At 38.4% G+C, this 57,671-nt stretch carries 50 protein-coding genes, 2 tRNA genes, 1 rRNA gene, 2 pseudogenes and 1 riboswitch (1 of these 56 running past the window's edge); of the genes and pseudogenes, 24 read left to right on the top strand and 31 right to left on the bottom strand.

Annotation, left to right across the window (positions count from 1 at the left end; all coding sequences use genetic code 11):
- The 9 genes from rrf to I6F43_RS18120 all read left to right on the top strand — a co-directional run.
- A 5S ribosomal RNA gene (gene rrf, locus I6F43_RS18080) occupies nucleotides 1–106 on the top strand; the annotation flags it as partial.
- 341 nt (nucleotides 107–447) lie between these two features.
- Nucleotides 448–1,380 carry a hypothetical protein gene (locus I6F43_RS18085; RefSeq protein ID WP_007579759.1) on the top strand — a complete coding sequence of 311 codons (933 nt, stop codon included), beginning with the start codon at nucleotides 448–450 and terminating at the stop codon, nucleotides 1,378–1,380.
- A gap of 26 nt (nucleotides 1,381–1,406) precedes the next feature.
- A complete protein-coding gene (locus tag I6F43_RS18090; RefSeq protein ID WP_197103446.1) occupies nucleotides 1,407–2,306 on the top strand; it encodes a DUF350 domain-containing protein in 900 nt (299 codons plus the stop codon).
- A 3-nt stretch (nucleotides 2,307–2,309) separates the two neighbouring features.
- Nucleotides 2,310–4,031 carry a polyamine aminopropyltransferase gene (locus I6F43_RS18095; protein ID WP_197103449.1) on the top strand — a complete coding sequence of 574 codons (1,722 nt, stop codon included), beginning with the start codon at nucleotides 2,310–2,312 and terminating at the stop codon, nucleotides 4,029–4,031.
- 79 nt (nucleotides 4,032–4,110) lie between these two features.
- The gene (locus I6F43_RS18100) at nucleotides 4,111–4,524 is read left to right on the top strand and encodes a YjfI family protein (protein ID WP_004335098.1); all 414 of its coding nucleotides are present in this window, start codon (nucleotides 4,111–4,113) and stop codon (nucleotides 4,522–4,524) included.
- Nucleotides 4,525–4,548: 24 nt separating this feature from the next.
- Nucleotides 4,549–5,241: a PspA/IM30 family protein gene (locus tag I6F43_RS18105; RefSeq protein WP_004335088.1), complete on the top strand. Its 693-nt coding sequence runs from the start codon at nucleotides 4,549–4,551 to the stop codon at nucleotides 5,239–5,241.
- 74 nt (nucleotides 5,242–5,315) lie between these two features.
- Nucleotides 5,316–5,954, top strand: coding sequence for a DUF4178 domain-containing protein (locus tag I6F43_RS18110; protein WP_024592232.1), 639 nt, complete (start codon nucleotides 5,316–5,318; stop codon nucleotides 5,952–5,954).
- Nucleotides 5,951–6,277, top strand: a complete 327-nt coding sequence (locus I6F43_RS18115) for a hypothetical protein (protein WP_010554828.1) — start codon at nucleotides 5,951–5,953, stop codon at nucleotides 6,275–6,277. Before I6F43_RS18110 ends, I6F43_RS18115 begins: the two co-directional genes overlap by 4 nt.
- A 15-nt stretch (nucleotides 6,278–6,292) precedes the next feature.
- Nucleotides 6,293–6,478, top strand: coding sequence for a hypothetical protein (locus tag I6F43_RS18120; protein WP_007579770.1), 186 nt, complete (start codon nucleotides 6,293–6,295; stop codon nucleotides 6,476–6,478).
- A 29-nt stretch (nucleotides 6,479–6,507) separates the two neighbouring features.
- Here the strand turns inward: I6F43_RS18120 and I6F43_RS18125 are convergent, their stop codons facing one another.
- The 5 genes from I6F43_RS18125 to I6F43_RS18145 all read right to left on the bottom strand — a co-directional run bounded on the left by I6F43_RS18125 (nucleotide 6,508) and on the right by I6F43_RS18145 (nucleotide 9,604).
- Nucleotides 6,508–6,909, bottom strand: a complete 402-nt coding sequence (locus tag I6F43_RS18125; RefSeq protein ID WP_024589501.1) for a hypothetical protein — start codon at nucleotides 6,907–6,909, stop codon at nucleotides 6,508–6,510.
- A 10-nt stretch (nucleotides 6,910–6,919) separates the two neighbouring features.
- Nucleotides 6,920–7,453 (bottom strand): hypothetical protein, encoded by a 534-nt coding sequence (locus tag I6F43_RS18130; RefSeq protein ID WP_121955018.1) that lies wholly within the window; start codon nucleotides 7,451–7,453, stop codon nucleotides 6,920–6,922.
- Nucleotides 7,454–7,563: 110 nt separating this feature from the next.
- Complete coding sequence (locus tag I6F43_RS18135; RefSeq protein ID WP_197103451.1) at nucleotides 7,564–8,940, bottom strand: class II fumarate hydratase; 1,377 nt, start codon at nucleotides 8,938–8,940, stop codon at nucleotides 7,564–7,566.
- An 11-nt stretch (nucleotides 8,941–8,951) separates the two neighbouring features.
- Nucleotides 8,952–9,317, bottom strand: coding sequence for a hypothetical protein (locus I6F43_RS18140; protein WP_231609258.1), 366 nt, complete (start codon nucleotides 9,315–9,317; stop codon nucleotides 8,952–8,954).
- Nucleotides 9,318–9,418: 101 nt separating this feature from the next.
- Nucleotides 9,419–9,604, bottom strand: a complete 186-nt coding sequence (locus I6F43_RS18145; RefSeq protein ID WP_010554833.1) for a hypothetical protein — start codon at nucleotides 9,602–9,604, stop codon at nucleotides 9,419–9,421.
- 199 nt (nucleotides 9,605–9,803) lie between these two features.
- Between I6F43_RS18145 and I6F43_RS18150 the strand changes: the two genes are divergently transcribed.
- A complete protein-coding gene (locus I6F43_RS18150) occupies nucleotides 9,804–10,394 on the top strand; it encodes a DUF938 domain-containing protein (protein WP_197103453.1) in 591 nt (196 codons plus the stop codon).
- Here the strand turns inward: I6F43_RS18150 and I6F43_RS18155 are convergent.
- The 4 genes from I6F43_RS18155 to I6F43_RS18170 all read right to left on the bottom strand — a co-directional run bounded on the left by I6F43_RS18155 (nucleotide 10,371) and on the right by I6F43_RS18170 (nucleotide 16,143).
- On the bottom strand, nucleotides 10,371–11,510 hold the full coding sequence (locus tag I6F43_RS18155) for a GNAT family N-acetyltransferase (RefSeq protein ID WP_197103455.1): 1,140 nt from the start codon (nucleotides 11,508–11,510) through the stop codon (nucleotides 10,371–10,373). The genes I6F43_RS18150 and I6F43_RS18155 overlap by 24 nt on opposite strands.
- Nucleotides 11,511–11,516: 6 nt before the next feature.
- Nucleotides 11,517–12,905 carry an alpha/beta hydrolase gene (locus tag I6F43_RS18160; RefSeq protein WP_197103458.1) on the bottom strand — a complete coding sequence of 463 codons (1,389 nt, stop codon included), beginning with the start codon at nucleotides 12,903–12,905 and terminating at the stop codon, nucleotides 11,517–11,519.
- On the bottom strand, nucleotides 12,895–15,615 hold the full coding sequence (locus tag I6F43_RS18165) for an ATP-binding protein (protein WP_197103460.1): 2,721 nt from the start codon (nucleotides 15,613–15,615) through the stop codon (nucleotides 12,895–12,897). The genes I6F43_RS18160 and I6F43_RS18165 overlap by 11 nt, the downstream gene beginning before the upstream one ends.
- Before the next feature lie 72 nt (nucleotides 15,616–15,687).
- The gene (locus I6F43_RS18170) at nucleotides 15,688–16,143 is read right to left on the bottom strand and encodes an Lrp/AsnC family transcriptional regulator (RefSeq protein WP_007579788.1); all 456 of its coding nucleotides are present in this window, start codon (nucleotides 16,141–16,143) and stop codon (nucleotides 15,688–15,690) included.
- A 136-nt stretch (nucleotides 16,144–16,279) separates the two neighbouring features.
- Here I6F43_RS18170 and I6F43_RS18175 point away from each other — a divergent pair, with 136 nt between their 5' ends.
- Together I6F43_RS18175 and I6F43_RS18180 are read left to right on the top strand one after the other, a co-directional pair.
- Nucleotides 16,280–17,449, top strand: coding sequence for a PrnB family protein (locus I6F43_RS18175; protein ID WP_197103462.1), 1,170 nt, complete (start codon nucleotides 16,280–16,282; stop codon nucleotides 17,447–17,449).
- Between the two features lies 1 nt (nucleotide 17,450).
- A complete protein-coding gene (locus I6F43_RS18180) occupies nucleotides 17,451–18,575 on the top strand; it encodes an aminotransferase class V-fold PLP-dependent enzyme (protein WP_197103464.1) in 1,125 nt (374 codons plus the stop codon).
- On the opposite strand, the gene I6F43_RS18185 is transcribed toward I6F43_RS18180, so the two are convergent.
- From I6F43_RS18185 to I6F43_RS18200, 4 genes are all read right to left on the bottom strand, one after another.
- The gene (locus tag I6F43_RS18185; RefSeq protein ID WP_007579794.1) at nucleotides 18,559–19,047 is read right to left on the bottom strand and encodes a DUF4124 domain-containing protein; all 489 of its coding nucleotides are present in this window, start codon (nucleotides 19,045–19,047) and stop codon (nucleotides 18,559–18,561) included. The genes I6F43_RS18180 and I6F43_RS18185 overlap by 17 nt on opposite strands.
- Nucleotides 19,048–19,516: 469 nt before the next feature.
- Nucleotides 19,517–19,609 (bottom strand) — tRNA-Ser (locus I6F43_RS18190).
- Nucleotides 19,610–19,661: 52 nt separating this feature from the next.
- Nucleotides 19,662–19,752, bottom strand: a tRNA-Ser gene (locus I6F43_RS18195).
- A 219-nt stretch (nucleotides 19,753–19,971) separates the two neighbouring features.
- Complete coding sequence (locus tag I6F43_RS18200) at nucleotides 19,972–20,112, bottom strand: hypothetical protein (RefSeq protein ID WP_010554841.1); 141 nt, start codon at nucleotides 20,110–20,112, stop codon at nucleotides 19,972–19,974.
- Nucleotides 20,113–20,437: 325 nt separating this feature from the next.
- Between I6F43_RS18200 and I6F43_RS18205 the strand changes: the two genes are divergently transcribed.
- Nucleotides 20,438–21,307 carry a diacylglycerol/lipid kinase family protein gene (locus tag I6F43_RS18205; protein ID WP_197103466.1) on the top strand — a complete coding sequence of 290 codons (870 nt, stop codon included), beginning with the start codon at nucleotides 20,438–20,440 and terminating at the stop codon, nucleotides 21,305–21,307.
- Nucleotides 21,308–21,344: 37 nt separating this feature from the next.
- Here the strand turns inward: I6F43_RS18205 and I6F43_RS18210 are convergent, their stop codons facing one another.
- Complete coding sequence (locus I6F43_RS18210) at nucleotides 21,345–22,274, bottom strand: DMT family transporter (RefSeq protein ID WP_007579798.1); 930 nt, start codon at nucleotides 22,272–22,274, stop codon at nucleotides 21,345–21,347.
- A gap of 102 nt (nucleotides 22,275–22,376) precedes the next feature.
- Here I6F43_RS18210 and I6F43_RS18215 point away from each other — a divergent pair, with 102 nt between their 5' ends.
- Nucleotides 22,377–23,819 (top strand): aminotransferase-like domain-containing protein, encoded by a 1,443-nt coding sequence (locus I6F43_RS18215; RefSeq protein WP_197103468.1) that lies wholly within the window; start codon nucleotides 22,377–22,379, stop codon nucleotides 23,817–23,819.
- 237 nt (nucleotides 23,820–24,056) lie between these two features.
- Here I6F43_RS18215 and I6F43_RS18220 read toward each other — a convergent pair whose 3' ends face one another.
- Nucleotides 24,057–24,851, bottom strand: a complete 795-nt coding sequence (locus tag I6F43_RS18220) for a YggN family protein (RefSeq protein WP_165736359.1) — start codon at nucleotides 24,849–24,851, stop codon at nucleotides 24,057–24,059.
- Nucleotides 24,852–25,239: 388 nt separating this feature from the next.
- On the opposite strand from I6F43_RS18220, the gene I6F43_RS18225 reads away from it, so the two are divergent.
- Nucleotides 25,240–25,425, top strand: a complete 186-nt coding sequence (locus tag I6F43_RS18225) for a PA3496 family putative envelope integrity protein (RefSeq protein ID WP_007579801.1) — start codon at nucleotides 25,240–25,242, stop codon at nucleotides 25,423–25,425.
- A gap of 118 nt (nucleotides 25,426–25,543) precedes the next feature.
- Here I6F43_RS18225 and I6F43_RS18230 read toward each other — a convergent pair whose 3' ends face one another.
- From I6F43_RS18230 to I6F43_RS18240, 3 genes are all read right to left on the bottom strand, one after another.
- Entirely contained in the window at nucleotides 25,544–26,041 is a 498-nt protein-coding gene (locus tag I6F43_RS18230) for a glutathione peroxidase (protein WP_197103470.1), read from the bottom strand.
- Nucleotides 26,042–26,114: 73 nt separating this feature from the next.
- Nucleotides 26,115–26,414 carry an AzlD domain-containing protein gene (locus I6F43_RS18235; protein WP_004335020.1) on the bottom strand — a complete coding sequence of 100 codons (300 nt, stop codon included), beginning with the start codon at nucleotides 26,412–26,414 and terminating at the stop codon, nucleotides 26,115–26,117.
- A complete protein-coding gene (locus I6F43_RS18240) occupies nucleotides 26,411–27,115 on the bottom strand; it encodes an AzlC family ABC transporter permease (protein ID WP_169044532.1) in 705 nt (234 codons plus the stop codon). The genes I6F43_RS18235 and I6F43_RS18240 overlap by 4 nt, the downstream gene beginning before the upstream one ends.
- 107 nt (nucleotides 27,116–27,222) lie before the next feature.
- On the opposite strand from I6F43_RS18240, the gene I6F43_RS18245 reads away from it, so the two are divergent.
- The 4 genes from I6F43_RS18245 (at nucleotide 27,223) to I6F43_RS18260 (ending at nucleotide 31,393) form a co-directional block, all read left to right on the top strand.
- Nucleotides 27,223–27,879, top strand: a complete 657-nt coding sequence (locus I6F43_RS18245; protein ID WP_007579804.1) for a cytochrome b/b6 domain-containing protein — start codon at nucleotides 27,223–27,225, stop codon at nucleotides 27,877–27,879.
- Nucleotides 27,880–27,967: 88 nt separating this feature from the next.
- Nucleotides 27,968–28,056: riboswitch (cyclic di-GMP riboswitch) on the top strand.
- 96 nt (nucleotides 28,057–28,152) lie between these two features.
- The gene (locus I6F43_RS18250; protein WP_024589489.1) at nucleotides 28,153–28,716 is read left to right on the top strand and encodes a hypothetical protein; all 564 of its coding nucleotides are present in this window, start codon (nucleotides 28,153–28,155) and stop codon (nucleotides 28,714–28,716) included.
- 142 nt (nucleotides 28,717–28,858) lie between these two features.
- Nucleotides 28,859–30,934 carry a S9 family peptidase gene (locus I6F43_RS18255; RefSeq protein ID WP_197103472.1) on the top strand — a complete coding sequence of 692 codons (2,076 nt, stop codon included), beginning with the start codon at nucleotides 28,859–28,861 and terminating at the stop codon, nucleotides 30,932–30,934.
- 60 nt (nucleotides 30,935–30,994) lie between these two features.
- A complete protein-coding gene (locus I6F43_RS18260; protein ID WP_007579808.1) occupies nucleotides 30,995–31,393 on the top strand; it encodes a hypothetical protein in 399 nt (132 codons plus the stop codon).
- Nucleotides 31,394–31,415: 22 nt separating this feature from the next.
- Here I6F43_RS18260 and I6F43_RS18265 read toward each other — a convergent pair whose 3' ends face one another.
- Complete coding sequence (locus tag I6F43_RS18265; RefSeq protein ID WP_007579810.1) at nucleotides 31,416–32,168, bottom strand: LytR/AlgR family response regulator transcription factor; 753 nt, start codon at nucleotides 32,166–32,168, stop codon at nucleotides 31,416–31,418.
- A gap of 238 nt (nucleotides 32,169–32,406) precedes the next feature.
- Here I6F43_RS18265 and I6F43_RS18270 point away from each other — a divergent pair, with 238 nt between their 5' ends.
- Nucleotides 32,407–35,349 (top strand): TonB-dependent receptor domain-containing protein, encoded by a 2,943-nt coding sequence (locus I6F43_RS18270; RefSeq protein WP_165722827.1) that lies wholly within the window; start codon nucleotides 32,407–32,409, stop codon nucleotides 35,347–35,349.
- Between the two features lie 283 nt (nucleotides 35,350–35,632).
- On the opposite strand, the gene I6F43_RS18275 is transcribed toward I6F43_RS18270, so the two are convergent.
- Nucleotides 35,633–36,106: a Dps family protein gene (locus tag I6F43_RS18275; RefSeq protein ID WP_004334993.1), complete on the bottom strand. Its 474-nt coding sequence runs from the start codon at nucleotides 36,104–36,106 to the stop codon at nucleotides 35,633–35,635.
- Between the two features lie 333 nt (nucleotides 36,107–36,439).
- On the opposite strand from I6F43_RS18275, the gene I6F43_RS18280 reads away from it, so the two are divergent.
- Entirely contained in the window at nucleotides 36,440–36,649 is a 210-nt protein-coding gene (locus tag I6F43_RS18280) for a hypothetical protein (RefSeq protein ID WP_197103474.1), read from the top strand.
- Here the strand turns inward: I6F43_RS18280 and I6F43_RS18285 are convergent.
- Together I6F43_RS18285 and I6F43_RS18290 are read right to left on the bottom strand one after the other, a co-directional pair.
- Nucleotides 36,646–37,251 (bottom strand): alpha/beta fold hydrolase, encoded by a 606-nt coding sequence (locus tag I6F43_RS18285; protein WP_010554854.1) that lies wholly within the window; start codon nucleotides 37,249–37,251, stop codon nucleotides 36,646–36,648. The two genes, I6F43_RS18280 and I6F43_RS18285, sit on opposite strands and share 4 nt — an antisense overlap.
- A 182-nt stretch (nucleotides 37,252–37,433) precedes the next feature.
- Nucleotides 37,434–37,970 (bottom strand): YaeQ family protein, encoded by a 537-nt coding sequence (locus tag I6F43_RS18290; protein WP_024593828.1) that lies wholly within the window; start codon nucleotides 37,968–37,970, stop codon nucleotides 37,434–37,436.
- 91 nt (nucleotides 37,971–38,061) lie between these two features.
- Here I6F43_RS18290 and ylqF point away from each other — a divergent pair, with 91 nt between their 5' ends.
- Nucleotides 38,062–39,006, top strand: coding sequence for a ribosome biogenesis GTPase YlqF (gene ylqF, locus I6F43_RS18295; protein WP_024589485.1), 945 nt, complete (start codon nucleotides 38,062–38,064; stop codon nucleotides 39,004–39,006).
- 657 nt (nucleotides 39,007–39,663) lie between these two features.
- Here the strand turns inward: ylqF and I6F43_RS18300 are convergent.
- Nucleotides 39,664–42,642, bottom strand: a complete 2,979-nt coding sequence (locus I6F43_RS18300; protein ID WP_197103476.1) for a DUF3857 domain-containing transglutaminase family protein — start codon at nucleotides 42,640–42,642, stop codon at nucleotides 39,664–39,666.
- Nucleotides 42,643–42,887: 245 nt separating this feature from the next.
- Between I6F43_RS18300 and I6F43_RS20190 the strand changes: the two are divergent.
- Both I6F43_RS20190 and fusA read left to right on the top strand, forming a co-directional pair.
- A pseudogene (locus I6F43_RS20190) lies at nucleotides 42,888–43,090 on the top strand (two-component system response regulator); the annotation flags it as partial.
- A gap of 206 nt (nucleotides 43,091–43,296) precedes the next feature.
- The gene (gene fusA, locus I6F43_RS18305) at nucleotides 43,297–45,381 is read left to right on the top strand and encodes an elongation factor G (protein ID WP_024593825.1); all 2,085 of its coding nucleotides are present in this window, start codon (nucleotides 43,297–43,299) and stop codon (nucleotides 45,379–45,381) included.
- Between the two features lie 854 nt (nucleotides 45,382–46,235).
- On the opposite strand, the gene mdoH is transcribed toward fusA, so the two are convergent.
- From mdoH to tatC, 8 genes and pseudogenes are all read right to left on the bottom strand, one after another.
- A complete protein-coding gene (gene mdoH, locus I6F43_RS18310) occupies nucleotides 46,236–48,197 on the bottom strand; it encodes a glucans biosynthesis glucosyltransferase MdoH (RefSeq protein WP_197103478.1) in 1,962 nt (653 codons plus the stop codon).
- Nucleotides 48,169–49,788 carry a glucan biosynthesis protein gene (locus I6F43_RS18315; RefSeq protein WP_165722832.1) on the bottom strand — a complete coding sequence of 540 codons (1,620 nt, stop codon included), beginning with the start codon at nucleotides 49,786–49,788 and terminating at the stop codon, nucleotides 48,169–48,171. Before I6F43_RS18315 ends, mdoH begins: the two co-directional genes overlap by 29 nt.
- 329 nt (nucleotides 49,789–50,117) lie before the next feature.
- Nucleotides 50,118–52,850 (bottom strand): ExeM/NucH family extracellular endonuclease, encoded by a 2,733-nt coding sequence (locus tag I6F43_RS18320; RefSeq protein ID WP_165736334.1) that lies wholly within the window; start codon nucleotides 52,848–52,850, stop codon nucleotides 50,118–50,120.
- Nucleotides 52,851–52,978: 128 nt separating this feature from the next.
- Nucleotides 52,979–53,989, bottom strand: a complete 1,011-nt coding sequence (hemB, locus tag I6F43_RS18325; RefSeq protein WP_007579839.1) for a porphobilinogen synthase — start codon at nucleotides 53,987–53,989, stop codon at nucleotides 52,979–52,981.
- A 12-nt stretch (nucleotides 53,990–54,001) separates the two neighbouring features.
- Nucleotides 54,002–55,855, bottom strand: a complete 1,854-nt coding sequence (locus I6F43_RS18330) for a sensor domain-containing diguanylate cyclase (RefSeq protein WP_197103480.1) — start codon at nucleotides 55,853–55,855, stop codon at nucleotides 54,002–54,004.
- Entirely contained in the window at nucleotides 55,855–56,640 is a 786-nt protein-coding gene (locus I6F43_RS18335; RefSeq protein WP_024593821.1) for a TatD family hydrolase, read from the bottom strand. Before I6F43_RS18335 ends, I6F43_RS18330 begins: the two co-directional genes overlap by 1 nt.
- Nucleotides 56,640–57,155, bottom strand: a complete 516-nt coding sequence (locus I6F43_RS18340) for a hypothetical protein (RefSeq protein ID WP_165722835.1) — start codon at nucleotides 57,153–57,155, stop codon at nucleotides 56,640–56,642. Before I6F43_RS18340 ends, I6F43_RS18335 begins: the two co-directional genes overlap by 1 nt.
- Nucleotide 57,156: 1 nt before the next feature.
- Nucleotides 57,157–57,671: pseudogene (tatC, locus tag I6F43_RS18345) on the bottom strand (twin-arginine translocase subunit TatC); it runs 225 nt beyond the window's last position.

The raw sequence follows: 57,671 nt of genomic DNA on the forward strand, positions 1-57,671 counted from the left end.
AATAGCGTTTTGGACCCACCTGATCCCATGCCGAACTCAGTAGTGAAACGAAACAGCGCCGATGATAGTGTAGCATTTGCTATGTGAAAGTAGGACATTACCAGGCTTCAAATTGTAGAAAGCCCGAATCTAACGATCCGGGCTTTTTTACGTCTGCAGAAAAGTGAAATGTGCGCAATTAACACACACTCACATCAACACGCATCACGTAGGTCGGGCGAGCGCAGCGATTCCTGACGCTAAAATCACTGTAAGTACCCCCTTATAACGCTTAAACTTCAATTCTAACCTTACGATATAGCTTAATATTTTCACTAAATTCTCAATAAATCAGACCCTGATTACAGAGTCCCACGTTTCTTCTCATTTTGTTGCAATTTCATTCTTGGTTTAATAAGTGACCTGTGTAAAACTACCTGAGTTAATTTAGTAAATCAGGTGACATGAATGTCGAATATTAAAGCTTGGAAACTTATAAGCCTGTTTTGTTTGTTCGCAGTGCTTATGGGTTGTCAATCGAAAGAAGAGCAGCTGCAACAAACAATTCAAGAGTCTATTAAAAAGGTAGATACGGAGCTGTCTCAGCTTGGTACTGCACTCGATAATGGAAGTGTACGCAATGCTGTGTTACTTAAAGAATATGGCGAGCTTCTTAAAAAACAACAACCAGAGCTTACAAAAGTTGTTGATGTAATTACCCTTGATGCAACGCGCCAAGGCGCACTTTATAGTGGCTTAACACAGCGACTTAAAGATATTAAAGGAACTTACTTAATTCCTCCTTACGAAGATACGTTACATAGCATTGATTTGTTACGTGATGCATCTAAACCTACGCTATTTTCTGATGCGTTAACCGATCCTATCAATATGCTAGCTGATATGTCCAAAGGCACTTTAGCGCGTGTAGGCGCAATTAGTAAGCAAGCTGAAGGTGAGGGTGTTGGTAACCAAATGGTAGGTAACCCTAACTATGGTAACTGGCAATCAAATAGTAACGGTATTAGCTTTTGGCAATGGTACGGAATGTACCGTATTTTAGGTGATGTATTTGATCGTGTTGAATATGGAAGCTGGAGTAAGCGCCGAAAGTATAGCTATTACAATGACTATGGCCGCTCGCGTTATTCAAGCCCTAAACAAATTAAAACCCAAAGCGCTTTAGAAACACGCACGCGCCAAACATACCAACGCCAAGGTAAGCAGTTTACAAGCCCTTATGCGAGTAAAAAAACAGGTGCATCAGGTTTAAGCCGTAGTAGTTATACGCCAGCAAAAAGCCGCAGTAGTTATTCTCGTTCGAGCAGTTATAGCAATAGCTCAGGATCGGTGCGTGATAGCGGTAGCAGAACCTCTCGTGGCGTGAGCCGTGGTAAGTAAAAGAATAAAGTTGGAGTTAGAATAATATGTATGAATTTAATGGAATAACTATGTGGTCACTGCAAGCGCTGGCGATTGATTTTGCAATTATTGTTTTATTATTTGTAAGCCTTAAATATATAAAAGGCTGGGTTTCAAACTTACATGCAAATGATGAAATAACAGAGCGTGATAACTTTGCTTTTGGTATTAGCTTTGCCGCTGGCTTAGTGGCACTGGCGATTGTATTAACGGGTGTAAGTAGCGGAGCTTTTGCTGCAACACTGCAACAAGAAGCACTACAAATGTTAGCTTATGGCGCATTAGCAATTGTACTGATTAAGTTGGGTCACTTTTTTCAAGATAAAGTAGCTCTTCGTAAAGTAAGCCTGCACGACGAAATCGTTAAAGGTAACGTTACGGCTTCAATAATTGATTTTGGTCATGTTGTCAGTGTTGCTATCGTTATTCGCTCAGCTCTTTTATGGGTAGCTACTGACGGTTGGCATGGTCTTCCAATTGTAATTGCCGCCTTTATTATAGGTAGTGTTGTATTACTACTTGTTAGCCAATACCGAGTGCAGTTATTTAAACGTACAAATAAAAGTGACGACTGCCTACAACAAGCAATTGTTGATGGTAACTTAGCTGTGGGTATTCGTTACGCTGGATTTTTAGTCGGTAGTGCATTAGCTATTACAGCAGCAACGGGTGTTGCACCTTACGCGGCTGATAATATTAATGCGAGTTTACTATACTGGGCTATTAGCGCAGTAGTGAGCCTTGTTGCATTTATTATTTTGCACTTAGTGACAATTAAAATAATTTTATCTGGTTGCGATATTTCAGATGAAGTTAATCGTCAAAAAAATGTAGGTGTAGCTACTATTTCTGCAGCAGTATCATTTGCTGTAGGTATCACTATGGCAACATTACTAGGCGCATAATCAGTGTCATCAACCAACACTCCCCCAAGTAAGTCTCGCTTACTTGGGCACGATATACTACTTATTACTGTTATGGCCGTGCTTGCTGGGTGCGGCCTTATTTATGAATACTTACTGTCTCATTATGCGGGCCGTGTACTTGGCTCGGTAGAGAGCGCTATTTACGCCATGATTGGCACTATGATTGTAGCAATGGGCTTAGGCGCTTTTTTAGCGCGTTGGTTTAAAGATGCATTTACCGCTTTTGCTTGGCTAGAAAGCATTATTGCTTTGGTTGGCATGGGCTGCATTTTAGCGATAGCGGGTGTAATAGCAGTTAGTTATTCTCTTCCTCATTTATTTTCGAGCATTTTTAATTTACCCCCTGATGTTGTACTTAATGGTTACGTATTTCAAAAGCTACAAGAGTGGTCACGTTTTCTACCTTATGTTTTTGGTTTAATACTGGGCTTATTTATTGGTATGGAAATACCGCTTATAGCGCGCATTCGTCAGCACGTTTATGGCCGTTTTTTAGAAAACAACGCAGGGACTATTTATGGTGCCGATTATATCGGTGCTGGTATTGGTGCAGCCATTTGGGTAAGTATCATGCTCTCAATGCCTATAATGCAAGCTGCAGCGTGGACGGCGTTATTTAATATCATCGCAGGACTCGCGTTTTTATGGCGCTACCATACCCATGTGCGCTTTGCTAAGGCACTTTTAGTTTGCCATATAGCATTACTGGCATTATTTGGCTTTATTTTAGTATTTGGCAGTAGCTGGATGAACAATCTAAGTAATGTTTTATACAAAGATAAAGTAATTTATTCGCAAGCAACTAAATACCAACACGTAGTTTTAACCGAAAGATTAAGCAAAAACCAACCTCAGCCAATTACCGATTTATATTTAAATGGGCGTCTACAGTTCTCAAGTATTGATGAGCAAATATATCATTCAATGCTGGTTTACCCTGCAATGCTTGCCTCTAACAGACACGACCGTGTATTAATAATTGGTGGTGGTGACGGGCTTGCACTTAGAGATGTTTTAAAGTGGCCTGTGAGTGAAGTAACGCTAATAGATTTAGACGCGCAACTACTCAATTTATTTGGTCATAAAGACGGTGACTTTACGCCGCCAGAGCACATCAATAAGCGATTACTACAACTAAACAATAAATCGATGCATGACTCGCGAGCCAACATAATTGTGGGTGATGCATTTTTAGAAGTTGAAAAGCTACTTGACCAATCTAAGCAGTTCGACACCATTTTAATTGATTTACCTGACCCTAATCATCCTGATCTAAATAAAATGTACAGTGACTACTTTTATAATCATGTACGGCAGTTATTAGCACCGGATGGCGCAATGGCGGTTCAATCAACCTCACCTTATCACGCTAAAAAAGCGTTTTTAAGCATTGCAAAAACAGTTAAAGCGGCTGGATTTGAGTATGTTGAGCAGTATCAGCAAAACATACCTTCTTTTGGGCAGTGGGGCTGGACTATAGCGACTAAAATGGGGCAGTCGGCCAGTGGCCGTATTAATGATGCGACGGCTATGCCTGTGCCATCAAGGTGGATTAGTAAAGAATATTTATTGGCAAGTTTTGTATTTCCTAACCACTACTTTGAACAAGTTAAAAGTATTGAGGTCAATAGGTTAGGGTCTGGTCAGTTGTATGATTACTACCGAACTGCATGGCAAATAGAAAGCGAATTGTATAAAAACTAATAAAACATGGTTGACATAATATGTCGACCATGAGAATCTTAACTCAGACATAATATGTCAAACGACAAAAGGCAGAGACATGGAATTAAATGAACTTTCAATAAAATTAGCTTCTTTTGAAACTGAAGGCGCTAACTTTGAGTCTTTCTTGATTGCCAACCCAGGCGAGCAAGATGTTTTACAAGTCATTGTTGATGGAAATGATGAGCTTCCAATTTTTGTTACGCAAACGCAAGAGCAGTTATTATGTATTAGCTACTTGTTTGACGAAGATGAAGTTAAAAGTGAATTACGCAACGAGTTAAACGAAACATTACTACGTTTAAACGTGCCAATTCCACTGAGTGCATTTGCTAAAATCGATAACAAATACGCGATTTTTGGTGCACTGTCGGTAAATTCATCACTAGATGACGTTACCCACGAACTAGTGACATTAGCCGATAACGCTATCGATGCACTAGAAGCCGTGACCTTGTATTTAAACGATTAATAGCTAGTTAGTGGAGTTAAGATTATGAGTATTTTAAAAAAATTATTTACAGCAGTACGTGGCGGCGCTCGTGAAGCAGGCGAAGCAATTGTAGACAAAAATGGCATCCGTATTTTTGAGCAAGAAATTGCAGACGCGCAAAATGCACTTCACCGTGCTAAAAAAAGCCTTACTGAAGTAATGGCCAAAGAAATGCAAACTAAGCGTAAAATTAGCGCTGTAGATGCATCAATCGCTGAACATGAAGCGTATGCAGGCCAAGCTCTTGAAAAGGGCAACGAAGCGTTAGCATTAGAAATTGCAGAAAAAATTGGTGACTTTGAAGCTGAAAAAGCGGAAAACGAGCAAGTATTGTCTGGCTTTAGCAATCACATTGTTGCGCTTAAGCAGCAAGTTAAAGATGCTGAAAAATCGATTAAAGAAAATCAGCGTCAGCTTACAATGGTTAAAACCACTGAAAGCGTACAGCAAGCAACAATGGCTGTTAATAGCACGCTTAATACAAACAGCTCGTCTATGACATCGGCTCGTCAATCGCTTGAACGCATTAAACAGCGCCAACAAGATCGAAGTGACCAGCTTGGTGCTGCAAAGCAACTTGAGTCAGACGTAAATGGCGATGACTTAAAAGCAAAAATGGCTGAAGCAGGCATTGGCGACACAAGTCCAAAAAGCGCTGATATTTTAGCTCGCATCAAAGCGAAGCAAAATAGCTAACTATTACGTTTATACTTTAAAAAGGTAACCGAGTTTTTCTCAGTTACCTTTTTTGCTTAGAAGGCAGCCTTCCTATGTTTAATTTTTTCAAATCTAAAAAAGAGCCAGAACGTCAACTTAATCATCCGAGCGATCTTAAAAAAGGCGACATGTTTAGCGTTATTGATTCATTTGCCTATCCTGCATGGTTAAAGGGTGAAACGTTACGTGTTACTGATATTCAGACTTACCAATATCAGCACAGTAGCGATACTGAATTTGTACTTGAGACAAATAGCGGCCAAGTTGTATTTTTACAAATTGAGCAAGATGATGGCGAAGAGTGGGCTAACTTTTCTATTAAAATTCAGCGAAACGAAGTTGAAGAGATATTTAGCCTTGATGAGTTTGCGCGTATTTTTGATGAAGAGTCGTTAACCCACATTACAGTGCAAAATACACCAGAGCGCTTTATGCAGTTTTTAGCTAAAAGCTACCAACAAAGCGAGTCGCCTTATGTGTGTTATTTCCATAATAAAGATTACCGCAACCAAACTTTGCCTCGCTATGAGCAAGAAGGTGGTGAGCCATGTGAAATGATTTGCTTAGCGTCAGATAATGAAGGCTTTGGTTTAAATATCGAAATTTGGGATGGCGGCGAAACCGAAGTATCGCTAACGCTCATGCGTCCAATGTCAGACATTGTAGACTTGTTTCCCGGAGATGCTAAGTGAGTGATGCTAAAGATAAGTGGTTACGTCAGGAACAAGCTGTACGTGCCACACAAATGGCATTCGATCTAAGCAGCGAAGTTCAAAAGCTGATAAAAAAGCAGGCAATTGATCAAGAGCTAACGCCGTCAGATATGATCCGAAAAATACTTGGCTTAGACGTAAAGTCTAAAAAAACGCGTCAACGTTTATCGTTTAACTTAAATGATGATGAAATAGCGCAACTAGCCAGTCGCTTTGATGTACAAAGCGATGATAAGCGAGCCGTAAAGCAACAAGTAGCTGATTTATTAATAGCTCACACTAAAAATAAAAAAGTGAAATAATTTAATTAGGTTTTTATGAATATTATTTTAATTGCTTACTTAATTATTTTTGCGTTGTTTGGTACTGCGGCGAGTTATTTTGTACGTTTTATTTATGCATATTGGGTGCTTAAAACAATGCCCATGAAATACATTATTAAAGCGGGTATTTGCGTGGTACTGGTGGTAGTAATTTCAGCGTTAATTCCGTATTTAAGTTAACGCTGAAATTAGCTTATACGCGGCCGTTTTTATTTTATATCAAACGACTGGCATTGGTGGTTAATACACAGCGATTGCACTTCAAGTACAGGAGAACAATCAGTTAAGCCTTGTGCTTTATTTTGTATGTTTTCTTGTTTTGTTATTTGTTGAGCAAGCTGTTCTGCTTCTTCTTGAGATGTGTTTAGCGTTGAATAAACAGCATATTTACTCGGTCCGCCGCATGCGCGGGCGCCCACTTCAAGTACTTTGCACTGAAAGCTTGCAGTGCAGCTGTTATTACTCACCATGTTATTCAGATCATAGTTTAAGTCAGATAAGTTTTTACTTTGCTCATTTGACGTCACAGTACTAGCACAACCACTTAGTAATAAAATGCTGCTAGCAATGCTTAAAATTGATAGTTTAATTGCCGATGGTAAACAACTCATAACGTTATCCTTAAAATGCACTTACCGCTGAGCCTTCAAGTTTAACACATTTATTTTCAACACACTGCGTGCTTGGCGTTGTTAAATGCTGACAAATGCTCATCATCCCTTTTTGTGAATTATAACTACTTTCAAGCTTAGTAATTTTGTCGCTAAGGGCTGCTACTTGTTCCTCAGATGCTGCGTTTGTTGAGTACACAACAAAGCTGCTTGGCCCACCACATGCGCGACTGCCTACTGCATTTACTCTACATTGGGTGCTGGTATCACATTGCTTATCTGTAATTAGCGTATTTAATTCGGTTTTAGCTGTTTTTATATCGTCTATTGAAACGTTTTTTAAATCAGCTTTTGGTATTTTTTCAGCAACTACGTTCTTTTTAGTATTTTCTTGTAATTGAGTGTTTTCTTTTAGCTTTTGTGGCTCTTGCTTTGGTGCTTCAGCTTCTGAGGTGATTGTTACTTGCTGCGTTTCAGTGGGTGCTTTATCTAAGCATGCAGTTAAACACAGTGGTAAAAGTATGGCTAACAATGGGGTACGCATAACAAACCTTGATAGTGATGAAATATTCATCACTATCATACACGGTGCATTTTTTACGGCAATAAAAACTATATTATCAAGTAATTAAAGCCGTGAAAAATACCGTTTTGTTAAAGTCCACCCTGCGTTAGTTTGGTGGGGTTAAGTAGTTTTTCGAGTTCACTGCGTGGTAAATCAGTTTCTTGTTCGGCTACATCAATAATAGGGCGGGCTTCTTTATAAGCCTGCTTTGCTATTTTTGCTGCTTTTTCATAACCGATCACCGGATTAAGCGCAGTTACCAAAATTGGATTTTTAGCGAGTGCTTTATCTATATTTGGCTGATTCACCTTAAAACTGGCAATCGCTTTATCGCCCAGCGCTTGTGCGCTATTTGCAAGTAACTCAATACTTTGCAAAATATTATACGCAATGACTGGGAGCATAACGTTTAGCTCAAAATTACCCGCTTGACCTGCTACGGTAATAGTGGCGTCGTTGCCAATAACTTGTGCGCTTACCATGGCTGCGGCTTCTGGTATTACTGGGTTTACCTTACCTGGCATAATAGATGAGCCTGGTTGAAGTGCTTCAAGCTCTATTTCACCTAAGCCCGCAAGTGGTCCTGAATTCATCCAGCGTAGGTCATTCGCTATTTTCATTTGTGCTACAGCGAGTACTTTTAATTGCCCCGAAAGCGCGACGATGGCGTCTTGTGAACCTATATTATAAAAAAAGTTACTACTGGGCGTAAATCTAATGCCTACATTGGCACTCAGATTTTCTGCAAATTTGGCTGCAAACTTAGGGTCTGCATTTATTCCTGTTCCAACAGCTGTACCGCCTTGTGCAAGTTCGCACACACGCTCTAAGCTATGTCTAATTCCTGCTGCGGCATGATTAACTTGTGACTGCCATGCACTGAGTGTTTGATCAAACGTTACAGGCATTGCATCCATTAAATGCGTACGGCCCGTTTTAACTATATGGCCTACTTCAGCTTTTTTCTTTTCCAGGCTTTGCGATAAATTTTCAAGCGAAGGAAGTAATTCGTACACTACATTTATTGCGCTACTGAGTGCGATAGCAGTAGGGACTACATCGTTAGAGCTTTGCCCCATGTTTACATCATCATTAGGGTGAATGCTTTCGTTGCCTATCCGGCTAGCAAGCGTTGCAATAACTTCATTGGCATTCATATTTGAGCTTGTGCCAGAACCTGTTTGAAAAATATCAACGGGGAAATGCTCAACATGCTCGCCATCAATAATACTTTGACAAGCTTGCTCAATTGCATCGGCTTTAGCTTTGCTTAAATGGCCTAGCTCACAGTTACTTTGTGCAGCGGCTTGTTTTATATAAGCCAGTGCAGTTATAAATTGCTTTGGCATAGATAAGCCACTAATGGCAAAGTTATTAACTGCTCGTTGTGTTTGCGCCTGATAGAGCGCATCAGTAGGTACTTGTAGCTCGCCCATGCTGTCTGATTCTGTTCTAAAGTTGCTCATAAGTGTGCTCCTTAAAAAGGGTTGAATTCGTGACTAAGAATACGAGCTTCACGCTCAAGTATTAAAAATTGTGCAGTATTGTTATGCACTTTATAAAACCGTTTTAGTGCTAATAAAGGTTTGTATAACTGCTCTAAACATTGTTTACGAATAGCATTATGTATAAGAGGGTCGCACATTTTGTTCATAATTTCATGGTGTGTGCGTCTAAGATAAAACTCTTGAAGCAAGGGATTACGTTGTTGCTCAAATTTTTTGGCGACGTTAAGGGCGGTTTCTATGTAATCGGCAACGAGCATGGGTGCATGCAGGCCAGGTCTTAAGCAATGGCAAGAGAGTTCTTGATGGTAACGATGCTGGGCATAATTTGAAGACATAAAAAAACCGACTTAAGTTAACGATAATAGTTATCATTACATTTAATCGGTTTCAGTGTAAACAGTTATTATAAAAATTATTTGCGATACTAATTTGAGTTTTAATTGTAGCCAAGAATAAATATCTGATCTGTTTCATGTTTGGTCATCGCCTGTTGATTATGTTTAGGGTGCGAAAGTAAATCGATTACTGTAGCTCTCATATCAACGGCGTAACTATGATCGTCGGTGGTTTTTTCGGTTATAGCAATAGCTGCGTCTACAGCGGTATAAGGGGGTATATGCATAATTTTATCCTTTGAAATTTAATATAAGTTAAACCCTTTAGTGGGTTAACAATATAAAGCATATTACGTACCAACCATAATGAGCCGGCTCAACCATATGATAGTTATAGTATTTAAAAATTACCTTTTTTTCATCACGACAAAATAAGCTAAATTTGCTTTACTGTTGTGCATTAATCTACAATTTTGGTGCACAGTAATGACAAAGCCATTTTCACAAGCCTGTGAAAACAATAAAACCCCTATTTTAGAGCAATTAAAAGTTGTATTAAAAAATACTAAAACAGCACTCGAAGTTGGCTCAGGAACCGGCCAGCATAGTGTTTTTTTTGCAGAGCAGTTACCACATTTACAATGGCATACAAGTGATCGTGCTATAAACCACGAAGGGATTAATTTATGGCACCGCGAAGCTAATTCAACTAATTTACATGCACCACTTGAGCTTGATTTAAATAATGAGTGGCCAATAGATAAAGTTGACGCTATTTATACTGCAAACACATTTCATATTGTAAGTTGGCAATTAGTTGAGCGTTTTTTTGACGGTGTTAAACGCCACTTAAATAGCGACGGTATGTTGTGTATTTATGGGCCATTCAAATACGAAGGTGAATTTACCAGCCCAAGTAATGATGACTTTAGTGCCTTTTTAAAAGAGCGCGATCCGTCAAGTGGAATAAGAGATTTTGAAGCAGTTGAACAACTAGCTAAGCAAGCAGGGCTTACGCTTATTAGCGATACAGCCATGCCTGCAAATAATCAGTTACTCGTTTTTAAACGGCAGTAATGAGCTACATTGCTCTTTATATATATCAATATGGCCGCGTTCACGCTTTAAGTAGTCGCTTATTGCATTACTGAAGTCGCCATCAACAATATGGTGAGCAGAGTAGGTAAGTACGGGTTCAAATCCGCGTGCTATTTTGTGCTCACCTTGTGCACCCGAATGAAAACAGTTGAGTTTATGCTTTATTGCAAACTCAATACCTTGGTAATAACACAATTCGAAGTGCAGCGAATCTACTTCTTCGCTTGCTCCCCAGTAACGCCCATAAAGCGTATTTTTACCTACTAAACTAAGTGTTGCAGCAATCACGTTGTCGTCTTTTTTGGCCAGCATAATAACGAGGCTATTAGCCATTAAGGCATGTAAAAGCGTAAAAAACTCCATATTTAAATAGCCCAAATGACCAGAGCGCTTTAAGTAGGTACGCTGATAAAACTCACAAAACAACTGCATTATCTCGGGCGTAATTTGCGTTCCTTGCAGCCATTCAATATCAATGTTCTGTTGCGCTATTTTAGCTCGCTCTTTTTTAAGGGATTTACGTTTGCGTGAGCTAAGTATTTGCAAAAAGTCGTCAAAGGTTTCAAAACCTTTATTAAACCACTGAAACTGCACACCCACTCTTAGCATGGCGTGTTGCTCAGTTAATGATGTTGCTTGAGCTTGATCGCAAAAGTTAACATGCCATCCCGACCATCCTTGCTGAGCACTGTGTAAGCTAAGTTGCTCTGTAATGTATTGATATACCGCATTTGGATTAGCGTGCTCGATAGCAATACGCTTGCCTTCAATAGGGCTAAAGGGAATGCCAGATAGCCACTTGGGATAATATTCTAAACCGTGTTTTTCGTATGCCTCAGCCCATGCCCAGTCAAATACATACTCGCCGTATGAATGACTTTTTAAATACCCGGGTGCAAGTGCAACGAGCGTATCATCTTCAAAAATAGCGAGGTGATGGGGCTGCCAACCGCTTTTTTGTGTTACGCATTGGCTTTGTTCAAGGGCATATAAAAAAGTATGTTGAGTAAATGGTTCATCACCAAATAAACGTTGCCACTGCGCCTGATCAATCTCATTAATACTGCTAAACCATTGGTGCGAAAACGTTCCCATGACTACTTACCTTGTAGTTGTTCTAAGCTGTTCTACGTTTTTAATAAACGTACTAATTTGCATTTTAAGCTCGGTAAAATGAGGATTATAAGTTAAGCGCTGTAAAGCCGGATAGTGTTTTAAGTTGGCGCTTGTACGCTCTCCTAGTTGTGGTTTTTTAGTTGTTTTACATGTTTCATACAGGGACTCATCGTTAATAAAGCTGCCACAATTGCGATAAGTGGCGTTAATTCCATAATGTGGATTTTGCGGTGAGTTAACAACAGCAATATGCGACATACCATGAACCTTTTTACATTGAGGTGTTGTGCATTGCGGATTATTTACTGTGTAGTCACTAGCAAAGTCTGGCGGTAAAATATTGGTGCTTCCATAAAGTACTAAAGTATCGAGTGGCTTATATTTGATTGAATTATCTTTGTGTAATGTACTCAATAACTTTAGCGTGGCACGCGTGTCTATCGTGGTATCAATATCACTAAGTACACTAAAAATAGGTAATTTAAGTGCAGGGCGTTTGTTTAAGCTACTTACACTTGCAAGTGACATTGCATCGTACGAAGCGGCAGCTGCGTTTAGAGGAAATGATTCATACTTAGCAAAGTCTACATCGGCATCTTTATCAATCCAATTAACAAAGGGTATGGCATCAATCCACTTTGCTATCCAGCCGTACTTATTATGTGGCTCAGAGCCGGGCGAATAAAGCATAAGCGCTTTAATTTTAGAGGATACAGTGTGTTTGGTTGCGTAATCAATAAGTAACGCTGCACCGGTAGAGTAACCTGCGAGTATCACCTCATCAAAGTCTTGTACGGAGCGTTCAATACCGTATTTTATTGCTTGTTGCCATTGGCTAACGTCTACATTGAGTAACGCACTTGCGGCGCTTCCATGTCCTGGTAATAAAATAGTACGCACAGTATAGCCTTGCTGATAATACACTTGTGCTAAATCGTGATACGTAAAGGGGGAGTCAGTTAGTCCGTGGATTAATAGCGCAACTTTATTGCTGTTTGGATGCGTAAGCTCAAAAGGGGCAATAATATCTGCAATAGTAGGGTCAGGTTTTCGCGTACCTTGTGTTACTAATTGCTGATACGTTTGTGTAATAACAGGGCATGGCATATTTGCACGTGGATTGGCTTTATTTATATGTTTATATGCAAAATCTAAGTAATCGTTAAATGGCAAAAGGGCGTGGTAATTAAAGCGCTGGTGGTTGTGCTCATTTTCAAAGCGTAATAAGCCTTGTTGCTTACTTTTTGTTATAAATTTAAAGTCGCTCGCCTGCGATATACAGTTTTGAGCGACAGCTGTATGAGAAAAAACACTTAAAACAAAACCCAAAAATACTCTTAAAACTATTCTTAAAATTAAACCACTATTGTTCATTAACTTCTGCATATTGGACAAGACACTCGGTTAGCTTAATGAGTTCAAGCGGTTTTGCAAGATGCTGGTTAAATCCAACTGCTTGTGCATGTGCTTTATCCTCTGGCATAACGTCGGCAGTTAAAGCAATAATCGGGAGCTCTTGTTCAGTTTTAAACTGGCGGATCAGTGCCGTTGCTCTATAGCCATCCATTACAGGCATTTGGCAATCCATAAGCACTAAGTCAAAATGCTGACTTTTAACTATATCAACGGCCAGTTCGCCATTTTCTACTATATACGGCACAATCCCTAACGAGCCAAGCATCGCCTTAATAACCATTTGATTTACTGGGTTATCCTCTGCGACCAAAATGTCTAGCGAAGTAATATTAGTATTATCAAATGTAATAACATGTTCTTTTTTAGGCTCTGTTGTTTCTAATCGTATTGAAAATGTAAAAGTAGAGCCTTTATCTATTTCACTTTTAAGTGTTATTTCTCCCCCCATTAGCTGGCTTAGCTCTTTAGCTATGGTTAAGCCAAGTCCTGTACCGCCAAACTGCCTTGAGGTAGAACTATCAGCTTGGGTAAATGCGTTAAATAATTTTTTATGCTGGCTTGGTTTTATACCTATTCCGGTATCACTAACGTTTATAACAAGCTGTACTTTATTGGCGGCAGTAAACTCTGTTTCTATGTTTAAAGCAACGCTGCCTTGGCTTGTAAATTTAATCGCGTTACTACATAAATTAAGTAATACCTGCTCAATTCGCATAGGATCACCAATAAACCAGGTATTTAAAGGTAGCTTTGAGTTAACTTGCCAGTTAATACCTTTGTTAACTGCGCTTTGTTCAAACATATTGTCTATGCGTGTTATTAAGGCACCTAGGTCGAATGCAATAGATTCAATAACTAACTTTTGGGATTCTATTTTTGATATATCAAGAATGTCATTAATTAAGTTTAATAAACTTTTAGATGATGAGTTTATTTTATCTAAATAGCCAATGAGTGTACTTGCACTGTCTGTTTCTCGGGCAAGTGAAGAGAAACCAATAACGGCGTTTAATGGTGTACGTATTTCGTGGCTCATATTCGCTAAAAATTGGCTTTTAGCCTGATTAGCTAAATCAGACTGCTGCTTTGCTTGTGCGAGTGAGTGTGTACGCTCTGCAACTTGACGTGTAAGTGCAATTTGTTGCTGATTAAACAGCAGTAAAACCATTAAAATTAAAGAACATACGGCAACTTGGAGTATGAGCAATAATAGAGTTAGTTGGCTATTATGTTGTGTTAAAAAGCTTTCTTTAAGGGCTAGTTTTACAATCCATTTTTGCCCTGCAAAGTCCACGTCAAACGACATTAATCGGCTGCCTTTGGCTTGCTGAACATCCTGAGAGTAATTACTATAAAACGGCGGTGTGTTTGTATCTTCGTATATACCAATCGAAAACATATCAGACTGTTCTTTAGAAATGGCCTGCTCAATAATACTACGCACTAAAAATATACCAGTGGCATAGCCTTTAATTGTTTTTTCATCGTTATATTGGGAGTACACAGGGGCAAATAATAAATAGGCTGGTTTAGGTTGTTTGGTTTGCACCAACTGAATTATTTTAGTTCCGACTGGCATGTACTTTATAGCGGGGTTAAGCAGAGAGTTTTTTCGATCAGGGTTTGAAAATACATTAAAGCCAATAGCTTTTTGATTACCATTAAAAGGAGCTATGTATTTTACTATAACAAGGGGATCGTTAATTTCAAGAGGTTCGCCAACTATATCAATATCTAAATGGTAAATGTTTGATATTTCTTGAGCAAAGACTTCGCGTTGATCTTGAGGTATTTTTGCATTCCACGATAAAGCGTTAATAAACTCGTATTGAGTTAGTAACTGACTAGCATAAGAATAAAAATCTTGCTGGCTCAGCATGGGAGATGATTGAACCTGACTTGCTAAGCTCTGCACTGCAATAATACTGCGATTTGTATATCTATAAAGGCTGTTTTCTATAACGTGGACTTCACGTTCGGCAATTTTAATAGTGCTTATACGATTTTCCTGATCGTATAATTGTGTTGTTACCGCGACTGATAAAAATAAAACTGAGCATACTGCAATTGTCGGAAATGCCGATATAGTATGTTGATTAGACTTTTGTGGTAATAAAGAAAGTAAAAACGGAGTCGCAATTAATACCCCTAATGTATCGCCAAGCCACCAGTAAATAACATTATTCCAATGATTATCAATACTGTAAATCGAGTTAAATTGACTCAGTGCGAATACGCCAAAGTTAGCTGAAATTAAGCTGACCAATATGGCTATGACTAAAATAAAGTAAATTATATTCTTGCGCTTTTTAAAGCGCAGCGGGTGACCAAGCCAATACTTTAAAAGAGCTGCGCCGACCATTGCCTGTATAACAACACCAAAGGCGATATACATAGCCTCGTTGAATGAGTTGCCGACCAGGACTAGCTCATGAGCTGAACTATCAAAAATATTTAGGTTAAACGCAATTGCAGCTACAAATAAAGGCGGGATAAAGCGCCACCACCAAATATAACAACCGACTAGAGCTATGCCGGCAGGTAACCAAATTGGAATTATTTGCGAGTTAAAAGCAAGTTTAGTGAGTGCTATGCCGACTAAAAAATATGCTAAAGCAAACATGATGTAAAAAATAATGGAATGATTTTTAGAGTTAAAATTTTTCACATAAGGTCCAAGCAATTATTATTATCGTTTTGAAATATCAGTATAGCTAACAGTAAGTTATTTTGGTTATTTTTATAATGGTAACTGTTTTTTGCTAAATGACTGCTTTAACACGACTGTTGATTCTATATTTGCAATACAACTTAAACTACCTAGCTGATGTTTTACAAATGTTTCGTAGCTCTCAAGATCATGTGCAATGATTTTTAATAAATAATCATAGCTTCCTGATATTACACAACACTCTAATACATGTGGTAATTTTTCTACATGTTGCTCAAATTGCTCTGCAGCACTTACCGAGTTTTGGCTTAATCTTACAAACGCATATACCAACACATTAAGGTTAAGTGCTTTAGGATTTATGGCGGCGTGGTAGCCGGTAATAATGTTTTCTTGCTCTAACTTTTTTATACGCCTTAGGCAAGGTGTATCCGATAGGTTGATACTGCTGGCCAAGTCTGAAACCGACATACGAGCTTGGCTTTGCAGTGCAATGAGTAATTGCTGATCTTTTTTATCTAACATAGTTGTCGGCTTTTATTAATTATTTTTATATTTGTAGTGATTATTGCTAAGTATTGCAATTTTTACTAATTTTTTTGGCGTTTTACCCTCATTGAACTCTGTTAGCATTTAACTATAAAAATAATAGAGCACAACAATGAACACACATACCGCTATTTTTGATCACTGGATACGAACAGAGTTTGTCACTTTAAATAGTGAATTAGAGCAGCTTTATTGGCAGCAAACCGATAAAGCAAATGTAGAAGGAATAGGTGAGGCCTTAAAGCAACAATTAGAAAAAGAAGGCAACGCATTAATTAGCAATTTATTAGCCGAGGGAAACACAGATCAAGGCTTTGATAGCGCTTTTGACTTACTCGGTAACGTAGGATTGTTTATGGCGGCGTGTAGGCGCCATGAAATTACTGAGCCAAGCAGAGAAACTACTTCCCCACTAATTGAAGCCTCAGCGCTTGCTATGCATATAGGCGCATCCATTGGCGTAACCCCTCGTTTTGCTACCGCCCACTTAACTACTCATAACAAAGCACTTAACGGTATTTATAAACGATTTACCAATTTACCTGATGAAAAGCTATTTCTTGATTACAACACCCAAGGTATTTTGGCCTATAAACGTGCAAGTGATGCTTTATTAAAAATATTGCCGTTAGGTATCTCACACCCCCTGTGTGGTGAGTTATTAAAAGTAGCCAAACAAGCGCTTATAGATGTAATTGAGTCAAGTAATGCACTTTATTCTGAGCTCGATGCAGATCGCTTTTTTAACTGCGTTCGCCCTTATTATAAACCGTACCGTGTAGGTAAAGAGGTTTACAGAGGTGCAAATGCTGGTGACTTTGCAGGTATTAACGTGATTGATATGTTACTAGGGCTTTGTAGCGCAAATGAGCCTAGTTACTCGCAAATGCTGGTGGATAAGTTTTTATATATGATGCCAGAGGATCAACAAATCCTACGAGAAGCCATGCGTATGCAAAGCTTTATGGATGACTTTTTACAAGCCAAGCAATATAAAAATACAGATTGGTTTAAAAACCATGCAACGTTATTTATTCAAGTGTGTAAATTACATGGCGACACCGCAGTCGGTCATCATAATCAACTGGTTGAAAAGTTTATTGCTCAGCCCTCAAAAAATATGCAACAGCAGCATATGAGCAAGGTAACAGCAAGTGGTCCGCCGCTTCATGTGTTACTTGATTCGCTCGAAAAATTAAGAGATAGGCGAGCCAGTGCCAAACGCGACGATATAAAAACACGTTTTGACGATCTAAATACACTTAAAAAATGGGTTAAATAGCATGCTTAAAAATGATTTTTGTATGGCTGATGGCTGTTATTTACTAAACCACTCGGTAGGGCGTCCTCTTAAAAATACGCAGCAATATTTAGCACAGCGCTATTTTGTACCGTGGGAGAGCTCAAATCAAGAACCTTGGCAGCAATGGCTGCCCGCAGTTGAGCAATTTACTACCGCACTTGGTAAGTTATTTAATGCGCCTAGTTCGCAGTTTTGTCCTCAGGTTAATTTATCAAGTGGCTTAACAAAGTTGCTTATGTCTCATCCACGGCTACAGCAAAAAAATTGTAAAGTGCTTATGGCGCAAAGTGATTTTCCGAGCATGGGTTTTGCAATGCAAAAAGCATTACCAGAGTGCGCACAAATTATGTTTATACCAGAGCACGAAAACCTAACTGATATTAGTGTTTGGCAGCGTTATATAACCGCCGACATCGATTTAGTTTTTATAAGTCATGTGTATTCAAATACAGGTGTACAGGCGCCTGTATACGATATTGTAGCTATAAGTAAATTAACTAATAGTTTATCAATAGTTGATGTTGCTCAATCAGCGGGTGTTATACCGCTTGATTTAAGCATACTCGATGCTGACTTTATGGTTGGCTCGAGCGTTAAATGGTTATGTGGTGGCCCAGGTGCAGCTTATTTATGGGTTAACAAAAATCAAATAGAGTATTGCGAGCCTAAAGATGTGGGGTGGTTTTCGCATCAAAATCCATTTGAGTTCAATATAAACCACTTTGAATATAACGCCAGTGCGCTCAAGTTTTGGGGTGGTACTCCCTCTGTAGCACCTTATATTATTGCCGCAAATAGCATTGCTTACTTTGCAGAGCTAACTGCTCACAAGGTAAGGGATCATAATTTAGCTATGCTTACGCTTATTCATGAGCAACTAGGCAAATATGTTGCATCACCTATGAGTAGTGATAAATGCAGCGGGACTGTTATTTTGTTTTTTAACAAGCAGCAAGACCATGTACTTACAGCGCTTAATAAAGCGAAAGTCAGTGTAGATGCCCGTAAATTTGGGATACGAGTATCGCCACATATTTATAATACTCAAGAAGACGTTGAGCAGTTTATTTCGATAGTAAAACGAGCGCTTAAGGGTTTTGGCTAAGCTGCTGCTTTCTTTGTTTTAATGACTCTATTTTTTGCTGCGTTTGATTAATTGATGCGTCGTAAGCTTGCTTTAACGAATTTGTTTTAGTTGCGATAGCATCAGCAATAGACGAAGCGCCTAAACGATTGGCTTTATCTTGAGTCATGTAATCTATCTGCTGTTTTTTAGCTGCGTATTCTTTTTGGCTTTGTGCAATAGATAGCTCAAGGCGCTTTATTTCTCGTTCTATTTGTTGAACTTCTAAGTAGTCATCCACAGAGGTGTCGGTAATACCTTTACCGGGCGTAGAGCTTTTGTATGCTTCAATTACGTTTATATCTTTAAGAGTAATAACTTGTGCATCTTTAGCGCAAGGCGTTTGGCTAAAGGTAGGAACGCCCTTAATTACACACTTATACACTGTTGTACTTTGTGCCAAGGTAAAAAATGGTGCTGCCGCGCAAACTGATAGCAATATGAACCGGATCATAGCTAAACCTAAAGTGGCTAAAGTTGTGTTAATAATGCCCTAAGTTATTACTAGGCACAATTTGTTTAGTTTTTATAATTTTTAGGTACAAAAAAACCACAATTAAGTGGTTTAAATTAATACCAATCTGCTTATATATGGGGTCTATTTAACGTTAAGAAAATTACGCTAGAACTAGGCAAAAATTTTTGTATCTAGTTGTTCTAAATAAAAAATTTTTAACGACGTTATAGTGAAATTTAATTCGTTAAATTGATCAAAGATTTATGCAGGTTGGTATAAGTATGGTCCATAGGGAGGGATAGACTTGCTTACATCCATGTAATCAATCGCTGCGCGACGCTTGCAGCGGCCCAAAATGTTCCAGACATTTTGTCGAACCCTGTCGAGGGTTCTCACCCTCCCAATTTAGTATTGGTGTTAAATTTTAGGCACAAAAAAACCACAATCAAGTGGTTTAAATTAAGTATGGTGGAGAGGGAGGGATTCGAACCCTCGATAGAGCTACAAACTCTATACTCCCTTAGCAGGGGAGCTCCTTCGGCCACTCGGACACCTCTCCAACGCATAACCGTTTGTATTGATGGAAGTAAAAAAAGCCACCAATTAAAATATGGTGGAGAGATAGGGATTTGAACCCTAGATGGGCTATAAACCCATGCCGGTTTTCAAGACCGGTGCATTCGACCACTCTGCCATCTCTCCGTGACGCAGAATAATACTTAGGTGATACCGCTGTGTAAATAGCAAAATGACTGTTTGCCTAAAAAACGTACGTAAATGAGGTTTTTTTTGTAAATAAGGGGAAATTAAGGCAATTTTTAATAAAATAAATAGGTTGCAGCAAACAAGAGGGAGCTAAATAAGTGACTTCATTTAGTGGTTGAGTGTTCGCTGCACCGAAAAATAATCATGGTTGGGTGATTATTTATATTGAGCTGCGCCGCTAAGTGCTAGTCTTTTACCAATAGTGTTAAGTCTAGCTAACATTCTTGCTTTACGGTTAGTTGGTTTAACTGCTACTTGAGCTGCTGCTGTTTGATTTAATGTGTTAATTGGTTTCATTATTTTGCTCCGGGTTGTATATGTTGAAATCGCGTGCATTTTGCACGTTGTTTGATTAAAAAGACAACGATAAAAATTGAGCCTGACGGATTAGTTAAACTAATCCTTATTGATTTTATTAACGTGCGGTTCAGTGTTTTTTATTATGGTTTTTGCATAAATAGTTAAAATAAAATCGGCGTTACTCTCGCCAATACTGGTGTTTGTGTGTTTTTTATTTATTTATATGCATTTTAAACAAAAATTTTGACTATTTATTCAGATTAAAAAAACTTAATTAAACTCTTTTTTATTCGTTTTTAAATACATTGTTGGAAACAAAAGCTTGTCACTACTAATAATTATTAAACCAAGTACAAAAAAACAGAGTGAAAAATCACTAATATGGCTTAAAAGCATTTGTAAAAAACGCAGTTTTTCTTATTGTATGTTTACTACAACGGGAAACTTTAACGATGACTGCGCTCAAATAAGGTTGCTACTGAGTAAATTTACCAAAGTAGTTGTACTTGGCGGAGACGGTACATTGAGCTTGGCGGTTAATGCGTTAATAGGGAGTAGCTGTACGTTAGCATTATTGCCTTGCGGTACAGGTAACGATTTCTCGAGAGGGTTTAGTTGCAAAGAAGATGATTGGCGAAAGGCACTATTTAATACACCGACAGCAGTTGATGTAGGAAAAATTAATAGCCGCTATTTTATTAATATTGCAGGGGTAGGGTTTGATGCTCATGTAGTTAAAGCGATTAATGCTAAAGCTAGTTTTTCATCTTTTGATTACAGTTGGACGAGCATTAAAGAGCTATTTTATTATCAAGCTCAGCAGTTACAAGGTACGTTTAATAACGATGTTCGGCAGTATAAAAATTTAATTACCGTATTTGCTAATCATAAGTACTTTGGTGGTGGTCTAGAAATAGCGCCAAAAGCAGATTTAACTGATGGGCTACTTGAGTGTTATCAAATGCGATCGGGTGGGCTTTTTTATAATGTAATAAGCTTTATGAAGTTATTTTTTAAGCGCCATCAGCATATAAAAAACCTTAACTACAGTCGCTTAAATACAGCTTCCATAAAAACTGAAGGGTTATTGATTGAAGCAGATGGTGAACTGGTAGGTAAAACTCCTGCCGTTATTAGTGTACATGGGCAGGCTTTACTTTTTCATATGCCAATAAAAAAGCGCCTACAGTAGGGTAGGCGCTTTTACGTTAGTTGCGTTAATAACGCGTCTAACTGGGGACGGAGCCACTTTTAGCCATTGCTCTATTAGCTAAAAAGGCGTTAATTCGTTTTGTTGGAGTAAGCACAATGGCGTTACCTAATAGCACTAGGCTAAATCCTGCAAAGGTATTTGCGTGCCATTCAAAGCCTTCAAAAAAGCTACTCAGTGTTACTGCCACTAATGGGAATAAAACAATAACGTAGCTGGCTTTTTCAGGGCCTATATTTCTAAGTAGAGCAAAGTAGCAACCAAAAGCGATTACAGTGCCAAATATTGATAGATAAAGTAGTGATAACCAGTAACTTGGTGGAGCATTTAAACTAAATTGCACATCGTTCATTAATACATATAAAGCCAAGCCTATAGCGCTGTATAACATACCCCATGCATTGCCTTGCAATACACCAATTTGTTTACGAGAATTACGAACGCTTACCATATTTCCCAATGAAGCCACAAAGGTGCCACCGAGGGCAAGTAGTAACCCGACCAACGCACCATTACTCAAGTCGAACTGCTGTAACTGTGGCCAAAACAGACACGTAATACCTAATACAGCGAGTACAGCACCTGTATAAATTCGTTTTGAGATTGGCTTACCAAAAAATAACCGAGTATTGACTATGTTCATAACCAGCAGCATTGAAAAGGCAATAGAGGTCATGGCTGAGGTAAGGTGATTTTGTGCCCAGTAAAGCATTAAATAATTTAATCCAAAATTACAAATGGCTAATAAAACAAAAAAGCCATGATCCAGTAACTTAAATCGCATGTCGGGTTTTTTGTACGCTACATATAACCACATTAAAAGCGCTGCAATAGCAAAGCGATAAAATAACGATAACTCTACCGCAATATCACCTAACTGAAACTCTATGGCTAACCAAGTTGAGCCCCAAATTAAAACAGTTGTAATGTATAGCGCTGCACTTTTCATGGTTAGTCTCCAAAGCCCGATTGAATGGCTATTTTAAGACCTATCTGTATACTTACCATATACAGAAAAGTAAAAATGTAACCTATACAGATTTGGTGTGTGATGATAAGACAAAAAAATAGCCAAGGGCATGAGTTTTTATATCAGCAAGTTATTCAGTTGATTAGAGATATGAGCGCTCAACAAGTTTTACTCCCCGGCGAAAAACTTCCATCACTGCGTAAAATGGCAGATAACTTAAGCATAAGTATCCCCACTGTAAAACAGGCTTACCAGTCACTTGAAGATCAAGGGTTGGTAGAGGCGCGTGAAAAATCAGGATATTTTTTAAAAGTCGTTAGCATGGCGCACAATTTACCTAAGCGAGTTAAATTAAGTCGCGAACCTGTTGTGGTAAATAAACAAGCCTTAATAGAGCAGGTGTACAGCGCGATTCATCAAGCGAACGTAGTCCCTTTTGGTATCGCTAACCCAATTGCCGCAGCACCTACCGATAAAGCACTCGCCAGAAACATGCGCCGCGTAATGACTATCGCAGGCAGTAAAGCCATAAACTATGGCCCAACAGATGGGTTTGTACCGCTGAAAAAGCAATTAGTGCATCGCTATTTAGATTTTGGCATTGGCATTGATATGGACGAGCTTGTGATCACCAATGGTGCACAAGAAGCCATGGCTATTGCACTTAAGTGTGTAACAAAGCCAGGCGATGTAGTGGCTATTGAGACACCTTGTTATCACGGGATTATAGAGCTAATAGAAAGCTTAGGGCTTAAAGCGCTCGAAATACCACTGTGCCCAGATAATGGCATTTGGTTAAGCGATTTGGATCGCGCTTTGAATGAACATGACATAAAAGCGTGTTTATTCTCGACAGCAATTAGCAACCCTGTGGGCAGCTTTATGCCAGATACAAATAGGCAGCAGCTGGTGGAGTTACTCGAAAGCCACGACGTAGTGCTTATTGAAGATGACGTATACGGCGATTTATATTTTACGGCAAAACGAGGCACACCTGCTTTAGCGTACTCTAAAAAAGGATTAGTGATCAGTTGCTCATCTTTTTCTAAAACCGCAGCGCCTAGCTATCGTGTGGGTTGGGTCGTTGCCGGTAAATTTGCAACACAAGCGCGGCGATATAAACGAGCACTAAGTTGCTCCGCTTCGTTAATAAACCAATGGGCGTTATCAGAATTTATTGCCAGCGGCGAGTACGACCGTAACTTAAAGGTACTCAGGCAGCGCCTGCGCGATAACAAAGAGCGTATGCGATGGTGTTTGCAACAAACTATGCCAAAAAATACACGTATAAGCGATCCAAAAGGAGGCTGTGTAATGTGGCTAGATTTAGGAGGCGAATACGATAGTCAAAAATTATTTTTACTTGCTCTTGAGGTTGGTATTAGTATTACCCCTGGGCTTATTTTTTCAGCCTCTAATAAGTATAAAAGCTGCGTAAGGTTAAGTTATGGTGTGCCGTGGAGCGAGCAGATAGAGCAAGCAATAGTTACATTGGGCAAGCTCACTTTATTAGCTAAAAAGTAATACCAATCTGCTTATATATGGGGTCTATTTAACGTTAAGAAAATTACGCTAGAACTAGGCAAAAGTTTTTGTATCTATTGTTCTAAATAAAAAATTTTTAACGAAGTTATAGTGCAATTTAATTCGTTAAATTGATCAAAGATTTATGCAGGTTGGTATAAGTTTGGGAAACACAAAAAAGCAGCATTTAAGTAAACTTAAGTGCTGCCAAAGGGATGTTAAATAACGTTTGCTGTACTAATTCTGTTTAAAGCTAAATAACTGGTAACCTTTAAGCTCTGGCACTTGCATTACTAATTGCTCTTCTTGTTTTGCAATATCAGCAAAGTTTTCACATAAAGAGTTAGCTCTCTCTTCAAGTGCGCTTGCATGTAGCTCTACTTTTTCTTCTATTTGTGCACCCATATTTTCCATGCGCTGTTCAAAGGCATCCATATCGCCGCCTGAACCAAGTAACTCAGAACCTAAAGCCACTAAAATACTGCCCATTGATTGCATTACTGCTGATTCAACCGCTGTTTCTATCTGCTGCTCAAATTGTTGTTCAAAGTTTTCGCCAAATTGATTAAAACTTTGTTGGCCCATTACAAATGTACCTTGCTGGTAAAATGTGTTTTCTACCTCAATTTTAATGTCGTCCATAAGCTCAGACATATTATCAAGACCGTCAATATTAAATGCACTGCCTACTTCTTCTAATGCCACACCGGCAATTTTAACACCCTCTAACGCTATGTTAGCTACTTCAGGTAATTGAGTGCGTAAGCTGTCAGAGTACTTATTCAGTGCTTCGCGTTGTGAGCTATTAAGCGCTACAAGCTCGCCATTTACGGTTAAGTCACCATGGGCATTAAATTGCATAGTTTTATTATTGGCAGTAAAAATTTCTAATTCGTTTGGTTTAATACGTACATCGTTTTTAAATTCGACGTTACATTCATCGTTACTAAATGAAATTGCAGAATCGTTGTCGTTATGAGCCATAGCGGCTGGCGTACAAATTAATGCGCTAACTAATAGTAATTTTTTCATGTTTGTTCTCTACTTTTTGTTGATGACGATTAATTAATAACAAGTTTGATGCCAGTTTTATTTTTCCATAAAAAACAATTGATTAAGTGTTTTTCTTTATTTTTTAGCAAGTCAAAATAATTAATAAATAACTATTTTTTAGTCAAATTGGCTAACTAATAAAAATTAATAAATTTTATTTATCGATACGATAAAAAACTCTCACTTTCCTCAATTCAAATTTAGCGCTATTTATTCACATTACTGACATGAAGACTATTTACAGTAGTCGCGTGGCTTTATTTTGATGTTAATTTGCAGTGCACTTTGGCATTAAACATTTTTAATTTTACCGGCTATTGCGATAATAAAATCCTTGGTTGGTCTCAAACACTTTATGGAGTGGGTTGTGGGTAAGACATTTAGTTACGATGCGCTAGATGACGATTTTGTTGAAGACGAGTACGAAATGCTCGGACGTAATCAACACGATAAGAACAAGCAAAAGGTTAAAAAGAAGTTGGAAGACTACCTTGAGCAAAAACGCTTGCGTAAAAATCTAGGCGAAGACGATTTAAGCGATTACACCGATTAAATTTCACTAGTATAAATAAAATACCAATTAATATTGAGAGTTTAAATGTGCAGTTATGCGTATGTTTAAGTTTCAATAGTATTGGCAATAAAGAGGCCTTGCGCCTCTTTATTACTTTTTAAAGCGTACTTTTAGCCTGTGCTAATGCTTTTTGAATTGTAAGTTCTAGCTTTTCGGGTTTAATAAAAGGTGCATAACGTTTAATTGGTGTACCATCTGCGGCAATTAAAAATTTAGTAAAATTCCACTTTATTTTACGTGTTAAAAAACCAGGTAAAGCCGATTTTAAATAACGAAAGATTGGGTGAGCATGCTCACCGTTTACATCTACTTTGGCCGCCATTAAAAAACTCACACCAAAATTAATTAAGCACCCTTGCTCTATTTGTGTTGCGTCGCCGGGTTCTTGCTGACCAAATTGATTGCACGGAAATCCCAGAATAACTAAACCTTGGCTGGCATACTTATTGTGCAAAGCTTGCAGTGACTCGTACTGGTAGGTAAATCCACATTTACTTGCGGTATTAACAATAAGCACAACCTTACCTTCAAAATCATTAAAGTTGATAGGTTGACCCTGTAAGCTTGTTGCGCTTAATTGATGAAATTCGTGCATATTGGCGTCTTTTTTATTGTTGTTAGCCGCATTTTAACCTGAGTGCAGTATTTCATAAAGTATAAAGATCGCACTAATTTAAAATTAGAAATAGCCCCATACCGGCAAGCGTAGTGTAATAAATATTATGTGTTTTGTAGGCAACAATAATGGCGACTATTGCTGCGCTTAAATAAGGGTTTTGCCAGTTTAAGTTAATGCCATCTTCATTCAAAAACACGATAGGCACCCAAATTGCTGTAAGCACTGCTGGTGCGCTAAAGCTTAAAAATTGCTGCATTTTAGGGCCTACTTTAAACGGCAAAGCACGGTGTAAAAATAAATAACGCGTAAAAAATGTAATGCACGCCATGAGTAAAATAGTCGTCATCATGGCGTTACTTCCTTTTTAGTGGCTAGTCTTGCTGTGCTGTAACCTGCGGCCATTGCCAGCAGCGCTGAGCAAACAAGCCATAACTCAAATCCTGTGCTTTTTAAAAGCGTTGCGCTAATGCCTGCTACAATTACCGTAACGAGTGAGGCCAAATTTTTAATGCCCGGAATAACCAAAGCTATAAACGTGGCAGCAATGGCAAAGTCGAGCCCTAAATTAGTTAAATCGGGCAGCATTGTGCCTGCTACAATGCCAATTAACGTCCAAATATTCCATGCAATATAAAAGCTAAAACCAGCGCTCAATGCGTATATTAAACGTGTTTTTGTTCTGTACGCTTTTCTATGGTGAGAAAATGCAAATAACTCATCGGTTAATACAAAACTTACTGGTAAGCGCCAACGCATAGGTTGGTCAATTACCTTATGACGCACAGCTAAACCGTATAAAAAGTGCCGAGAGCTAATAATAAATGTTGTGAATAAAATTGTGAGCAATGGTGTGTTGCCCGCTATAAGTTCAATTGCAACAAGCTGTGCAGAGCCTGCAAAGACTAATAACGACATTGCTTGGGTTTCTAGTGCACTAAAGCCATTTTGAATCGCTAAAGAACCACATAAAATGCCCCAAGGAACAACAGCTAAACACAGTGGTAGCATATCTAAAAAGCCTTTTAAAATAGCTTTTTTAACTGGTTGCATGATATTTACTCGCACGGCTTGTAGAATGGCTCATAAGGATACCTTAATATTATGATGTTAAAGTAGTTAACGAATTAGATAATACTGTTTTTTTAAGGATAGGCGCAATGACGACGTTAAAAGTGTGGGATGGGTTTATTAGATGCTTTCATTGGTTTTTGGTTGTAAGTATTGCGGTGCTTTATTTTAGTATTGAAGAGGGCATGATTGAGCTTCATTTTGTTGCTGGGTTCTTTACTTTAGCACTCATCGTAACGCGTTTAATATGGGGCATTATCGGAAGTAAAACTGCGAGATTAAGTGGGTTGCTGCACTCTCCTCGTGCTATTTTAAAGGCACTAAAGACACCAAGCGACTCGCTAGGTCATTCAGCACCTGGCAGTTGTATGGTAATGGTATTTTTTATAATTATAATTACGCAGCTTATTACCGGGTTAATGAGTAGTGATGGCATTTTAACTGACGGCCCGCTTGCTCAATATGTGTCTAGCGATACGATTGATTTTGCAAATTGGCTACATGAGCTGAATTTTGACATTTTACTTTATGCTATTGGTTTACATGTATTAGCTATTATTGTTTATAGAATAAAAGGTAAGCCGCTAGTTAAGGCGATGATCACAGGCTCAAAAGAGTTAAAAGCGGATGACTCTGAGGCTAAAGTAACAAAAGCGTCTTGGCCTGCGTGGCTAATATTTATATCTTTATTGGTGTTGCTGATATTTACGTGGGCAAAAGAACCTTTAACTTATTTATTTAGTTAAAAACACATTAAACCAATCTTAAAGGGTTGGTTTTTATTTTTGGTTACATTCTTTTGTTTGATTGTTATGCGGGGCCGAATTATAATCGCCGCATTGCTGGCAAACTAATCGAAAGATTAGGGCGCAAAGTTTCCGGTCTAAGGCTTTTTATAAAGCTATGGTAGCGGGACTACTGCATAACGTGTTGTTATGTATCACTTGCCCTCAGTGTATTTTTTGTGTATCCATAGTGTATGGATAAGATTTTGTAACTCTTAAGGTGTTGCCGTGTTTATGCATACGTCGTTGGCCTGTGGAAAGTGGTCAACAATAGGTTGCTTAAATCATCATACCCAATTGTTTATTGGCGATGTGGTGAGTGTAACCTTTTATGACATGCAAGGAGAGCTAGTTAGTTTATCATTTGATTACAAAATCACCTCGCTTGAACAAGGTGAACCTCACGCATGGCCACGTTTAGTTGCCGAGCATATTAACGTGCATGTACCCCTTGTTAGCGCAGGTAAAATGACCGAACAAGGTTTAATTGTAGCCTATAGAAACAATGAAATTTTTGCTTTGCAAAGCAGTGGTATATGTAAAGCGCATGTCGATTTTCATTGTATTGCAAAATGCGATGAGCGTGTTGTTAATAACCTTGATACTTATGATTACGTGTACCCTGAAAATTGTGAAAACTATAATGCGGGTACAAAGGTATTGCAGCCAAAAACAGGGCATGTTTATCAATGTAGGCCTTGGCCATTTAATGAGTTTTGCCGCGCGAGTGACGATAAAAAGTTTATGTTCGAGCCCGGTATTGGACAAAGTTGGGCTATGGCTTGGCAGCAAATATAAGGCTGTTAGTGAATTATCTTCCCAAAGGTATAGCGGTTTTAGTAATGAAGCGTTTACCGTTTTAGCCCATCCAACTATTGGATGGGCTTTTTTATTTTTATGATAAACTGTAAATCACGTTATTTTTTTAATTGGTTTTGTTGTGTCTCGTCCTGACTATTCTTTAAGTTTATTACCTAATTTCCCGATTGCTAAACAGCAAGCCCATACATTAAGTACTCATAATAAAATACGCACTGATAATTACTATTGGATGCGTGATGACGATCGTCAGGATGAGCAAGTACTTGCACATTTACATGCTGAAAATGCATATTGCGATGAACAGTTAGCTGCAATGAAGCCACTCCAAAATACACTTTTTGAAGAGTTAAAAGCACGCATTGTAAAAGACGATAACTCGGTACCCGTTAAAGACGGGAAATACTGGTATCACTCAGAAGTTCGTGGTGATGATGAGTACTCTCGCCATTATAGAAGCACGAGCATAAAGGCTGATAATAAAGAGCTTTTACTCGATGTGAATATATTAGCTGAGGGATTTGAGTTTTTTGAGCTAGGAGAAGTCGCACTAAGCCCATGCGAGCAGCTTATGGCTTACTCTGAAGATACTGAAGGTCGTCGTATTTATAATGTTCGCTTTAAAAGCTTAACGACCGGTGAAATGCTACCTGATGTACTTGAAAATACAGAAGGGCAGGTTGTTTGGGCTAACGACAATAAAACTGTTTTTTATGTAAAAAAAGATTTAAAAACGCTACTAGGATACCAAGTATTTAGGCATGAGCTTGGCAGCGAGCAAAGCCAAGACGTAATGGTTTACGAAGAGCAAGACAGCAGCTTTTTTATGGGGCTTGGTAAAAGCCGCGACGAAGGCTTAATTATTATTGATTTAGCATCGACAGAGACCAACGATACATGGGTGCTTGATGCTAATAAGCCCACTGACGAATTTAAAGCATTAATGCCGCGTGAAGATGGCCACGAGTTTGACGTAGATAAGCTAGGTGACACATTTTATATTGTGACTAACTGGCAAGCTAAAAACTTTAGATTAATGACGGCAACAAACGAAACGATTGCTGATAAAACACAATGGTTTGAGCATACAGCTCACAGAGAAAATGTACTGCTTGAAGGTGTAGAGTTATTTAATGACTTTTTAGTATTGAGTGAACGCGAGCAAGGGCAAGCTCGATTTGTAGTTGTTAATAGGCTAGGGGATCGTATGGCACTTGAGTTTGCCGATCCTTGTTATTATGCTGCAATAGCAATGAACCCAGAGCCAGACACACGCACTGCGCGTATTTATTACTCAAGTTTAACAACACCAGGCTCTTTATATGATGTTGATTTAGCAACTGGCGAAAAAACACTACTTAAACAGCAAAAAGTACTCGGTAGTTTTAATGCCGATGACTATCAGTCGGAGCGATTAATGGTAACTGCTCGCGACGGAGTTAAAGTACCTGTATCTGTTGTTTATCGAAAAGACAGCTTTAAAAAAGATGGCACAAATCCGTTATTTCAATACGGCTATGGCGCCTATGGTTATACGATTGATCCTAGTTTTTCTAGTTCGTCATTGAGCTTACTCGATCGTGGCTTTGTTTATGTTATTGCGCATGTTCGAGGCTCTGAAATGCTAGGTCGCGAATGGTATGAGCAAGGTAAAAAAGAGCATAAACAAAATAGCTTTAGTGACTTTATTGATGTGACAAAAGCGCTTGTTGATCAAGGTTATTGTGATAGCAATAAGGTGTTTGCCTCAGGCGGCAGTGCCGGTGGCCTATTAATGGGGGCGGTTGTAAACCAGGCACCAGAGTTATATTGTGGTGTTGGCTGTCATGTACCATTTTTAGACGTATTAACCACAATGCTTGATGAAAGTATTCCACTCACAACAAATGAATACGATGAATGGGGTAATCCAAATGAGCCTCAATTTTATGATGTGATAGAAGCTTACTCGCCTTATGACAATATTAGCGCACAAAACTACCCGAACATACTCGTTACTACCGGTCTTCATGACTCACAAGTACAGTATTGGGAGCCTATGAAGTGGGTTGCAAAAATGCGTGAACTTAAAACAGACAGTAATATTTTAGTATTTAAAACCGATATGGATGCAGGTCATGGCGGTGCATCAGGTCGTTTTAAAAGCTTAGAAGAAAAAGCCCTCGAAATGGCCTTTTTTATTGCGCTGTTAAATTAACTGCAAAATCGGAAAATTGTATTACTCTATATATAGAAGTTGATATATATAAGGTAATTTATGTTTGGAGCACATGGCGAATTTCAGATTTGTTCACAGCCCCCTCATATGTATTTAAAATTGAAGGGGAGCTTTAACAATGAAGGTATAACATCATTAACTAATGGTGTTATTCAAGAATTGAGCACTCACCCTGAAAATACGATTAAGTTTGTGATTGTTAACTTAAAAGAGTTTGAACTGTTAACTTTAGATAGTCTTGATTCGTTAGAGGCCTATTTTGCGGGTGTAAAAGAACGTGGCTATCAACGAGTTGACTATATAAACATTAATATCATAGCTAAAAACATGTTTGAAAAAGTATGGAAAAATAGCGATGTAGAAGTTAATTTTTATAAAGATACTGAAAGCTATTTATTAGTGCATCCAAGTGATAGTTATATAAAACAGAACTGGTAATTAATATGAGTATTATAAACCGCTACTGAAGAGGGCTTATAATACTCTCTAAACACCCTTTATAGCGCCTTGAAAGGTTTAAGCACATATCGTTTTTAAGTCTGACTTTATAATCGCCACTGTCAGTAGGCATCAGTTCGCAGATAGCTTGTTTTCTTACCAGCGTTGAGCGATGAATACGAATAAACCCTTCTGGCTCTAGCTGCTGTTCAATATTTTTCATGGTTTCGCGGTGTAATACCGGTGTACTACCTTGGGTAAAATGCAGCTCTACATAATTGCCCGCACCATTAATCCAAATAATATCTTTTATATCAATTAGCCTTACCTTACCTACATCTTTAACTACGATATGTGATGATGGTTTTTCGGTTTGTGTGCTTTGTTGATATTGACGTTCGGCCGCGCTTGCAATCGGGCAAAGGTGAATCAGTTTATCAAAGCATTTATCGATACGTGGTGCAGTTGAATCTACTATTAAAAAATCAACAGCGCCAACTTCAAAAGCAAAACTCGCAAAATGACCCGACTGGGCAATAATGACTAACTTAAGCTTTTTAGCGAGCTCCGTTAAATGCACTATTTGCATAGGGTCTGCCAGATTAGTTAGTTCGTAAAACAGTACGTTGTATTGATCTGTATCTATCTGATCTAATCTGTTTGCCTGAATAAAAGATTGAGATTCAAAGTGTCGGTGCTCTTGCACGCGCTTTGTTAAAAATGTTGCAAACTTAGTGTTACTAACAAAAGTTAATGCATGAAAAGAAGCGACCATTATTTTATATCTCTTGCTGTATATAATAATAAAGACCGTGCTTAGCGGAAAAACTGTTATGAAAAGTACAATATATTTATAAAATAATTGTGACGTACTAATTCGTCCCATCAAACTAGCTATTCATACCAAAGATTACGCCTAATAAATAACGTACGTAGAGTGTTTAAATAAATCCCCTTACTGTAATCCGCGAAGTAACTATTTAGTTACAAAAATAACAATTCAGGGGAATTATATGACATTAACTAACAAAGGTAGCGCGCGATTATTTAAAAAATCGTCGTTAACAGTTGCGCTAAGCAGCGCGATACTTGCAAGCATTTCATTTCAAGGTGTGGCTGCAGAAGATGACGAAATTACTAAAATAGAACGTGTACAAGTTACAGGCTCTCGCATTCGTTCAGCTGAGGCGATGTCATCAGCGCCTATTCAAGTTGTAGATAGCACAGCAATCGACGCATCTGGTTCATTAAATATTCAAGATTTACTACTAGATAATCCAGCATTTGGTTCACCGGCAATCAGTCGTACTAACTCAAACTTTAGTACAGCTAGTGCAGGTGTTGCGACTGTAGATTTACGTAATTTAGGTTCTAACCGTACATTGGTATTAGTTAACGGTCGTCGTTATGTATCAGGTGTACCAGGTAGCTCTGCTGTCGATTTAAACACTATTCCGAGCCAATTTATTGAACGTGTTGAAATTATGACAGGTGGTGCTTCATCTGTTTATGGCTCTGACGCTGTTGCTGGTGTAGTTAACTTTGTTTTAAAAGATGACTTTGAAGGCGTTGAGTTTGATGGTCAGTACGGTGAATCGAGTGAAGGTGATGATGAGTCACGCCAATTTAACTTTACCTCAGGCTTATCAAGCTCAGATGGTAAAGGACACGCAATGTTTCACCTTGGTTACTCTGATCAAGGCGCTGTTTTCTCACGTGACCGTGATCGCTCAGCGGTAGACCAATTTTCAGGTATTTTCTTCGAAGATGATCCAGTAGCAAATCCAGGTTCTGTATTTGATGCAGTAAGCCCGTTTTTATCTTCATTTCCACCACAAGGTCGTTTTAGCGCTGGGGATGAAACATTTACATTTAATGATGCAAACAACCTACAAAACTCATTTAGTACTAATGGCGGCGATGGCGTAGCTGCAAATGGTTTTAACCGAAGCGGTGTACGTACAATAGCAATACCTACAGAGCGTTACTTATTCGCCTCAAATGGTAGCTACGAGTTAAGCGACAAGCATAGCTTTTTTTATGAAGGCACTTACGCTGCAACAACAACCGTTTCTGAATTAGAGCCATTTCCTTTTGCCTCTGACGACATTTATGCAAATGGCCAGGTACCAATTGAATTTAATGTAAACGGTGAGCTTTTACGTAACGCGTTTGTTCCAGACGATATATATAACGCAGCAACCGATACCGATGGTGATGGCGCACGAGATATCTTCTTTGCAAAACGTTTAAGTGATATCGGTAATCGTGGAGCACGAGCAGAGCGTGATACATTCCGTTTAGCACTTGGTTTTCAAGGTGAAATAGCCGATGGTTGGTTTTACGATACTTACTATGTATACGGTAAAACAAAAGAGCAACAAGTTTCAGGCGGTCTAGTTAATGTACAAAGCTTCCGTCAAGGTTTAGAAGCTGTGATCGATAGCCAAGATTTAGATGGTGATGGTATTACTGATGAGGCTATCTGTATCGATGCGACAGCACGTGGCTTTAATTGTGCACCAGTAGACATTTATGGTTTTAATTCGTTATCGCAAGGTGCTATTGATTTTGTAAGTGCACCTAGCTCACTTTCAACGTCGGTTGAGCAAGAAATCATTGGTGGTAATATTTCAGGTGATTTATTTGATTTACCAGCAGGTACGGTAGGTATTGCAGCTGGTTTTGAATACCGTGAAGAATTTTCACGCAGTGAATTTGATGCACTACAGCAAGCAGGTCTTAATGCGGGTAATGCAATCCCAGCAACAGAAGGCTCGTTTGATGTAACTGAGTATTATGTAGAAGCAAATATCCCAGTGCTTGATACTGTAACAATGAACGCAGCTGTTCGTTTATCTGACTATTCAACTGTAGGTAGCACTGAAAGCTGGAATGTGGGTGTTGATTGGGAAGTAATGGATAGCTTACGTTTACGTGCTACTCGTGCTCGTTCAACACGTGCTCCAAATATCGATGAACTATTTTCTCCGCCTTCACAAACTTTCCCAAGTGGCTTAAACGATCCATGTTTAGGTGTTACTAATAGTGGCGGTGGTGCTGCTGGTGATGCTTGTCGAACAGATGGTGGTGTTACAACTAATATCGCTTCAAATGGTGAGTTCACGCTTAACCAGTCTGACTTACAAGGCATTAGTGGCTTTAACCGTGGTAACCAAGATTTAAAAGAAGAAGTTGGTGACTCTGTAACAGTAGGTTTAGTATTTACACCAGAAAACCTAATATCAGGACTAGATATTACGCTTGATTACTTTGATATCGAAATTACAGATGCAATAGTATCAACACCTCGTCAGTTTATTCTTGACCAATGTTATGGCGGCGGCGATACAAGCTTTTGTGACTTTGTAACTCGTCGTAGTGCGCCATCAGGTAATAATAGTGCTGGTTCACTAGAATTTATCGACAGTGGTGTATCTAACAGTGGTGGTTTAGGTACAGAAGGTGTTGATTTAACACTAACGTACTCTGCTGATATTGGTCCTGGTGCGTTTAGAACTCGCCTTGCTTATACTTACCTAATCGATGGTTATAGCATTCCACTTCCAGGCGCTGATAAAGATGAGTTTGCTGGAGAAATTGGTGCATCAGAGCATAAAGCTAACTGGAACTTTGGTTATAAACTTAACGACTTTGATTTTAACTGGAGCTTAACTTACATTGGCGCTGCAGACTTTGATGATCAATTCTTAAGTGGTTTTGGTATTGCTCCAGGTGGAGTAGGGATTGGTTCAGTAACGTATCATGATGTTCAAGCAAGTTACCATATCAGCGATTCAACAGAGCTTTACGCTGGTGCAAGTAACTTATTTGATAAAGAGCCACCACGCATTTTATCGGGTGTGAGCGGTTCAAGTACTGGTACTGAAACTGATGCTGGTACGTACGACCCAATTGGTCAATCATTCTACATAGGTTTTAGAAGTAAATTCTAACCAACAATAACGACACTAATATAGTTACTTAATTAGTTACGTTCACAAAGCCTCAGTATCGCTGGGGCTTTTTTATTGGAAAAAATAATAAGAGCAGTAATACTTATACATTGTTTATCCCAATATATGAGCATTGTGCCCACTTAAACCAAAAACAACGCCACTGGTAACAGGGGCGTTGTTTAGTATTGGGAGGAGACTAATATAGTAACCGAATCGCTTGATTATTTAACGATTTATCCCTATTTGTGGCCCTCTTCATTGAGGGCTTTTTTTTGCTGGTTTAGTCTAAGTAAGCCTTTAGCATCCAAACCAATTTTTCTTGCTCTGAGATGTAATCGCTCATTAGTGAGGCTGTACCTTCATCGTCTGCATCACCAGCTTGGCTTAAAATATCACGCTGCATGTGAATTAATGTGCTGTAACCAGCAAGTAGGTTTTCTACGGCTGTAACGCCATCACTAATACCTTTAGCTTCTTTGATTTTACTTACTTCAAGGTAATCAGAAAATGCATGTAGAGGTGCGCCATCTAACGTTAAAATACGTTCTGCAACTTCATCTACTTTTAGAAGTAGTAAGTTATAAATTTCTTCAAACTTAACGTGTAGTTCAAAAAAGTTACGGCCTTTAATATTCCAGTGAAAGCCACGCGCGTTCATGTATTGAATCTGGTAGCTACTCAATAATGTATTGAGTGACTTTATGATGTCTTCGCTTTTTGCGCTGTTTAGACCAATTGCGTTTACATGTGACATAACTTGCTCCTGAATAACCGTTTGTTTGTGAACTTGTGATAAGTATTACTAATTTCGATAAATTAGTAAAATCGTTTAAATGTATCTAGTTAATAGTTTTAACCTATTAGCTGTTTTTGATACCTATATTCACTTTAGACTATTAATAGAAGTGGGTCTGATTAATAAAAATACTACCCCTCAAAAGTAAATAAACCTCAAAAGTATATAAATCATGATCTAAAACAAACTTTATTCAAGGTAATAACTTAGCTATTTTTTATTGATGCAGGTCAAAAATCATCCACCCTAACGGCGCATAATAATGTTGTCGAAATAATTAGGAGAGATAACATGCATGCAAAAACAGCGAAACAAAATAAAGCAGAGTTAATAGTGGTAGGAATTGCAGTCATCGCATTTGTATTTGGGTTAGTAGCGCACTTGGCGGGTGCAAGCTTTGCGAACTCAGATTTTTTTGGCTACATTGCGGCGCCGATTCCGCTTATATTGGCAGTGGTATTTTTAATTAGTTATAAAATAGCAGCCAATGCTGAGGATTAATCTTTCTCGTTTAAGCACTTTAAAATGTAATCGAGTACTTGGCGCGAGTAAATCATACTGGTATGGCTTAAATGAAACACTTTATGTTCGGCCATACCTTTAAGTTTGGTTTCATCTAGTAATACAGTGCCATCTGACTGGCTACCTTTGACTATTAAGGGCATAAGCCCAATAGGTAAATCGCCCGCAATACTGTAAAGCTTAGCTTTAAAAGGCCAATTACCATTTTTAGTGAGTAAAAATTCAACACTATTTTTTAAAAATGATTCAAACCCTTTTTGCTTCATTTTTTGCGCTATATGGCTGCCTTTATGTGGAGTACCCAGTGTAATTACCTTCGTAACATTCTGGCTAGCAGGGGAGTTTGCCTCTAGGTAAGCACGTGCAATAAGCCCTCCCATTGAGTGGCATACAAGCGCTGCAGGTTCGTTAGAAATACACTCATCAATTTGTGCAAATATGGTGTCGCGGTGAGGGTCGAGCGTATTATAGGTAATGTTTAATACCGTCATCCCCGATTCTTCAAGTCGTGAACAAAGTGGGCGCATAACAAAGCCAGACATATACAAGCCATGTAAAACAATAACGTGTTTAACTTTCATATGCTCCCTAATACCAATTTTATTAAAAACATGATCATTCTAGCGTATTAAATAACCCGCTACCTGCGTTAAAAATTATTTATATAGAACAACTATATGTCATAATTTCGCCTTGTTATCGACTTATTTCCTTGTCGCTATAATAGATAACTAATTTAATGCAATTGGTATAACTACCGTAATTACATTAATTGCAGCGGTTTTATTTCAATATTGGTTGTATCGGTATTTACCCATACTTCACCATCTTGAATGGTAATGGCGAGCTTAATTCCACGATCAACCAAAGCAGCAAGTGCTTGTGTTGCTGCATAATCAAGGCTAAAAATACTTAGATTTTTAAATTCATACAATTTAGGTTGGTGTTTTTGCCACCAAATTGCTTGATTGTTTTCACCGTAAGTATATAGCACCACTTTTTTAGATTTATTACAGGCTTTTTTAAGGCGTTTTTCATCTGGTAAGCCAAGCTCAACCCACAGCTCTATCTCTTCACTATAGCTTACATGCCAAAGTTCAGGCTCATCATCAGCGCTTAATCCTTTAGTAAATTCTAAACCATCACAGCTATTTAGCGCAAAAGCGAGTAAGCGAATCATCAACCGCTGATCGGTTTCTGATGGGTGTTGAGCCAAGGTTAAATTAAAATCTTGATAAACGTGGCGGTCCATATCGCTAAGCGATAACTGCACTTTCATAATGGTGGATTTAAGAGCCATAACAACTAATCTGAAAAAATTTGCGTCAGTATAGCGCAATTAAATGAATTGCCAGTTAAAATAGCGGTTAATTATACGTTAGGAGTTAAAAATGGCTATCCAGTGGTTCCCTGGGCATATGAATAAAGCCCGCAATGAAATTAAAGAAATAATGCCACAAATGGATGTGATCATTGAAGTGCTTGATGCGCGCATTCCCTACAGTAGTGAAAACCCGATGGTGGCAACCTTGCGTGAAGGTAAGCCGGTCATCAAAATTTTGAACAAAGCTGATTTAGCTGATCCTAAAATGACTCAAATCTGGAAAGATTATTTTGAGCAAGAAAACGGTGTTAAAGCGATTTCTTTTGGACATGATAAAGCAGCTGAAGTAAGTCGTATAAATGAGCTTTGTAAAAAGTTAGTGCCGCATAAAGTGGGTGCAGATAAGCAAATTAAAGCCATGATAATGGGTATTCCTAACGTGGGTAAATCTACGTTAATTAATGTACTGGCTGGACGCATAGTTGCAAAAACAGGTAATGAACCTGCGGTAACCAAAGCACAACAACGCATTAAGCTTGAAGACGGTATTATGCTTTACGATACGCCAGGTATGTTGTGGCCAAAAGTAGAGAATGAAAACTCAGGTTATCGCTTAGGCGCTACCGGTGCCATTCGTGATACGGCGCTTGAGTATGAAGAAGTAGCAAGTTATACAGCTGAGTACTTATTGCGTGCATACCCTGAGCTTTTAAAAGCGCGTTATAAAATAGACGAATTACCAGAAAGTGATTGGGAATTTGTTGAAATGGCAGGTAAAAAACGCGGCTGTATTCGTGGTGGTAATCAAATAGACACATATAAAATGTCTGAAATACTAATCAACGAATTACGCGACGGTATTATTGGCCGTATTACTATGGAAACTCCGCAAATGCGTGAGGAAGAAGAAGTAATGGTTGCTGGTTTACGTGCCGCTGCAGAAGCTAAAAAAGCAGCTAAAGAAGAAGAAAAGCTTCAACGCCGAGCGCGAGCTCGTAAAAACCGTCGTTAATATTTAACCAGAGTTCAGGTTATTTAATTAAAGTGATTTAGTTTTACTAAATTACAGACATAAAAAAAGCCCGTAAGGGCTTTTTTAGTTTCATATCTACCGTCACCGATATGAGCAATGTAGCAAGTAAAATAGTAGGGCGGTTACTCATCATCAACATCAAGGGGCGTTGCGGTTCATAACAAGTAACCATAGCTGTTTACGTGCGCCACACGTTGTTTCAAGGTCGAGAAACAAATCAATTCATTCCTTAACAAGTGGTATGCAATCCGTCTTGTTGATATTGATTATCAGTTAGATCTAACTGTCTGTCAATACCTAAATGCAAATAATTCTTATTATTGTGGCGCTTGTTTTTTATTCATATATAGATCGGCTAGTTAACACTGCCATTTCATAAAAATGCTTATCTTGGTTAAACAATTAAGAATAGGTTTTTAATGCTTATTGAATAATTTGATATGAATTTTTATTATAAAAGTATTAATCTTTCGAAGTTAAAATAAATTCAAGCTAGGAATGATTTTATCGCCTTCCAAGACAGCGACTGCTTTGATATCAAATAAAATAGTCTCTTATAAAATCTTAACCCCCAAAGATCAACAGCCTTTAATTAGTGGCTAAAAATATTCGTACTTAATTGGATATTTTAAGCCACTAACGCACTTTATTTGCTGTTATACGTAAATTAATCTGCTCCACTAGTACTTTATCCTGCTTGTTTAGACGCCCTACAATGAGCAAGAAATCACTACCGTCAGTTTTTATTACTTTAATGCTTGTGTTATCAAGTTTGGTTTTACCGTAGGTGGTTTCTATTTTTTCTATGTCTTTAAAGTGACTAAGATCCGATTCAAGCCTGCCGTCATCGTTTTTGTAGTAACTAAAAATATAGTTCTCGGTTATTCCGTTACCGTCTTCTCGGTAATCAAATACTGCATCGCTATAAAAATAAAGTATTTCTTCGTTTTCAGGTGTTAGGCGATTACGTTTTAAAAAGTGTACTTGGTAAGACCATAAACTATCGCCTTTTATAATTGCGGCATTGGGTAAAATATTTACTTCTTGAAGTACGCCTAAAAATAATAGAGGTGCAAACGCAAGCGAGATTAAATACTGTCTAATTCGCCAGTACGAGTTGTAATGTAGGGCTTCTTTACTTGTATCGGTTTGTTCAATGTAACTAACTAGAGGCAACCATAAAAATGGCATTATACAAATCACTATGGTTGCGTATTCGTCCATACGATAAGCAAAGACGCTGGCGAGTACCATTAGCCAGAGTGTTAAGGCAGTCCAGTTAGGCATTACTCTATTTTTGTTTAACTGTTGTTGGCTGTGCTCTGCAAGTGCGAGATACAAAGGGTAATACCATAAAAATGCAAATATACCTCGAGCAATAGGCATAATACTTGAGTTATCGCGCTCTTTAATGGCTTTAAAGTTACGATAACTCCAGTAGTTAACAAATATGCCTAAACTTAAAATACTGTAAATAATAAACTTACTTACAGATACTGCATAAAATGGACTATCTTCAAATTTCACTTTTTTTGCTGACTCTAATCGCCAATCGGCAAAAAAGAATATGAGTACTAAAATATAGCCAGCCAACACATATTTAAGCCAGCTATAACCAAAGCTATCTAGCACATCAGCTGTTGTTTGAGGCGTTTCGGTCGTTTCCGCGTATTTTAGAATAGGGTAATGGGTTGCTGATATTAACTTTTTACGCTGTGCTAAATAATCATCTATTTGAGCGGCTTTAATATGATCTTGTTTTGCGTAATAGTCATAACTCAGTGTTAAAACATTATCATTAAATTCAGTAGTTGTTTTTAGGTTGAAGTAGTCGTTATCAATTTCTTCTTGATCGCTATCAAATCCCCAACCTTTTTCTGCAAAATGTAGTTTTATTGTGGTGTTAATTATATTGGGGTAGCCAAAGTAGAGTGGGTCGGTGCGATTTACCTGCTTTGGTTCGTAAACGCTATTTTGTATTTCATTCGCGTAAAAACTAGCTTCGTAGCCTTCGTCTGTTTTTTCCCAAAATTCACTAATTAAATACGATTCTTTGGTTATTAGTTTACCCGTTTGTTCTTGCTCACTAATAGTCATTGCTTCATTGATTGATAGACCATTTAAAAAGCCTTGGTAATACTCGAAATAAGATTTAGCAACGCTATTTAGACCACTGCTGGCTATACTGCTTCTTCGGTTAATAGCTTCAAATTCAGCATAAGTGTACTGGGTTTCAAAACGTGATGGCTCAGATACTTTTTCAGCAATAAAAAAGTTATCTTCTACAGATACATTTGTATGTACAGGTTTTTGCGCCATTGAAGTTAAAGTGGTTTCACCTTTATCAATAATTAGGGCATAGCCATAATCAGGCTGTGCTAAATATTCGAGAGTACCTCGTTGGTAGCTAACCGTAGGATCGAGCCAGTAGCGTTTTCCGTTTTGTTTAAGCGTAACAATTACGTGATTAAATACACTTGCAGAAGGTGGAAGTTCTTTTAAACGTTTGGTTTCCTCTGTATCAACTAGCGCAGGGAAGGCCTCTATATCCATCGCTTTTAATAACGAGATAAGCAGTACTGTTTTATCTTTGCAATCGCCATATCGTAGCGAAAGCGTTTCTGAAGCTGACGTTGGTTGATGCGAGTTAGTGCCCATTTCAAGCCCTAAATATCGAACTTCGTCTTGGCTAAAGCGCAGTGCTGCTGCAATTTTGTCTGATGTTTTTGTGTGTTTTGCTTTTATTTCTTCAGCTACATCCAAAATGCTGTTTGGGGTTTCTATGGCTGACTGATAAAGTGGATATGCCCAGTTAACTACCTGACCCCAATCGTCAAACTCAGAAAAGTAAACTTGTGTATATGGGTCGTACCACGTTGGGGTTTGAGAATTTTGCTCGAGTAAGGGTTCTTCAAAAAGAGTTATAGAATAATCTTTGCCATATTTGTTAAGCGTTTCTTGAATATCTGCTGTGCCGTTTATTGTATTAATATGTAAAGGCGTTTGTTTACCCCAAAGTACACGCATATTTTGTTGCACTACGGGTACCGACCAGTTTAGCGTGCGTCTTGTACTAAATTTATTAGCATATATAGGGTTGCTACCTGCCACTGTGTAGCTGTAATCAAGTATGTCGCCACTGCGCATATCATCAATAATAATGTTGAGTGATAAGCTACCATTATAAATACGATCAGCTAACTCAGATTCACCTTGTATAACCGTCATTCTCGCGCTGCCAAGCTTATCAATACGCTCATTATTTCTAATAATCGTTAAGCTGTTTAGTGTTAGCGACTCATAACTTGGATCAAAATCAAGATTAAGCTGGCTTATATAATCAACACCACTTTGATTTAAAGCTTTCATAACCAAACGCGTATAGCGTTGCTGTTTTTGTCTGCTCGGTATATAGGATTGGTTATCGAGTAACAAATAAAGTGTGCCGTCACGTACCTTGGTTATGTCGGAATGCTTGGGTTGCTCAATAATATGTGTATTAACCCAATTAGCTGGTTTATCTATTTTATATTGCTGCGCAAAAATATTATGAGAGAAAATTAATAAGGTAAGTGCAATTAGCCAAGAGCTGAGTCGAAGGAAGTTCCATTTCATTGTAGGGTCTTATAGTTGTTTTTATAAATACTATTGAAGGAATAATGTACCAAATTTAGGCTTTTTTGACAATGAGATGTTAATTGAATCCATCCACATATTTATATCTATAATTATGATAATGAATAAGTTCAGCTCAATTTAGCTTATTATTTATATGCATAGGTTATAAATACAATGAAAGCATAAAGGTATTTAATTATCTCTAAAAATGGCTTTGCTGTTTGTCTTATTGCTCGGCACACATTTTACTTTGCAAAATACACTATGCTTTTATAAAGCACGCAACCACTGTATTTACCGCTCAGCAAATGGGTGACTTGGTCGGTGTTAGTCGCTCTACAGCACGCCGTTACTCGGAGTATTTGCTTGAATCAGTAAGTTAACAGCGGATCAAAGTTATGGCAGTATTGGCCGCCCTGAACGTTGCTATAAAATAGCGAAGTAACTTTGTGTACCTGATGCTAAAATATTAAATGCTATTTATTTCAGTGCCTTACATTTTTTTTGTTATGTTTGATATTTAATAGATACTGACGATAAAAAAAATATGTTGAATTGATTGCATTTTAAGCGGCTTGTATGGTGATGTTCGCTTTAAGTGATGTTATACTCCTGCGGAATAATTTATCGACTTTATTAAGAGCAAAATTAATGGCAGATTTATCGAAGTACAGAAACATTGGTATTTTCGCGCACGTTGATGCGGGTAAGACCACGACTACTGAGCGTATCCTAAAGCTTACTGGTCAAATCCATAAAACTGGTGAGGTTCATGATGGTGAATCTACTACTGACTTCATGGAACAAGAAGCTGAGCGCGGTATTACTATTCAGTCTGCGGCTGTAAGCTGTTTCTGGAAAGATCACCGCTTTAACGTTATCGATACTCCTGGACACGTTGACTTCACAGTTGAAGTTTACCGTTCACTTAAAGTACTAGATGGCGGCATCGGTGTGTTCTGTGGTTCTGGTGGTGTTGAACCACAATCAGAAACTAACTGGCGTTATGCTAATGATTCAGAAGTTGCACGTATTATCTTCGTAAATAAATTAGACCGTATGGGTGCTGATTTTTACCGTGTAACTGAGCAAGTACGTAAAGTACTTGGCGCAACTCCACTAATCATGACTTTACCAATTGGTATTGAAGATGAGTTTGTTGGTGTTGTAGATGTTTTAACTAAAAAAGCATACGTTTGGGATGACACTGGTCTTCCTGAAAACTACGAAATCACAGACGTTCCTGCAGACATGGTAGATAAAACTGACGAGTATTATGAAATGCTTGTTGAAACTGCCCTTGAGCAAGACGATGCACTACTTGAAGCTTACATGGAAGGTGAAGCACCTTCTTTAGAAGACATCAAACGTTGTATCCGTAAAGGTACTCGTGACCTTGCTTTCTTCCCAACATACTGTGGTTCTGCGTTTAAGAACAAAGGTATGCAGCTTATTCTTGACGCTGTTGTTGATTACTTACCATGTCCTACAGAAGTTGATCCTCAACCTCTTATGGATGAAGAAGGTAACGAAAATGGCGAGTTCGCAGTAGTATCTACTGACGAACCTTTCAAAGCGTTAGCATTCAAAATAATGGATGACCGTTTTGGTGCATTAACATTCGTACGTATTTACTCAGGTAAACTAAACAAGGGTGACACTATCCTTAACTCGTTTACTGGTAAAACTGAGCGTGTTGGCCGTATGGTTGAGATGCAAGCAGATGACCGTAACGAATTAACTAGCGCACAAGCTGGTGACATCATTGCTATCGTAGGTATGAAAAACGTGCAAACTGGTCACACTCTATGTGATCCTAAGCACCCTGTAACACTTGAGCCAATGGTATTCCCAACTCCAGTAATCTCGATTGCTGTACAGCCTAAAGATAAAGGCGGTAATGAGAAAATGGGTGTTGCTATCGGTAAAATGGTTGCAGAAGATCCATCTTTCCAAGTTGAAACTGATGAAGATTCAGGCGAGACTATCCTTAAAGGTATGGGTGAGCTTCACTTAGATATCAAAGTAGATATCCTTAAGCGTACTTACGGCGTAGACCTTATTGTTGGTCAACCACAAGTTGCTTACCGTGAAACTATCACTAAAGAAATTGAAGATAGCTACACGCATAAGAAACAATCTGGTGGTTCTGGTCAGTTCGGTAAAATCGACTACCGCATCAAGCCAGGCGAAGTTGCTTCAGGCTTCACGTTTAAATCATCAGTAGTTGGTGGTAACGTACCTAAAGAATTCTGGCCTGCAGTTGAGAAAGGCTTCAAGTCAATGATGGGTACTGGTGTTCTAGCTGGCTTCCCTGTACTTGACGTTGAAATTGAACTTTTCGACGGTGGTTTCCATGCCGTGGATTCATCTGCAATCGCGTTCGAAATCGCTGCTAAAGGCGCTTTCCGTCAATCGATCCCTAAAGCGGGCGCACAACTTCTTGAGCCAATCATGAATGTTGACGTGTTCACTCCAGAAGATCACGTTGGTGACGTAATCGGTGACCTTAACCGTCGTCGTGGTATGATGAAAGACCAAGAAGCTGGTTTAACAGGCAGCCGTATTAAAGCTGACGTACCGTTATCAGAAATGTTCGGTTACATCGGTACACTACGTACAATGACATCTGGTCGTGGTCAGTTCTCTATGGAGTTCTCACACTACGCTGCATGTCCGCAAAACGTTGCTGATACAGTAATCGCTGCAGAAAAAGAGAAAAAAGCTGCTAAGTAATTAGCTCTTTAACTCTTTAAAAAAACCCGCACATGTTGCGGGTTTTTTATTGCCTATAATTTGGTTTTATTTTTTTAGTTGTTTATAACTACTTTTTATTATTAATTAGTCCTATGTTACTAATTAATAAAAAGGTACTAGAAAGCAATTTATTTACCTCAATTACTTAATTGGTTGGTTTATAAGAGGTTAATTGTAAAGTAAATGTAACTGCATGAATTTTAAGAACTTCTATTGATGCATCTATATACGTAATGTAGAATACTAGCACTTTTAGACTAGAGCTCTAAAGTCAGATAAGGAAGTCTCCGCAGCAGAGACGTTTGCTATTAATTCTATATAAGACGTAACAATCATGAAATCTATTAAATTAGCACCAAACTGGTGGCTACAATTTACAAAATGCGTTTTAGCATTCAGCTTAATATTTTTAATTCATATTATATTTTCTGTGAACCTAAAAATTGTTTTTCTCACTGTAATGCCAGCTCTACTGATTATTACTACTTTTAATATTCTTCATCTTCGTTTTTTACATTGTTATAAAGCAGGCATTTGTTATACGCGTTTATGCACAAAGCGTTATATCAATAGCGAGGAAATTAGTTGCGTATCATTTAGTTCGTTTTTTCTTTTCACCATTTTTAAGGTGGAGTTAGATAATGGTAAAACGTTCCATTTTTATAACTGGCAACTTGATGATGAAACGCAATCAGCTATTTCTAAAATGTACTGCAATAAGTTAGCTAACAAAATTGAAAATATTAGCGATAAATGCAATGCTTGATCTTTAATTTAGATAGCAAAAAGGAGCGATTAATCGCTCCTTTTTTGTTTTTGTATTTTATAACGCGCTAATTAAACTTTTTTATAGCCTTAGCTTTTAGCGCTTTCATCTTTAGCCTGCGTGGCTTCTTAAAAGACTGGATAGGCATTGTTACCAAATGCTCTTGTGGTAGTGCCGGTATTGTTTGTGGATAAGCACCTTCCTTTGGTACCGAAATTTCTTTTAGATGTATTTTAAGTGCTTCTAGAGTTGAGTCGTTATCAACTTCACTAGGGCAAATAAATATACCTAACTTTCTTAGTTGTACACCGAGTTTAATGCTACTGGTATAACGGATAATCGGAGCGCCTAATACTAAGCCCAGCAATATAGGTGATAACCACCAAAAGAATACGGGCGTGAAGTAGTAAGCCGTACAACCCCATGCAATAGCCACAACAGTTGAGAATAACGTATAACCAAACGCCTCTTTCCACGGAACCATACGACCTTCGCGCGGTTGTGCATCCCACTTCACTTTTTTACCTAAAAACACACAAAGTACAAAGTAAGCATGAAATACCATCATTAATGGGGCAACAATAATAGCAAATACGGTTTCAATGATTGAACCTAGTATGAGCTTAATTGAACCACCAAAGCGTTTGTTTCTATGTATTAAGGTTACTATTATGCCCATTAGTTTAGGCATTAATAAAATAACAATAGTTAAATACAGGAGTGTATCAATCAGATCGGTTTTAGCTATTTGCCATGTAGGGAATAATTGATAAACACGGTTAAAGTACACATCACTATTTAATGCGCGCGTTACTGCATCAATAGTACTTAGCGCTAGCATTGAGAGCCAAATTAGTGATGAAATATAGGCTGTCGCACCAAGTAAAAAGTGTAGCTTACTCATTAATTTTAATTTTGATGATGATAGTAAACCCAAGTGCTGAATATTACCTTGCACCCAGCGTCTATCGCGTACAGCGTAGTCTAGAATGTTACTTGGTACTTCTTCATAGCTACCTTCAATATCTGATAGCAACAATACATCCCAACCAGCACTGTGAAGTAGTGAAGCTTCTACAAAGTCATGACTTAAAATTTCGCCGCCAAAAGGTGCATTACCTTTTAGTGTTGGCAAGCCACAGCACGTTATAAATGCTTCAACTCTAATGATTGCATTATGACCCCAGTAGTTGGCTTTATCAGTTTGCCAAAAAGCTGAGCCAGTAGCGAGCATTGGGCTATATAGCACTGACGCAAACTGTAAAAAGCGGCCAAAAAAGGTATCTTGACGAACAGGGATCGGAATAGTTTGGATCAGGCCTGCTTGTGGGTTGTTGAGCATACTTGTAGTAAGCTCTAACATACATTTCCCGGTCATTACGCTATCTGCATCAAGCACAATCATATGGTCGTACTGGCTGCCCCAGCGCTCACAAAAGTCGGTTAGGTTACCTACTTTACGGTGTTTGTTATCTTCGCGACGACGATAAAAAACGTTTTTAGCCGTATCACCTAAACGTTCACACAATGCATGCCATGCACTTAGCTCGTTTTTAGCTATTTCTGGGTCTTGCGTGTCGCTTAATAGATAAAAATCGAAGTTTGCAAGTTGACCTGTTTCTTTTAACGATTGCAGACTAACTTCAAAGCCCGCGATAACACGGTGGGTATCTTCGTTGTAAATAGGCATTACAACGGCGGTTTTTTGGGCGTTAATTGCCTCACTATTGAACTCAATTGGTTTAATACGCTTTAGCGTAAGTGGGTCAATTCGTAATAGCTGTAATACAAAGCCGATTGTTCCACTACAAAATGCCGTTACAATCCAGGCAAAAGTGATTGAGAATAATACTAAAAGAGCATACTCAAGTAATGTCATACCGTTTGAGCTTAAAATCTCAAACATAATAGATATGCCGTAGCCAGATGTGCCAAGCGCTGCAATAGCAAATAGCCAAACTCTTAATGTTTTGAATGGCATTGGAGTGCCCTTACCTTTATTACTTGATGTCATTTGGGTACCAAACATAACTCCATACCTCGCTAATTTCTTTATCACGTAGTTTTAACGATAAACGCATATCAACGGGTTGATCGTCCTGTGGTGCAATTTTAAAGGCTACACGCCATCCGCGTGAATCAGGCAGTTTTTGTACATTCACGTCGGTTACTTCGCCTGTTGTAAGTTGAATGTCGGCATCTAGCTTTAACTGTTCAGAGAGTTGATTTATTTCTGACCCAGTAAAATCAACAGTAAATTGGCGATGGCTTTTTGGTGGAGGGTTGTCTTCACCTGGTAAAGCGGCGCTACCGATCCTTGTGCGCAGTACTCTCGCTTTTTCGTGCTGAGTTAAAGCTGCATTAAAGGTCGTCATTTTGTAGCTTAGCTTTAACGAATCACCGGCTTTCATTGGCTTTTCTGGTACCCAGTAACTGACGATATTGTCGTTAGTTTCTGTGTCAGTAGGTATCTCTACAAGCTCTACACGGCCATTTCCCCATTCACCTTGTGGTTCAATCCATAGACTAGGGCGGTTGTGGTAATGTGCTTCTGTGTCCAGATAGTTATTAAAATCTCGATCTCGTTGAGCTAACCCAAAACCTTTTGGATTATTGTATGAAAACGAAGTTACACTTAGCTGTGAAGGGTTGTTAAGAGGGCGCCATACCCATTTATCATCAGCAGATTGAGTTAATAGGCCATCCGAGTCATGAACTTCAGGGCGATAGTCATCAAAAAATTTGGTACTGTTTTCACCGTGGTAAAACATACTCGTTAATGGAGCTACGCCGAGCTTTTTAATGTCTTTACGTGCAAATATCTGCATATCAACATCAACTAGCATATTAGTTGTAGGGTCAACATTAAACTTGTATGCACCCGATATAGATGGGCTATCTAATAATGCAAAAATGGTAATTTGTGTTTGGTCGGCCTTTGGTTTAACTAACCAAAACTCTTTGAACATTGGAAATTCTTCACCTGAATTTTCTGCAGTATCAATGGCAAGGCCTCTAGCTGATAATCCATAAACTTGCTGAGGGCCAACAACTCTAAAATACGATGCTCCCTGAAATACCATTACTTCGTCTTTATACTCGTTAGTATTTAACGGGTAATGCACACGAAATCCAGCATGGCCTAGTTGAGTATCCGCAACACTTTTAGCTATTTCTTCTTGTAGTGGTGCAGCAGTGCCATCGTATTGGTAAAAGTCAGTACTGAAAGGTAAGCGACTGCGTTTAGAGTCGCTATCAACGGTATTTATTGTCACAGGTGTTTTATATAAAAAACCAGGATGGAATAATTGCAGCTCGTACAGGCCTTCATCTTTCCATACTGCTTTGTCTTTTTTAAATCGAATTGAACGGTAATCTTGATAATCAATATTGTTAAGTGCTTCAAGCTCAATGTTTTTAGGCGCCACGTATTCTTCGCTTGCTAACTTTTTAGCGCGGGCGCTAATTACGTCAAATAAGCTACTTTGTGGGATTGCTACATCAACGGTTGCAGCAATCGCTTGGTTGCTATTGCCCCAAGTCGAAAAAATAATAAGTAGACCCAGTAGTGGTGCTGACTTCTTTTGCCATTTAGGCAGATTTTGGGTTAGTTGTTTCATTCTCATTCCTTTATAAAAACACGACTTATTTTTACGTTTAGGGTAAATATTGATTTTATTTTGTAAGTATCTTCTAAATAACTTAGAGCAAAATTTAAACCTTAATAAAAGTTCATATTTTTCAATAGGTAATGTTTATATACATAATTCACTGAGGTTTTGTTGTGTAAAATTCACTCAAATGTATGTAGTTGTTACTGATTAATTACTAGAAGATTCACAGATCGTCTGAACATATTACGGGGGGTTTAATGAAGCTTGTCTGAATTACATTTGTATAAAATAAAAAAGCCGCAAGAGCGGCTTTTAAATGTTTAGATTTAACTTAGTTATTTCTTTTTAAATCGACGCACTATTGATAGTGGTGCTAAAAGAAGTGATAACCATAATAATGAACCTGCATCATTATCATCATCTGAGCGTAAGTTATTTACTTTCACGGCTACTTTTTCAACGTTAGATAAGTTACCCACGCTATCCTGAGCTTGCACTGTTAAAGTAATACGATTTTCAAATTCGTAATCAATCTCTCCAGCAACAATTAGCTGCCCCTGATTGTTAATAGAAACGCTGTCATTATCAGATGTAATAAATTTAACAACTGGTGATTCATCGGCATTTGGATCACTAAAATCGAGTGTGCCGATAATTGTTCCAATTGCGCTGTTTTCATCGACTGCAAAAACTTGATCAGCTTTAATAACTGGCGTTTGCTCTTCAGGTGTTAAAGTGATTTCAGATTTAATATCAATAATTACAGGGTCGTGATCTGATGCGCGGTATGCACTTTCAGAGTACAAACTAGATTGTTGACCTTCGCTTTTAAACTCTACATTGTAATCAAGAGAAATAGGTTCATCTGCGTTGATGTGCCAATCTGTTGCTGCGACAATTTTGCTAAGTAGTGATTGGGTAGCTACTGCATGATCTAAACTACCAGCGCGACCAGAAAAGCTGTAAGAATAACCAAGCGTATCACCATCAATTTCTGCAACTACATTTTTGTAGCCTTTATCAGCAAATGCACGTATAGGATCTTCCATTGCGTAAGCATTCATATCGCCGACTAAAATAGTATCTTCGTCGTCAACACCGGTTGGTTTGCTATCAAGCCAATTTGCGAATGCATTAGCACCTTCTGTGCGTATTTCATTCCAACAGCCTTGTCCATCACCTGAATCTGCATTGTTTCCAGAAGCACTACCACAGCTTTTAGATTTAAGGTGTGACACAGCAACAGTAAATACTTCATCAGTTTCTAATGATTTAAAGCTTTGTGCAATTGGAGCACGGTTACTAAAATCAAATGGAGCCTCAGTCGTAATAGCAGCAGTACCTACTTCTTCTACTTTGTTAGCACGATAGATAAGTGCGGTAGTAATTGCATCGGTACCAATTTGATCTACGTTAAAATCAACAAATGCATAGTTGTTAGCACTATCAGCGTCATTTAATGCATCTACTAAGCTTGCAATTGCACTAAATTCGCCAAAACCATCATTTTCAATTTCCATTAAACCAACAACATCGGCCTGGATAGCGCTAATGGCACTTACAATTTTAGCTTCTTGGCGAGTAAATTCAGCTTCTGAATCTGCACCTCGGGCTGTAGGGAACCCTCCGCCTTGGCCATCACCATTAAAGTAATTAAGTACGTTAAAGCTAGCTACACGTAAATCTGCTTCAGCATTAAGTTCAGGCGCATTTTCACGTGCATTTGTTGCAATAAACGAAGGTGCTACCGTTGGGTGGATTCTGTAAAGGCTAAAGCTATAAGCAAGTGCCCCCGTAACCGTATTAACTGTATCGCCAGTACGTAATGTATTTTCTGCTGATAAGCCTGGAGTTGGGTAGGCTGTAGGGTCTAAGTTTTGTACTGTAGAGCCATCATCTAGTAAAATCTTTTTAAGTAGATTTTCAGTTTCAACTGCATTAGCTGCATCTCCAGGTAATGCAACTTGGGTACCTTGATACAAGCGTTCTGTTGCTAATTCAACTTCACCATATCGACCAAGGCCAAAGTTATTAGTTACTACTAATGGTTGTTCTAATGTAACTAACATACCTTCAAAAGCTTCTAAATCAGTTGTATCAGCTAAAGGTAAAGTGATTTTTGTAGCTGCTGCAGCTAAACCAGTGCCACATATGGCAACTTGGCTAACACTGCCGATTTGTGTTGCATCAAAATATTCTTCTACAGTACCTTGTACACGTACATGGTCGCCTACGTTTACGTCAATATCTGCAAAATAAACAAAGACACCTTCAGAGGTGAGAGGATTTGCATCTATGTCAGCAGCAAGTGAGCTAACAAAAAAGCCTTTTAATTGATCATCATCTTGGAAGTCTGCGGTTACAATCCCCTCAAACTCTACTAAAGTATCAACAAGCGGGCTTGCAGAGCTATCGCCTTGTATAGCGTTAATTAGTACTTTTTCTGCGCCACAAACAAGTGGTTCAAGTGGTTCTGGTTCTGGAATTGGTTCAGGTGTTGTTCCACCATTACCTGCATGTGAACCTAAACCATCAAAGTCATCTTGGTCAAACTGTACCCATTCTTCACTCGGGTTAAACTCTGCGTCAGGTGTTGTTCTACCTGCGGTAATACTATCTTTTCTACGAAGTGTTTTATTTTGTGTTTGTACTGCGCCCTCAGACCAAAACGAACCGGGATCTACACCGCGCTGGCCAAAGCTATCGACTACAGTGCTACCTTGCATTAGAACTAACGCATCATCACCATTAAAGTTAGCAACACCATGTTCTAAATCGGCTTTTTCTTTTAGTGCATCATTTGAACTTGAATTAACAACAACAAAGGTACTGTTAGCTGCCAAAGTACCAGACAAATCAAGAGTTGATTGAATTGTAGTTTTGCCATTTACATACAAACTTAGTGAGTACTGATCAAGAGTTAGTGGAGATGACGAGTTATTATAAAGCTCAATTGCTTTATTATTACTGCTTCCCTCTATGTATTCTGAAATGATTAGATCTGCGGAGGCTGGCGCACTGAGACTTGCTATAACAAGTGCGAGTGGTGTTATTTTTGTTTTAAACATTTTTTTATTATTCCCGTGTATTAATCCCAAAATGGGACACCAGTTTAGAGAATAAATATGACGAAAATAATACAAAAATGTAAACGAATGTAAACAAAAGGCGGTTTAACCGCCTTTTTATAAAAACCTTACTTTTTAGCTAGGTATTGTGCGGCTTGCTTAGCAAAATAGGTCAATATTCCATCAGCGCCTGCACGCTTAAATGCAAGTAAAGACTCCATTATAGTAGCTTCCTCACTTAACCAACCGTTATCAATAGCTGCTTTGTGCATTGCATACTCGCCACTTACCTGATATGCGAAAGTAGGTACACCAAACTCGTCTTTAACACGACGTACAATATCTAAATAAGGCATGCCAGGCTTAACCATGACCATATCAGCGCCTTCTTGTAAGTCTAATGCGACTTCACGTATTGCTTCATCAGAGTTTGCTGGGTCCATTTGGTAGGTTTTTTTATCGGCACCTTTTAAGTTTCCAGCAGAACCTATTGCATCTCTGAATGGGCCATAGTAGCTAGATGCGTACTTAGCTGAGTAGGCCATAATACGGGTATGCACAAACCCATCAGCTTCAAGTGCTTCACGAATTGCAGCAATACGGCCATCCATCATGTCCGAAGGGGCAATTACATCAGCGCCCGCTTCTGCATGCGAGAGTGCTTGTTTAACTAAAATTTCGGTGGTTACGTCGTTTATTACATAGCCTGTGTCATCAATAATGCCGTCTTGACCGTGCGTCGTGAATGGATCAAGTGCACCATCAGTAATTACACCCAACTCAGGAAAGGCTTCTTTTAAAGCGCGAACAGTGCGTTGCACTAAGCCATCGTCATTATATGCTTCTTCGGCAAATAGTGATTTTTTGTCCGCAGGGGTTACCGGAAAAATAGCAACGGCAGGTACGCCAAGCTCAACAAGTTCTTTTGCCTCAAGTAATAGTAAATCTATCGATAGACGTTCAATACCAGGCATTGATTCAATTGCTTCGCGACGATTTTTACCTTCTAGTACAAATACAGGGTAAATTAAATCGTTTACGCTAAGTTGGTTTTCGGCCATTAAGCGGCGAGAAAAGTCGCTGCGGCGCATTCTGCGCATGCGAGTATACGGGAAAAGGTCTAATCCTGATTGGGCCATATTAATATGCTCCTACTGTGGTAATGGAAAAGTGATTACTTGATTACGGCCATGTTGCTTTGCGTAATAAAGTGCTTTGTCGGCGCACTCAGTAAAAATTTGAGGGTTGCTAACATCATCAGCAATGCTGGTGTATACACCAGCGCTAATTGTAAATTGAATATCATTATTGGCAACCGTTACTGTACTGGCTGAGATAGCTGCTCGTATTTTTTCAGCTATGTCTTGTGCACCTTCGCTAGGGGTATTAGGTAATAGCACCACAAACTCTTCACCGCCATAACGAGCAACTTCATCGAGTGGTCGCTTTAAATGATCTTTTATAAGGTCAGATACAGCTTTAATAACTTGATCGCCAATTATGTGTCCGTATGTATCGTTAATGCTTTTGAATCGGTCTATATCAAGCATAACAATACTAAGCGGCGTTTGTTCTCGACGAGACCGACGAATCTCCATTATTAGCTTTTTATCAAAAAAGCGTCTGTTTTTTATTCCGGTTAAAGCGTCTTCGGTATTGAGTAACTCAAGTGAGCGGTTTTTTTCTTCAAGTTCTCTGAGTGTAACTTGCAATTCAAAGGTGCGTTCGTCGACTTGTGATTCGAGTTCTTGGCGTGTTTTTTCTTGTAACTTTAAGCGCTCTTTAAGTAGCGTATCTTGAGCTGCATTTTCAGCAATCAAGGTTTGCTGAGCAATTACTTCTTCATCACGTTGCAAAATAAATAACTTCATTACACTGTAGCATAGACAAAATGTGCAGCTAAAAAAGCATGTAAATACAAATGCTAATGTACTTCTGTCAAAGGCGTATAGCCCTATTACTGCAACAATAAAATAAAGCATCACCACCAAGAAAAAAACTAATACGAGCAGTAGCGCTTTATTAGGTTTAGAAGGTGATAAACGTATGCACATAAGTGTAGTTGCAATATAAAAGCCTAAAACGATTGGGATAGTAGTTAAGCAAAATAGTGTCACTATATGGGTTGGAAATAGCCAAATAAACAATAACGAGACACCTAATGCGTTAACTATCACTTTTTGAACCGTTAGTAAAAAAGAGGGCTTTGGATGGCAAATTTGCTTTTGTAAAGGCAAAAACATTAAAGCAATAAGCATAAGCAATATAGGGATCATAACTTGCTGTAACGCTGGCAAATTAGGGTGAATATATTTTAGGCCAAAGCCACAAATGTAGGCTAATAAACTACCTAATGTGAGGGTAATTAAACCAGCATAAACAAAATAACGTTTGCGTGAAAAACTATATAAAACTAAGCAACTCACGCCTAAAGAAAATATAAAACCAATCAATAAGCCATAGAGTAAATTAAGTTTACCTTTATGTGCCAAATAAGCTTCTGGTTGCCACAGCGTTAAAGGGACTCGCAAGCCGGAGCTATTCGTCACTCTCATAATAATAATGGTTTCGCTATTTGCAGGGCTAATTAGTTTAACTAATAAAGATTCACTCTTAATCGCACGTTTATCAAGGGGGTATGCATCGCCAATTTGGGTGTGAGAAATTAATTGCGAGTTATGTAACTGATATACTTGAACGTCGTTTAGCAGAGGGTTGTTTAGTGACAACAGTTGTTCGGTATTATAACTAAGCGTGTTTTTTATTTTAAATTTCATCCATACAGAACGCTGCTCAAGACCTAGGTTAAGAGGTTTACCTGTGTTTTTTTGCCACTGTATATGGCTACTTTGTTGTGCATCTAATAGCGAAGTTGGTTCAAAAGAGTAATGCAGGTTATTAATGTTTTGGGAGTTAAAATCATGTTTTATTATTACAGGGCTTGCGAAAGAGCAAAAAGTGCAAAGAAGCATCAATAAACTTAGTAATGCTTTTGCGCACGCCATTAGCAGCTCTTTAAACCAAAAACATTGTAAAAGTTTTCTGTAGTTTTGCGGGCCACAACTTCTTCATCTATTTGATAAAGTTGTGCAACCGTTTGACAGATATAAGGAAGCAGAGCGGGTTCATTTTTACGCGATTTAGGCTTTGGCTTAACTGTTCGTGGAATTAAAAATGGTGCATCAGTTTCTATTAATAATCGATCTAGAGGAATACTAGGCACTAGTTGTTGTAAATCTTTACCACGCCTTTCATCACATACCCAACCCGTTATACCAATATATAGACCTAAATCTAAATATTGTTTTAGAGCTGCTGAGTTACCTGTAAAGCAGTGGAGTACACCGCGAATATTAAACTCTTTTAAAATACTTAGCATGTCGTCACTTGCATCACGTTCATGTAAGTAAACAGGTAAATCTAATTTTTCGGCAAGTGCTAGGTGGCGTCTAAAAACACTACGCTGTACATCGCGAGGCGAAAAGTCACGGTTATAATCAAGGCCGCATTCACCAATCGCTATGACTTGCTTATTGTTTGCAAGTGCAGTTAATTGTGCTTCTAATTCATTCGTCGCCGATTTAGCATCATGTGGGTGGACACCCGCCGTAGAATATTGGAGATGTTTTATCGCAAGTTCAAGTGATTGCTGACTACTCGCAATATCACAACCTATAATAAGCATATTTGTAACACCGGCTTCGCTTGCACGGGTAATTACATCATAATGCTGGTCATCAAATTGATGATTAGTTAAGTTAACTCCAGCATCAATTAACGTATATGACATTACTTAGTACGTTTAACGCGAATAGAGCGGTTTTTACCGTCTTGTTTCAGTAAAAAGGAGTTGAATGCACCACGGCTGATTACAATTGTATCGTTTTCTTTTAAACGCATGCTGTCAGAGCCAATTTGACGCCATTGTTGGCCGTTATCTAGCGAAATAATTAACTCGCCATAAGCTGCTTCTTTCACTGAAGTAACCATAGCTTTAATTTCAGTCTCTTTTTCTACCTGTGATTCTTTGTGCTCTAAGCCAAAATCGTCAGCTTTTGCCTTTGCTTGAATTGGTGCAGCAACTACGACTTGAGGTACATTGTTAGCCGTTGGTGGAGTGAGTGTTTTTGTTATTGTTGGCTTTGTTAGTGATTTACCAGCAATTGTATTGTCATAGCAAAGTAATCGGTTAAAGTCATTTTCAATAAAGCTACATGCTTGCAGAGCCTGAGTATTAAATTCAGTTTGCGCAGCAAAAGTTGGCGCACTTAATAAAACCAATAGTGAGAGTAGTTGTTTTTTCATTTTATTCCTCAGATTCTTTTTGTGGTTTGGCGGTATAAAATTTTGCTAAAATTAAACCTAGTTCAAACAAAAGAAGCATCGGAAATGCTAATAATGTTTGTGATAAAACATCAGGCGGTGTTAAAAACATTGCCACTACAAATACACCCACCACGATATAAGGGCGCTTTTCTTTTAAGCTTTTTGTTGTTGTTGCGCCACTCCAGCATAGCAGCATAATAGCTACTGGAATTTCGAAAGCGACACCGAATGCAAAAAATAGTTTTAATACGAATCCTAAATAGCTAGCGATATCGGGTGCTAGAGTCATCATTTCGGGACCTGTACTTGTAAAAAAACCTAATATAATTGGTAGTACTGCAAAGTAGCAAAAAGCGATACCCCCATAAAACAAGACAACGCTTGATATTAGTATAGGTATTAGCATTTTTTTTCATTTTGGTACAAGCCAGGAGCTATAAACCCCCAAATTTGATGAAGTATCCATGGAGTAGATAATAAAGCCGCAACAAAAAA

This window comes from Pseudoalteromonas sp. NZS71_1, from assembly GCF_015864305.1.
Classification (GTDB): Bacteria; Pseudomonadota; Gammaproteobacteria; order Enterobacterales; family Alteromonadaceae; genus Pseudoalteromonas; species Pseudoalteromonas arctica.

Bases quoted from the DNA above. Each gene is read 5' to 3' on its own strand.
- I6F43_RS18085 (WP_007579759.1), top strand. From the start codon at position 448: ATGTCGAATATTAAAGCTTGGAAACTTATAAGCCTGTTTTGTTTGTTC.
- I6F43_RS18090 (WP_197103446.1), top strand. From the start codon at position 1,407: ATGTATGAATTTAATGGAATAACTATGTGGTCACTGCAAGCGCTGGCG.
- I6F43_RS18100 (WP_004335098.1), top strand. From the start codon at position 4,111: ATGGAATTAAATGAACTTTCAATAAAATTAGCTTCTTTTGAAACTGAA.
- I6F43_RS18105 (WP_004335088.1), top strand. From the start codon at position 4,549: ATGAGTATTTTAAAAAAATTATTTACAGCAGTACGTGGCGGCGCTCGT.
- I6F43_RS18110 (WP_024592232.1), top strand. From the start codon at position 5,316: ATGTTTAATTTTTTCAAATCTAAAAAAGAGCCAGAACGTCAACTTAAT.
- I6F43_RS18120 (WP_007579770.1), top strand. From the start codon at position 6,293: ATGAATATTATTTTAATTGCTTACTTAATTATTTTTGCGTTGTTTGGT.
- I6F43_RS18125 (WP_024589501.1), bottom strand. From the start codon at position 6,909: ATGAGTTGTTTACCATCGGCAATTAAACTATCAATTTTAAGCATTGCT.
- I6F43_RS18130 (WP_121955018.1), bottom strand. From the start codon at position 7,453: ATGCGTACCCCATTGTTAGCCATACTTTTACCACTGTGTTTAACTGCA.
- I6F43_RS18135 (WP_197103451.1), bottom strand. From the start codon at position 8,940: ATGAGCAACTTTAGAACAGAATCAGACAGCATGGGCGAGCTACAAGTA.
- I6F43_RS18140 (WP_231609258.1), bottom strand. From the start codon at position 9,317: ATGTCTTCAAATTATGCCCAGCATCGTTACCATCAAGAACTCTCTTGC.
- I6F43_RS18145 (WP_010554833.1), bottom strand. From the start codon at position 9,604: ATGCATATACCCCCTTATACCGCTGTAGACGCAGCTATTGCTATAACC.
- I6F43_RS18150 (WP_197103453.1), top strand. From the start codon at position 9,804: ATGACAAAGCCATTTTCACAAGCCTGTGAAAACAATAAAACCCCTATT.
- I6F43_RS18155 (WP_197103455.1), bottom strand. From the start codon at position 11,510: ATGGGAACGTTTTCGCACCAATGGTTTAGCAGTATTAATGAGATTGAT.
- I6F43_RS18160 (WP_197103458.1), bottom strand. From the start codon at position 12,905: ATGAACAATAGTGGTTTAATTTTAAGAATAGTTTTAAGAGTATTTTTG.
- I6F43_RS18170 (WP_007579788.1), bottom strand. From the start codon at position 16,143: ATGTTAGATAAAAAAGATCAGCAATTACTCATTGCACTGCAAAGCCAA.
- I6F43_RS18175 (WP_197103462.1), top strand. From the start codon at position 16,280: ATGAACACACATACCGCTATTTTTGATCACTGGATACGAACAGAGTTT.
- I6F43_RS18180 (WP_197103464.1), top strand. From the start codon at position 17,451: ATGCTTAAAAATGATTTTTGTATGGCTGATGGCTGTTATTTACTAAAC.
- I6F43_RS18185 (WP_007579794.1), bottom strand. From the start codon at position 19,047: ATGATCCGGTTCATATTGCTATCAGTTTGCGCGGCAGCACCATTTTTT.
- I6F43_RS18200 (WP_010554841.1), bottom strand. From the start codon at position 20,112: ATGAAACCAATTAACACATTAAATCAAACAGCAGCAGCTCAAGTAGCA.
- I6F43_RS18210 (WP_007579798.1), bottom strand. From the start codon at position 22,274: ATGAAAAGTGCAGCGCTATACATTACAACTGTTTTAATTTGGGGCTCA.
- I6F43_RS18215 (WP_197103468.1), top strand. From the start codon at position 22,377: ATGATAAGACAAAAAAATAGCCAAGGGCATGAGTTTTTATATCAGCAA.
- I6F43_RS18220 (WP_165736359.1), bottom strand. From the start codon at position 24,851: ATGAAAAAATTACTATTAGTTAGCGCATTAATTTGTACGCCAGCCGCT.
- I6F43_RS18230 (WP_197103470.1), bottom strand. From the start codon at position 26,041: ATGCACGAATTTCATCAATTAAGCGCAACAAGCTTACAGGGTCAACCT.
- I6F43_RS18235 (WP_004335020.1), bottom strand. From the start codon at position 26,414: ATGATGACGACTATTTTACTCATGGCGTGCATTACATTTTTTACGCGT.
- I6F43_RS18240 (WP_169044532.1), bottom strand. From the start codon at position 27,115: ATGCAACCAGTTAAAAAAGCTATTTTAAAAGGCTTTTTAGATATGCTA.
- I6F43_RS18245 (WP_007579804.1), top strand. From the start codon at position 27,223: ATGACGACGTTAAAAGTGTGGGATGGGTTTATTAGATGCTTTCATTGG.
- I6F43_RS18250 (WP_024589489.1), top strand. From the start codon at position 28,153: ATGCATACGTCGTTGGCCTGTGGAAAGTGGTCAACAATAGGTTGCTTA.
- I6F43_RS18260 (WP_007579808.1), top strand. From the start codon at position 30,995: ATGTTTGGAGCACATGGCGAATTTCAGATTTGTTCACAGCCCCCTCAT.
- I6F43_RS18265 (WP_007579810.1), bottom strand. From the start codon at position 32,168: ATGGTCGCTTCTTTTCATGCATTAACTTTTGTTAGTAACACTAAGTTT.
- I6F43_RS18270 (WP_165722827.1), top strand. From the start codon at position 32,407: ATGACATTAACTAACAAAGGTAGCGCGCGATTATTTAAAAAATCGTCG.
- I6F43_RS18275 (WP_004334993.1), bottom strand. From the start codon at position 36,106: ATGTCACATGTAAACGCAATTGGTCTAAACAGCGCAAAAAGCGAAGAC.
- I6F43_RS18280 (WP_197103474.1), top strand. From the start codon at position 36,440: ATGCATGCAAAAACAGCGAAACAAAATAAAGCAGAGTTAATAGTGGTA.
- I6F43_RS18285 (WP_010554854.1), bottom strand. From the start codon at position 37,251: ATGAAAGTTAAACACGTTATTGTTTTACATGGCTTGTATATGTCTGGC.
- I6F43_RS18290 (WP_024593828.1), bottom strand. From the start codon at position 37,970: ATGGCTCTTAAATCCACCATTATGAAAGTGCAGTTATCGCTTAGCGAT.
- ylqF (WP_024589485.1), top strand. From the start codon at position 38,062: ATGGCTATCCAGTGGTTCCCTGGGCATATGAATAAAGCCCGCAATGAA.
- I6F43_RS18300 (WP_197103476.1), bottom strand. From the start codon at position 42,642: ATGAAATGGAACTTCCTTCGACTCAGCTCTTGGCTAATTGCACTTACC.
- fusA (WP_024593825.1), top strand. From the start codon at position 43,297: ATGGCAGATTTATCGAAGTACAGAAACATTGGTATTTTCGCGCACGTT.
- mdoH (WP_197103478.1), bottom strand. From the start codon at position 48,197: ATGTTTGGTACCCAAATGACATCAAGTAATAAAGGTAAGGGCACTCCA.
- I6F43_RS18315 (WP_165722832.1), bottom strand. From the start codon at position 49,788: ATGAAACAACTAACCCAAAATCTGCCTAAATGGCAAAAGAAGTCAGCA.
- I6F43_RS18320 (WP_165736334.1), bottom strand. From the start codon at position 52,850: ATGTTTAAAACAAAAATAACACCACTCGCACTTGTTATAGCAAGTCTC.
- hemB (WP_007579839.1), bottom strand. From the start codon at position 53,989: ATGGCCCAATCAGGATTAGACCTTTTCCCGTATACTCGCATGCGCAGA.
- I6F43_RS18330 (WP_197103480.1), bottom strand. From the start codon at position 55,855: ATGGCGTGCGCAAAAGCATTACTAAGTTTATTGATGCTTCTTTGCACT.
- I6F43_RS18335 (WP_024593821.1), bottom strand. From the start codon at position 56,640: ATGTCATATACGTTAATTGATGCTGGAGTTAACTTAACTAATCATCAA.
- I6F43_RS18340 (WP_165722835.1), bottom strand. From the start codon at position 57,155: ATGAAAAAACAACTACTCTCACTATTGGTTTTATTAAGTGCGCCAACT.